This window comes from Tatumella sp. UCD-D_suzukii (assembly GCF_000611875.2).
Classification (GTDB): domain Bacteria; phylum Pseudomonadota; class Gammaproteobacteria; order Enterobacterales; family Enterobacteriaceae; genus Tatumella; species Tatumella ptyseos.
In genome coordinates, this window is the sequence record NZ_JFJX01000072.1 from 1 (window position 1) to 57,671 (window position 57,671).

Genomic DNA, 57,671 nt, shown 5'->3' on the forward strand with positions numbered 1-57,671 from the left:
GAAACTTGCCCCGAGATGAGTTCTCCCTGACTCCTTGAGAGTCCTGAAGGGACGTTGAAGACTACGACGTTGATAGGCCGGATGTGTAAGTGCAGCGATGCATTGAGCTAACCGGTACTAATGACCCGTGAGGCTTAACCTTACAACGCCAGAGGCGTTTTGCGAGAGACGCAAAAGAATTTTCAGCGAAGTTCCGGATTGTTGATATAAAAATGTAGTTGTGTTCTGCGGACATACGTCCGAAGGATTTTACGCTGAGACAAGGCGGCAACTGCGTGATGAGAGGGAGCATACATAAGTATGTGACTGAACAGCACAAAGGCAGCCAACGCAGTATCAGTGAAAAAGACACAGGACATAGCACCAAGATTTGCCTGGCGGCAAGAGCGCGGTGGTCCCACCTGACCCCATGCCGAACTCAGAAGTGAAACGCCGTAGCGCCGATGGTAGTGTGGGGTCTCCCCATGCGAGAGTAGGGAACTGCCAGGCATCCAATTAAGACTGTATTACAGTCGTGACTTTTACCGTGACGGGTAAAAGGTGAAATACCTGAGTTCAGAAACTCTGAATTCAGTACAGAATCGGTGGAGCGGTAGTTCAGTTGGTTAGAATACCTGCCTGTCACGCAGGGGGTCGCGGGTTCGAGTCCCGTCCGTTCCGCCACCCTATTTAGGGGCGTAGTTCAATTGGTAGAGCACCGGTCTCCAAAACCGGGTGTTGGGGGTTCGAGTCCCTCCGCCCCTGCCAGAAAAATCATCCTTTGCTTTGCAAAGGATTTTTTTTTGCCTGAAAAACACCCCTGTCAGTCCATTTCTGTCGAAATCTTCCCCGCCAGACCGGCAATTTTCCGGCCTGACCCTCAAATTTTTCCGTCAAACCCTGTATTCATGATCAATGTGAGCCGACCGGTACTTTCAGAAGCTGTTTTAGCGCGGCCTGTTGATCGCTGTTCTGTAGCCACACCGCATATAGCGGGCGAATTACCGTGGCAGTATCGGCGACCGGAACCAGATCTTTATATATTGTCTGCCAGTACTCCGGTAAAAATGCACAGGCTTCCGTGGTATGCAGCAGGTCACGTGCGATATGTGCCGAAGTTGTCGTCAGTATCGGTGAATCATCGCTGCCGGATAAGTAAAGTTCATGCTGATGGAAGTCCGCGCCCCATTCCAGTTTGATATACTGATATCGCTCTTTTTTGTCAGACTGGCGGGATCGAAACAGTGCCAGGGAGATATGACCGATCTGCTGACTTAACAGTTCATCCATCTTCGGCGCTTCTGTGGTGATCAGTACATCCAGCTGACGTTCATGGATCTGTTTCACCAGCAGATGTCGCTGGGCAACCCTGGCTTCAATATGAAGATTTTCACGCGTCTGATAGAGCGTTTTAAGCCAGGGCGTCAGGTAGGCCTCCCAGAGCGCTGTACTGGCCCCAATCGTCAGTTCATGCTGCTGCTGAGAGAGCGAAACCTCTTTCTTCGCGATAAGCCAGGTACTCATCAGCGTTTCGGCATAGGGTAATAATCGTTCACCTGCAGAAGTCAGCCGGATGTTATTTCGATGGCGGGTAAACAAACTGACACCCAGTTGATTTTCCAGCTGACGAATGCGAAAACTCACCGCAGACTGGGTCAGGTATAATGCTTCTGCAGCTCTCCCGAAATGGCGTGTTCTGCTGACTTCCAGGAAAGTTTTCAGCAATTCTGTATCCATAACATCATCTCCAAATATTTTAATCAATACGATTAAAATCTTTTGTTTTACACTTTGTCAAGCCTATCGAATACTCCGCGCCATAAATCACACGACCATTAAAGAGTTAGGAGCGTGTAAAATGTCGGATAGTTTTACCACCACAAATCGCTTTTTTGATAATAAGCACTACCCGCGAGGGTTTTCACGCCACGGTGATTTTACCATCAAGGAAGCTCAGTTACTTGAACGTCATGGTTCTGCTTTTAATGAACTGGATCTGGCGAAGCGTGAGCCTGTTACGGAAGAAGAGATTAAATTTGTTGAAGTCTGCCGCGGCCTGAAAGAGCCGGAAACGGAAGCAGAACGCGTCTGGTCAAAATATATGAGCAGAATTAAGCGTCCGAAACGTTTCCATACACTTTCCGGCGGTAAACCGCAGATGGATACGGTTGAAGATTTCAGCGATAGTGATGATTAATAAAAAAGGGCTTCGGCCCTTTTTTTGATCCTGACATGACTCCTTACTCCCTGCCATTAAGTGACACCAGTACCCCCCTGTCCCCTTTATTGCTGAAGATGACGCAACACGTTCTCCATCGCCCTGTAGCTGATGGCTTCCTGTAAATGTTCCCGCCCGATAGCTGTCGTCTCTGTCATATCAGCCAGCGTTCTGGCGACTTTTAATATCCGTTGCCATGCCCGTACAGAGAGCCCGAGTTTTTGTAATACCTGCTCCAGCCATCGTGCATCCTGTGGGCTTATCCGGCACCACTCGTTGATATCTTTGTGCGTCATCAGAGCATTGATTCTGCCTGATCGGTTGAGCTGATATTCCCGGGCTCTGATCACACGTTTTCTGACCTGTTCTGTTGTCTCCCCCGGAGAGGTGGGCTCACTTAACATGCCGGGAGGAAGTAAGGGGACTTCAACAGATAAATCAAAGCGGTCCAGAAAGGGCCCGGAGAGGCGATTGAGGTAATGCAGTACCTGGTTTGCGGACTGACGCATATGCATGCCCTGATAGTCCCCTGTGGGGCCAGGATTCATGGCTGCAATTAACTGAAAACGTGCAGGATAGGTAATTTTAGCCTGTGCTCTGGAGAGCGCAATTTTACCGGCTTCCAGCGGCTGCCGGAGCGCGTCCAGCGTTTTGCGCTCAAACTCAGGCAATTCATCCAGAAAGAGCACCCCGTTATGTGCCAGAGAGATTTCACCCGGCCGTGGCAGGGCACCCCCACCGACCAGAGCATACACGGATGCACTGTGGTGAGGTGCCCGGAAAGGACGCTCATAACACAAGGCAGTGGCCGGGATATCCTGGCAGAGGCTATTGAGTGCTGTACACTCCAGAGCCTCCTGCTCGGTCAGCGGGGGCAATATACCGGGTAGCCGGGCCGCGAGCATCGTTTTACCGGTACCTGGCGGGCCGATAAGGAGTAAATTATGGCCACCGGCAGCAGTGATCTCTAATGCGCGCCTGGCCTGCTGCTGGCCAATAATCTCCTGCAGATCCGGGTAGCTTCCTGCTTCGTAACTGCCTGTATAGGTGGCTTGCCGTAGCTGCGTTTTCCCGTGCAGAAAATGACAAACCTCCAGCAGGCTGTCTGCAACGAATGTGACCGCTTCTCTGACTAAACCGGCTTCTGTTTCGTTATCACCGGAAAGGATCAGGTTTCTCTTTGCATGACATGCAGCAACCACGGCCGGGATCGCGCCCCTGATTGCCCGTAGCCCGCCGGTTAAGGCCAGCTCCCCGGAAAACTCCGTGGTGGTCAGGGATTCCGGAGGAATTTGTCCGGAAGCGGCAAGGATAGCTATCGCAATCGGCAGATCGTAACGCCCCCCTTGTTTTGGCATATCTGCCGGGGCCAGGCTGACCGTGATCCGGCGGACAGGAAAACGAAAGCCGCTATTGATAATGGCACTGCGCACCCGTTCCCGCGATTCTTTAACGGTTGCTTCCGGTAGCCCGACCATGACCAGGGAGGGGAGTCCGTTACTCAGATGGACTTCTACAGTGACCAGCGGGGCATCCAGACCGATAATTGCACGGGTCATCACTCTGGCTAATGACATATTCTCTCCCTGAAATATCATCCAGTATAAAATATTGCGCCTGTCCTGCTCGCCGGCCGGAGGATGATTTTATGGGATCCCTCCTGTTCATAGTGATGGCAATGACATGAATTGCCCGAATTTTGTGATGAGTCTCTGCGGTGAAACCATTTTTCGGAGAAAAAATTAAAGCATTAGTGATTTTTATATAACTAATACTTATCAGTGATTTAGAAGGAAATGGCTCACAGTCCCGGGAAATTAATAAAAAAAGGGGTTGTCATCTTTCGTCATCCTATGGTAACTCTTTAAGCACTATATCGAATTAAGCGAATGTTGAACTGATTATGAAAGCCCTTCTCCGAGTGATTAGCCTGGTCGTGATTAGCGTGGTGGTGATTATTCTACCATCGTGCGGGGCTGCACTCGGAGAAAGAAAGGCTTAGAAATCAAGCCTTAATCGAAAGAGAACCCCCGCACCGACAGGTCCGGGGGTTTTTTTTTGGTGTTCAGGCCTTGTAGCATTTTAATGTGGAGTGGAACATGAATGGCAGCATAACGTTCTGTCTCTCCCGGCAAAAGACAGGTGAATAGCGATGACCGGAGCACAGTGGGTAGTTCAGGCTTTAAGGGCACAAGGGGTTCAGACCGTTTTTGGATATCCGGGCGGGGCGATTATGCCAGTCTACGATGCACTCTATGACGGCGGCGTAGAGCATTTGCTGTGCCGTCATGAACAAGGTGCCGTCATGGCCGCCATTGGCTATGCCCGTGCCACCAACAAAACCGGAGTGTGTATTGCAACCTCCGGTCCGGGAGCGACGAACCTGATCACCGGACTGGCTGATGCAATGATGGACTCGGTCCCGGTGGTCGCCATTACCGGACAAGTATCTACCGCTGTCATAGGTACCGATGCGTTTCAGGAAATTGATGTCCTCGGATTATCACTGGCCTGTACCAAGCATAGTTTTATGGTGCAGTCCGCAGAAGAGTTACCCGGCATTCTGGCGGAAGCCTTTGCTATCGCTCAGTCCGGCCGTCCCGGTCCGGTGCTGGTCGATATCCCTAAAGATATTCAGTTGGGCGCGGCAGATTTTACTGATGTCACTGCCAGTATGGATGACATTCCCGCGTTCGCCGAAAACGAGATGCAGGAAGCCCGCCGTTTACTGGCAGCCGCCCGTAAGCCAGTGGTTTATATCGGTGGCGGTGTCGGCATTGCCGGTGCCGTTCCGGCCCTGCGGGAATTTCTGTCTGCGACCGGTGCACCTTCGGTATGTACACTGAAGGGGCTGGGATGTGTTAATGCGGATAACGAAACCTACCTGGGCATGCTGGGCATGCACGGTAGCAAAATGGCCAACCTGGCGGTTCAGCAGTGTGATCTGCTGATAGCGGTCGGTGCCCGGTTTGATGATCGTGTTACCGGTAAGCTGGATACCTTTGCGCCGGAAGCCGCAGTGATCCATCTGGATATCGACCCGGCAGAACTGAACAAGTTGCGACGTGCCCATGTTTCTTTGCAGGGGGATTTGAACCAGCTGTTACCGGCCCTGAGTCAGCCACTGAATATCTCCGCCTGGTGCAGTTCGGTTACCGCAATGAAGCGGGATTATGCCAGCCGATATGACCATCCCGGTGACCCCATTTATGCCCCCGCACTCCTGAAAGCTCTGTCAGATAAAAAAACCGTACAAACGATTATTACGACTGACGTTGGCCAGCATCAGATGTGGACAGCACAGCATATGTCTTTTGATGCTCCGGATCGTTTTATTACCTCAAGTGGTCTCGGTACCATGGGGTTTGGCTTACCGGCCGCCATCGGGGCTCAGGTGGCCTGCCCGCAGGATACCGTTATCTGTGTCTCCGGTGATGGCTCTATCATGATGAATATTCAGGAGCTGGGAACCATTAAGCGCCGTCAGCTGCCGGTCAAAATCCTGCTGCTGGATAACCAGCGTCTGGGAATGGTTCGCCAGTGGCAGCAGCTTTTCTTTGAAGAGCGTTATAGCGAAACCTGTCTGACAGACAATCCGGATTTCCTGACGATCGCCAGTGCGTTTGATATTCCGGGGCAGAAAATCAGCCGGAAGGATCAGATAGATGCCGCACTGGATACCCTGCTGACCTCTGAAGGTTCTTACTTCCTGCATGTCGTTATCGATGAGGGTGAGAATGTCTGGCCACTGGTGCCACCGGGTGCCAGCAACACTCAGATGATGGAGGAAACGGCATGAATCAGTATCAGTTATCTGTAAACGCGCACTACCGGCCTGAAATTTTAGAGCGTATTCTGCGTGTTGTGCGTCATCGTGGTTTCCGGGTTAATGCGATGACGATGGGACAGCCGGCAGAGGCTGACGCTATCAGTATCGAAATGACAGTAAGCAGCCTGCGTTCAGTTGAGTTACTGTCAGTACAACTTACAAAACTTATGGACGTCACCAGCGTTCAGGTTAAATAACGAATAACACAACAAATCCACCCAAGGGTACAAAGGACATCAATATGAGCACGACAAAAGCAGAGTTTATCTGGTTCAACGGGAAAATGGTGAAATGGGAAGACGCGAAGGTCAGCGTGATGTCACATGCGTTGCACTATGGTACGTCTGTCTTTGAAGGTGTACGTTGCTATGATTCTCATAAAGGCCCTGTGGTCTTCCGTCATCGTGAGCATATGCAACGTCTGCGTGACTCTGCCAAAATCTATCGTTTCCCGGTCTCTCAGAGTGTTGATGAACTGATGGAAGCCTGCCGAGAAGTCTTACGGGTGAATAACCTGAAAAGTGCCTATATCCGTCCGCTGGTCTTTGTGGGTGATGTCGGGCTAGGGGTCAATCCTCCTGAAGGTTACAGTACCGATGTGATTATCGCCGCCTTCCCGTGGGGGGCTTATCTGGGTGCGGAAGCGCTTGAACAAGGTATCGACGCGATGGTCTCTTCCTGGAACCGTGTGGCGGCGAATACTATCCCGACCGGCGCGAAAGCCGGCGGAAACTACCTTTCATCTCTGTTAGTCGGCAGCGAAGCCCGCCGTCATGGTTATCAGGAAGGGATTGCGCTGGATGTGAATGGTTACCTGTCTGAAGGTGCCGGTGAAAACCTGTTTGAAGTCAAAGACGGTATTCTGTTCACTCCGCCATTCACTTCGTCAGCGTTGCCGGGGATCACCCGCGATGCCATTATTAAACTGGCAAAAGAGCTGGGTATTGAAGTCCGTGAGCAGGCACTGTCCCGTGAGTCACTGTATCTGGCGGATGAAGTCTTTATGTCAGGGACCGCCGCTGAGATTACCCCGGTACGTAGTGTTGATGGTATCCAGGTGGGTGAAGGCCGTTGTGGCCCGGTCACTAAGCGTATTCAACAGGCATTCTTTGGTCTGTTTACGGGTGAAACTGAAGATAAATGGGGCTGGCTGGATCCGGTTAACCCGCAATAACGATTGAATAACGCGGGCTTCAACAGGGTCCGCGATTTTTTTACAGACTGGAGTAAACAGAGCATGCCTAAGTATCGTTCCGCCACCACCACCCATGGCCGTAATATGGCGGGAGCCCGCGCGCTGTGGCGCGCAACCGGAATGACGGATGATGATTTCGGAAAACCCATCATTGCCGTCGTTAACTCCTTTACGCAGTTCGTGCCGGGTCATGTGCATTTACGTGATTTGGGAAAACTGGTTGCGGAGCAGATTGAAGCCTCCGGCGGCGTCGCGAAAGAATTTAATACCATTGCCGTGGATGACGGTATCGCGATGGGCCATGGCGGAATGTTGTATTCACTGCCGTCCCGTGAACTGATTGCAGATTCCGTGGAATATATGGTGAATGCACATTGTGCCGATGCCATGGTCTGCATCTCAAACTGCGATAAAATCACTCCGGGGATGTTAATGGCATCGTTGCGCCTGAATATCCCGGTCATTTTTGTCTCCGGTGGCCCGATGGAAGCCGGTAAAACCAAACTGTCCGATCAGCTGATTAAGCTGGATCTGGTTGATGCGATGATCCAGGGGGCGAACCCGAATGTCAGTGATGCCGACAGTGAGCAGATCGAGCGTTCAGCGTGTCCGACCTGTGGCTCCTGCTCCGGTATGTTTACCGCCAATTCTATGAACTGTCTCACCGAAGCATTAGGATTGTCCCAGCCGGGTAATGGCTCCCTGCTGGCAACACACGCCGATCGTGAGCAGTTATTTATTAATGCCGGTAAGCGTATCGTCGGGCTGACCAAGCGCTACTACGAGCAGGATGACGCTTCTGTACTGCCCCGTAATATCGCCAGCAAAGCCGCGTTTGAGAATGCGATGACGCTGGATATCGCCATGGGCGGTTCAACCAATACCGTCTTACACCTGCTGGCAGCCGCTCAGGAAGGCGAGATTGATTTTGATATTTCAGATATCGATCGCCTGTCACGTCAGGTGCCTCACCTGTGTAAAGTGGCCCCGAGCACCCAAAAATATCATATGGAAGACGTCCACCGTGCGGGCGGCGTGATAGGGATCCTGGGGGAACTGGCGCGTGCCGGTCTGCTGGATACCTCGGTGCCGAATATTCTGGGTACAACCCTCGGTGAGGCGCTTAAACAGTATGACATCATGCTGACCGGGGATGAGGCCGTTAAAGAGATGTACCGTGCAGGACCTGCCGGTATCCGTACCACCAAAGCCTTCTCTCAAAATTGTCGCTGGGATACGCTGGATAATGACCGTGAACACGGTTGTATCCGTGCCCGCGAACATGCGTATTCTCAGGACGGCGGTCTGGCGGTGCTTCACGGTAATATTGCCGTCGATGGCTGTATTGTAAAAACCGCCGGGGTTGATGAAGGCAGCCTGACCTTCCGCGGTCCGGCAAAAGTCTACGAAAGCCAGGATGCCGCGGTTGAGGCTATTCTCGGTGGGAAAGTCGTGGCCGGTGATGTGGTTGTGATCCGCTACGAGGGACCGAAAGGCGGACCAGGCATGCAGGAAATGCTGTATCCGACCACTTACCTGAAGTCAATGGGGCTGGGTAAAAGTTGCGCACTGATCACCGACGGGCGTTTCTCCGGCGGAACCTCCGGCCTGTCTATCGGTCATGCCTCCCCGGAAGCGGCTAACGGTGGCGTCATCGCCCTGGTCAACGATGGCGATATTATCGACATTGATATCCCGCGTCGTCATATCAGTCTGGAAATTGATGAAGCTGAACTGCAGGCGCGCCGGGAGGCTGAAGAAGCTCGCGGTACGGCAGCCTATACGCCGAAATCGCGTCAGCGTGAAGTCTCCTTTGCTCTGCGGGCTTATGCTTCACTGGCGACCAGTGCGGATAAAGGCGCGGTGCGTGATAAGAGTAAACTCGGGGGGTAACGGACATGGCTGTTTCCAAACCTCTTTCTTCCGCGCCTACGGGCGCGGAGTACCTTCATGCGGTACTGCGTTCACCGGTCTATGAAGTCACGCAGGTGACGCCATTGCAGAAGATGGAAAAACTCTCTGCGCGGCTGGGCAACACCATTGTCGTGAAGCGGGAAGACCGTCAGCCGGTACACAGCTTTAAGCTGCGCGGCGCTTACTCGATGATAGCCGGTCTGAATGAAGAACAACGCGCCCGGGGCGTGGTCACGGCATCGGCCGGAAACCATGCCCAGGGCGTCGCGCTTTCGGCGACCCGGCTCGGGATCCGCTCACTGATCGTCATGCCGGTGGCCACGGCGGATATTAAAGTAGAAGCGGTCCGTGCTTTTGGCGGCGAGGCTCTGCTCCACGGGGCAAACTTCGATGAGGCAAAAGCAAAAGCGATTGAGCTCTCCGAACAGCATGGTTATACCTTTGTGCCTCCTTTTGACCATCCGGCGGTGATTGCCGGGCAGGGTACGCTGGCGCTGGAATTATTACAGCAGGATGCCCATATCGACCGGATTTTTGTGCCGGTCGGGGGGGGCGGACTGGCGGCGGGCGTGGCTGTATTAATTAAACAGCTGATGCCGGAAATTAAGGTGATCGCGGTTGAAGCGGAAGATTCAGCCTGCCTGAAAGCTGCGCTGGATGCCGGTGAGCCGGTTGAACTTTCCCGCGTTGGTCTGTTTGCGGAAGGTGTTGCGGTCCGGCGCATTGGCGATGAAACGTTCCGTGTGTGTCGGGAATATCTGGACGATATTATCACCGTGGACAGTGATGCCATCTGTGCTGCAATGAAAGATATTTTCGAAGATGTGCGTGCGATTGCCGAGCCTTCCGGGGCACTGGCGCTGGCAGGCATGAAGAAATATATCCAACAGCATGAGATCCGTGATGAACGCCTGGCCCATGTTCTTTCCGGGGCCAACGTGAATTTCCACGGTCTTCGCTATGTTTCAGAACGGTGTGAGCTGGGTGAACAGCGCGAAGCCTTACTGGCAGTCACCATCCCGGAAGAGAAGGGCAGTTTCCTGAACTTTTGTCAGGTGCTGGGTGGCCGTGCCGTCACTGAGTTTAACTACCGGTATGCCGATGATCGGAATGCCTGTATTTTTGTCGGTGTTCGTCTGTCACGGGGCATTGCGGAGCGTACAGAGATTGTCAGGGAACTGACAGACAAGGGTTATCAGGTGGTCGATCTGTCTGATGACGAAATGGCAAAACTCCACCTTCGCTATATGGTCGGCGGCCGCCCGGGGAAACCGCTGAAAGAACGGTTGTTCAGCTTTGAGTTCCCTGAATCTCCCGGGGCACTGCTGAAATTCCTGCAGACACTGGGTACCCACTGGAATATCTCGCTATTCCACTACCGTAGTCACGGTACGGATTATGGCCGGGTACTGGCTGCCTTTGAACTCAGCGATAACGAACCCCGTTTCGCTGAGCATGTGCAGGCGCTCGGTTATGACTTTCATGATGAAAGTGATAATCCGGCATTCCGGTTTTTCCTGGCCGGACAAGCCCTATAACAGGCTCCAGAAAGCATTAATCAGCGGCTCGGCGAGCCGCTTTTTTTGCACGCAGACGCCCAGTTCCAGCGGCGCTCCCAGGTCTGTTCGGGCGATTTTCATCACCCTGTTTCTGACCGGTTCGGGACTGTTTTCCAGTACCACGTCCGGCAGCAGCGCAATTCCGCAGCCTAAAGCCACCATAGATACCATGGCTTCATGCCCTGAAACGGTCGCATAGATGACCGGGGCCGTGATTTTACGGCGTTTCAGCCACTGGTCGATACTGCGTCTGACCGGACCCTGCTCAGGAAAAATAAACGGAACCTGGCTCCAGTCCGGGTCTTCCTCGCTGATTTGCACTCTGACCGGACAAGGGAGTGCCGGTGCTATCAATGCCAGGGGCAGAAAGTCCACCGGCGTGAATGCCACGCCGGAAGGCAGCGACTCCGGCTTACCGGCAATAGAAATATCCGCCTCTCCTGAACTGACTTTCTGTACGGCATCCGACGGGTCTCCGGTCGAGAGCTTAATTTCCACCTGCGGGTGTTCGGCGCGAAACCGGTCCAGGACCGGAGGCAGGTGGCTATAGGCCGCCGTGACAGAGCAGAACAGATGCAGTTCTCCACTGAGTGACGGACTGTTCAGGTCCATCGTGTGTCGCAGTTGCTGGTAATGCAGCAGGGTTTGTCTGGCAAACAGGGTAAAGTTTTCCCCGGCAGCGGTCAGTGTGACGGAACGATTATCGCGGAAGAAAAGGGGATGTCCGGTCTCTTCTTCCAGTCGCTGGATCTGGCGTGATAGCGTCGACGGGCTGACATGCATCGCCCTCGCGGTCTGTCCGAAATGACAACTTTCAGCCAGATGAAGAAAGAGTTTCAGGTCACGTAAGTCCATAGCAGCCTCATCAGAAAGGTTGTTGCATATATTGCAACGTGGTGTTGTTAATATATCAATTTAAGCAATGGAATTCATGACATATGATGAAGTCATTCTCAGGACAGCAAAGACTGTGACTGAAAAACTGATAAATACAAACACAACGAATCAATGGAGCATCCATGGCTAACTATTTCAACACACTGAACCTGCGCAATCAGTTAGCGCAATTAGGTAAATGTCGTTTCATGTCGCGTGAAGAATTTACCGACGGGGCAAGCGTCCTGAAAGGCAAAAAAGTCGTGATTGTTGGTTGTGGTGCTCAGGGTCTTAACCAGGGCCTGAATATGCGTGATTCCGGTCTGGATGTTGCTTATGCACTGCGTGCAGAAGCGATTGCAGAGAAACGCGCTTCATGGCGTAAAGCGACCGACAACGGTTTTAAGGTCGGGACTTACGAAGAACTGATCCCTCAGGCCGATCTGGTGATCAACCTGACGCCGGACAAACAGCACTCTGCCGTCGTACAGGCGGTTCAGCCTCTGATGAAAGATGGCGCGACTCTGGGCTACTCCCATGGTTTCAATATCGTTGAAGTAGGTGAGACTATCCGTAAAGACATCACCGTTGTGATGGTCGCGCCGAAATGTCCGGGAACGGAAGTTCGTGAAGAATACAAACGTGGTTTCGGTGTACCGACGCTTATCGCGGTTCACCCGGAAAACGACCCGAAAGGTGAAGGTCTGGCTATCGCTAAAGCCTGGGCCGCTGCGACCGGGGGCCACCGTGCCGGTGTTCTGGAATCTTCTTTTGTTGCGGAAGTAAAATCAGACCTGATGGGTGAGCAGACTATTCTGTGCGGTATGTTACAGGCAGGTTCATTACTGTGCTTCGATAAGCTGGTGGCTGAAGGTACCGACCCTGCTTATGCAGAAAAACTGATCCAGTTCGGCTGGGAAACCATTACCGAATCGCTGAAGTTCGGCGGTATCACACTGATGATGGACCGTCTGTCCAACCCGGCGAAACTGCGAGCCTATGCCCTGTCTGAGCAACTGAAAGAGATCATGGCACCTCTGTTCTGCAAACATATGGATGACATTATCTCCGGGGATTTCTCTGCCGGTATGATGGCTGACTGGGCAAACGATGATAAAGATCTGCTGACCTGGCGTGAAGAGACCGGAAAAACGGCATTCGAAACCGCACCACAGTTTGAAGGTAAGATTGGCGAACAGGATTACTACGACCAGGGTGTTGTGATGATCGCCATGGTCAAAGCAGGTGTTGAACTGGCCTTCGAAACCATGGTGGCGGCCGGCATTATTGAAGAGTCTGCCTACTATGAGTCTCTGCATGAACTGCCACTGATTGCCAACACCATTGCCCGTAAGCGTCTGTACGAAATGAACGTCGTTATTTCAGATACGGCAGAATACGGTAACTATCTGTTCTCCTTCGCAGCCGTGCCGTTGCTGAAAGACTTTATGGCACAACTGCAGACCGGCGATTTAGGTCAGAAAACACTGAGCGGGAATACCGTAGATAATGCGCAACTGCGTGATGTGAATGAAGCGATCCGTCAGCATCCTATCGAGAAAGTCGGTAGTAAGTTACGTGGCTATATGACCGATATGAAACGTATCGCCGTTGCCGGTTAACCGGACACAGCTCGCGGTATAAAATACACCCCGGCACCGCCGGGGTTTTTTTATGGTGATTTCTTATGGCGTCCGGATTATCCGCTGGCGCAAAAAAACCGGCGATGCCGGTTTATTTTTTTGCGGATACTCAGCGTTTGCTGAAAGCCAGTCTGGCCGCAAAAGAGAGGAGTACGATGCCGGTGAGCCGATCCATGGTGGCAACCACCCGCGGACGATGGAAAAAACGACTCAGTGGACGGGTCGCCGCAATCAGAGTCATTAGCCAGGTGATCCCCAGTAGCATATGGATGCCGACCAGTCCCAATGTCCAGAAAAATAAGGAATGTCCCTGAGGGATAAACTGCGGCAAAAAGGAGACATAAAATATACCGACTTTCGGATTCAGCATATTCCCCGTCATACCTTTCAGCAGCCAGTTGGTCTGCCGGTTACCGGTACTCTCAGAGGTAGCCATTCCTTTGCGCGGGTGGAGTAACATGCCAATCCCCAGCCAGCAAAGATAAGCGGCTCCACAGTATTTCAGCAGATCGTAAGCCAGTTCAGAGACGGCAATTAATGCTCCCAGACCGCAGGCGACAGCGACCCCCCACAGAAGGCATCCGAGGTTGATTCCGGCAGCCGCCTGAAGGGCCTGTTTACGACCCTCCACCGTGGCCGTCCGCAGAACTAAAGCCGTATCCAGACCGGGTGTCAGGGTCAGCAGGCCGGCCGCCAGCGTATAAGCAATAAGACTTTCTGTTATCGACATCGTTACTCTCCCGCAGAATCGTTTTTATTAAACAGTGTTATAACAAATTGCCGGCACAGAAACAGCCTGATCCAGAGGAGCAAGTGACAGAGGGGGATGCGGATGAAGGTGACGCCCCCGATACTTCGGGGACGCCATAATGCCGATCAGGAGGCTTCGAACAGTGTCTGGTGACGGGTTTCTTTACTCAGCAATAATGCCAGTAACGTCAGAGTCGCCATGGCGGCCAGATAGAACCCGACGGCGGATAATCCGTAGTGAGTATTCAGCCAGGTCGCAATATAAGGTGCCACAGAAGCGCCAAGAATTGAGGACAGGTTATAGGAGAACGACGCTCCGGTGTACCGGACTTCTGTCGGGAAAAGCTCGGGTAATAATGCGCCCATAGGGCCGAATGTCAGCCCCATAATGCTTAACCCGGTCAGCAGGAAAAGCATGACCAGCCACGGTGAGCCTGAACCCAGCATGTGCGGGAAGATAAAGGCAAACGCGATAATCAGTAAGGTGATCACTATCATCGTACTGCGACGACCAAAGCGGTCAGCCAGCACACCTGCGATCGGGATCGTTATACCGAAACCAATTACCGCTACCATCAGCATCCAGAGGAAGCTGGAACGGGGGAATCCTAAGCCTGCCGGGGCCGGTGTCGTGCCGTAACTCATGGCATAGACCGTCATAATATAAAACAGGGTGTAGGTGGCGAGCATAATAAAGGTGCCGAGCAATGTCGCGCCGGGATACTGAGTTAGCAGCGTACCGATAGGGACTTTGACCTGTTTTTTCTCTTTTTTGACTTTGGCAAATACCGGGCTCTCATGTAATGAAACCCTGACGTACAGCCCGATAATCACGAGGATCGCCGACAGAATGAAAGGTACACGCCAGCCCCAGCTCATAAACTGCTGATCATCCAGCAGCCAGGAAAGGAGTAAGAAGGTACCGTTGGCAAAGAAAAAGCCAATAGGTGCGCCCAGTTGCGGGAATGAACCGTAGAGTGCACGTTTTTTCGCAGGGGCGTTTTCTGTCGCCAGTAATGCAGCACCGCCCCATTCACCGCCCAGTCCGAGCCCCTGACCGAAACGGGCCAGTGCCAGTAACAGCGGCGCCGCCACACCAATGGTGGCGTAGCCGGGTAATAAGCCAATCGCCACTGTCGAAATGCCCATGGTCAGCAAAGAGGCGACCAGAGTTGCTTTACGACCAATGCGGTCACCAAAATGGCCAAAAATAGCAGAGCCGATAGGACGTGCGACGAAGGCGATCGCAAAGGTAGCCAGTGACTGAAGTGTGGCAACGGTCGCATCTCCCTGCGGGAAGAAGATATGCGGAAAAACAATGACTGCGGCCGTGGCATAAATATAGAAATCGAAGAATTCAATGGCAGTTCCGACCAGGGAAGCAATAACCACTTTTCCCCTGGAGTTCATCGGGGGAGATTCTGCGGGTGAAGGACAGGGTGCTGTATTGCTGTTTTGCATAATAATAGTTTCTTATTTTTGTAACGATGGACGAACCATATTAGCAGCAGTTTTCAGGTCAGCAATGCTGAACATCCCAGTCACATCGCGGATTATAGGCATAAAAGTGGATAATATGTGTTGTGTTCCGGTTACCGGAACATGACCGCAGGGTGGGGTAAGTTTTTCAGAGGATATCACTGCAAATCAGCCTAAAAAAAGTCACCGGATGACTTTGTCTGGCTGATTTGCAGAAAAAATATTCACGATTCAATATTTTCAGCTGGATTCATTTTCGCTTACATTTTGTGATGATCCGGCAGCTGAAACGGTCTCTTCTGAGGATGTCTCATGATCTTCATATTGCGCAGTGGCTATCCATGCGGCACAAAATAGCGTCAGCCTGGCAAAGAAGTAGAAAAATGCCATCAGGCCCAGCACCGAACCGAATGCTGCGCCGGACGGAGATGAAGCGACTTTCGGCAGCATGATAGTCATAATAAATTTAATGACCTCAAACCCGATAGCCGCCAGCAGAGTGCCACGGAACAGGGCTTTTTTAGGCGGCTGATGGCGCGGCAGGATCCAAAATATCCACAGAAAAATCAGATAATTGGCAGATACCGAAATCAGCAATGCAATAATAGTCATCACCGGTCTCAGCCAGTCAATATGACCGAGCCCTAAGGCATTGACGATGGCGGTCTGTGCCGACCCGGCGATAGAGTTTAATGACAGGGAGACAATTAAGGCCAGCATCAGGCCGGAGAGCGAAATAAAATCACGCACGTATCTGAACCAGATCTTCTCCTGGTCATGAGATTTACGCTCCCAGACATCACGTGATTGTGCGCGGATGGCTTCACGCAAATTTCCTACCCAACTGATACCCGAATAAAGTGCCAGCAGTAATCCGGTGATCCCGACCGTAGTACGTTGCTGAATGGCAGTTTGTACCGTGTTTTTTAAGGTGCCCGCCAGGCCGGGATCGCTGATACTGCCCACAATTTTATCAATCAGGCTGGTAAGCAGGTTCTGGTTAGATGCCAGCACAAACCCGACGGCGGCGAAGGACACCATAAGAATCGGAATTAACGACAAAAAAGAGAAATAGGTAATGGCGGCACCGAACTGGCTTCCCAGGCGATCATTGAAGCGATCGATGGCCCGCAGAAAGTGTGCGACCGCCGGGATATTACTGAACCAGTTAATACTTTTGGAAGCCCGGTTAATTGAGCGATCGACGGCAGGATTACCGGTATTAATCATCGGTACCGGTTGCTGCTTTTTTTCGTTGCCGGAAGGCATTTTTTCCGTCATGAAAGTGACGCTCCTTTGCTAGCCAGTTGAGAAAACAGGTTAATTATAGCGGGCAATTGGCTCTCCGACGAACTGTACCGGCGACCATCCCCTGGAAACCCGGCTTACGGCAACGTGATTTTTCCGCGGATCCGCGTGGAAGAATGGCCGCCGACCCATATTCCGTCCGGTTCAAAACGAATATCCAGGCAGCCGTGACGGCCGATGGAAAGTCCCTGGCGGACGCGGTAATTTCGGGTCTGACCATAACCGGCAAAGTACCAGGCCAGGCAGGCATTAGCACTCCCCGTCACCGGGTCTTCGACCAGGGTATTGTTATGGGAAAATATCACCCTGACTTCATAATCATCACCGCTGCCGTCATTAACGGGCGCAAACAGAACGACACCTTTGACTCCAGCATCATGCTCCAGAGCTTCCAGAGCTTCCAGAGCTTCCAGAGCTTCCAGAGCTTCCAGAGTCGTAGTCGTCAGTGTCAGAGCGCGCAGTCTGGTGACATCGGGAACCGGGAGCAGTAACCAGCGGCTGCCGATGCCTCCGATGGCCGGCTGAAATTGCTTTCCGGTGAGCGGCCCGGTCAGGGCTTCAGTCAGCGGAGAAGTGAAGGGGGTGATCACCGTTTCCGGTGCAAGGAATGCCAGACTCTGGTCATTCTGACGGCGAACAGTGATTAACCCAGCGGCGCATTCCTGAATTACTTTCCCCTGCTTTTCCTCAATCAGCCCCTGCTCCAGCAGTGCATGTGCGGTACCCAATGTCGGATGGCCCGCGAAAGGGAGCTCTCCGTCGGGTGTAAAAATTCTGACATGATAATCCGCACCGGGCTGCTTCGCGGGGACGACAAAGGTGGTTTCGGACAGATTCATCCAGCGGGTGATGTCCAGCATCTGCCGATCGGTCAGTCCTCCGGCATCAAAAACAACCGCCAGCGGATTCCCCTGAAACGGAAGGGTGCTGAAAACATCGACCTGACTAAATACAACCTGGCGGCTCATGGCTATTTCCTTAATTAACAGACGGGAGAATAGTGTGCCAGCTCTTGTGCCGTGAAAGGTTCTGTTTTATCCGTCATCAGAGAAGGTTATCCGGATCACCGAAGCGAATGAAGCAGATGCCACAGATGGAGTTAACGGAACTGTCAGAAAAGAATGCAGCAGGTCGTCAGGCGGAGAACATTGATCCCGTGCTGCCGTGAGTCGTCACCCCGACGTCGAAGAAAGACCGGTATCGGTGCGTTACAGATGTGATAGCCAGAGGCCGTTAACCGTATTGAACCGGGTCAGGGAGCGAAAAGAAGAATGACAGGGTTACCTTTACCGCAGAACACTGCCAGGTGGTAACCCCGTGAATGAACGCTCAGAGAGGCAAGCGCTGACTGCCTCACTTCCGCTGACAGGTCGAAAGTGAGACAGCACTACTCAGTCACTTTCCCACGACATCTGCCGTGGTATGACCCTCATCGTTAGCCGCCGGAATGGCCGGAGCCTCTGCTTCTGCAGCAGAACCGGCAGGTGCGGAGTAATTGAGCCCCAGAATACGGCTGGTGGAGGAGAGTACGCGTTCAGTGGCTTCGATATCGCCTTCCAGAGAAGTACCGTACGATGGGATCATCTGGCGTATTTTCTGCTGCCATATCTCTGTTTCCATCTGTGCCGGGAACACTTTTTTCATCAGATCCAGCATGATTTTGGCAGCGGTGGATGCGCCAGGCGAAGCGCCCAGCAGGGCTGAAACCGTACCATCCTGTGACGTCACAATCTCTGTTCCCAGACGCAAAACACCGCCCTGTTTCGGATCATTTTCGATAATTTGTACCCGCTGACCGGCAACCACCAGGCGCCAGTCTTCAGCTTTTGCGTTGGGAACATATTCCCGCAATGCTTTCAGACGGTCATTATCATTCTGCAGCACCTGGCCAATCAGATACTTGATAAGGTTCAGGTTCTTACCGCCTACCTGCATCATTGGCAGGAGATTGGCAGGGGTCATGGAGCCAAACATATCCAGCAACGACCCTTGTTTGAGGAATTTGGTCGAGAACGTCGCGAACGGACCAAATAGCAGCACCTGTTTACCGTCCAGCATACGGGTATCAACGTGAGGCACCGACATCGGAGGCGCACCGACACTGGCTTTACCGTACACTTTTGCCAGATGCTGTCTGACCAGTTCCGGGTTCTCAGTCACGAGAAAAGAACCGCCTACCGGGAACCCTGCATAACGACGGGCTTCGGGGATCCCGCTTTTTTGCAGTAAAGGTAGCGCAGCACCGCCGGCACCGATAAAGACGTGGCCGGCAATCAGCTGTCTTGAGGTGTTGGTGGTCAGACAGTGCAGCGTCACCTGCCAGCGTCCGTCACTCCGTCGTTTGAGATCACGGACTTCCTGACGGGTTCTTAGCGTGAAATTATCATTCTGCTGCAGGGCGTGGATCAGCTGACGGGTAATTTCGCCGAAATTCACATCGGTACCGATTTCGGTACGGGTCGCGGCAATCGGTGTACCTGGCTGACGTCCTTCCATTAGCAGAGGAACCCAGCGGGCAATTTGTTGCGGGTCTTCAGAATATTCCATACCACGGAACAGGGAACTGTTCTTCAGCGCATCAATACGCTGGCGAAGAAAGCGGACATTCTGCTCGCCCCAGACAAAGCTCATGTGGGGAGTGGTATTAATAAAGGATGCCGGATTATTCAGTCGGCCGAGCTCAACCTGAGAAGCCCAGAACTGGCGTGAAATCTGGAAAGATTCATTGATGGCGACCGCTTTACTGATATCAACAGAGCCATCGGCTTTCTGCGGGGTATAATTCAGTTCTGCCAGTGCGGAATGACCGGTTCCGGCGTTATTCCAGCCGTTGGATGACTCTTCAGCCACGCCGGAAAGACGCTCCACCATTTCCAGCGTCCATTCGGGTTCCAGCTCCTGAAGGAAAGTTCCCAGTGTGGCACTCATCACACCAGCGCCGATCAAAAGTACATCGACGTCTTTTCCCTGCTGAACCTTTTGCTCTGTCGTTGCGATACTACTCATCGCAAGAGAAAGGTTCATTGTTGATCTACACATGAGGCCACATCTCCTCTTCTGTCCGGCATTGACCACTGACAGGCTTACGGGCAAATAATGGGTTTCAGGTCAGGTGATTATCACCTATCTGAAAGACCAAAAGTTATCCGGCAATCTCAAAACAGAAAAAAGTATGAGTTAATGCCGCGTTATATATTTTACCTTTGAATATAACATTTATTTCCCGGAATTAAACAGTTGTTTACCCCCGTCATTTTAGTAAAAAGTCCGGTGATGACAGCTAATTACAGAGATAAGCAGGCAGGTAGTGTGGTCATATTCCGGGGCATGTTTTCCTGCAATGACCTGGCTTGCGGAAAGGGGCTGCGGCAGGTGTTCTGAAATACATTACAGGTAACAGAGGTTGCCTTATCCGGCCCGTTTCTGCGGTTCCCCCCGGCCGACAGCCTTCGCCGGGCGCACGGGGCGACGCCGGGGGGCCGGTGAGCGGTTTACTGCGGATTAATGCGACGCCATAAAAAGCGCAGAATAAAATATTCAACGGCACCCAGAAAAAGAAACCACAGAAAAAATACGATGGTATACAGCTGATTTAAATCCATTATATGAAATAAGGACATCATTTTTCTGGCGAGATCAATTCCGAAGGCGGGTGCCGGCAATAACAGTGCAGACAGGAAACCGAGTAATAAGATCCCGCCCGGGATCAGTAATGTTTCAAGCGGATTTTTCATGATGCAGGTGATCCGGAAAAATGAAGTATTCACTATTCTCAGGGAATTCTCCCTGCCTTTCAATCTCCCGGTCAAAGCGGCCGGAAGCAGAACTGCTGAATCGGATGCGGGCGGTCTGTTCCTGTGACACTCGCTGTTTCCCGTGTCATGCACTGCCATACGGTACTGAGTTCCTTATTTTCCATTAGCTTAGCGCAAAGTTAGCCCGGGTTAAGAGATATAGCCTTGGCTATAACTAACGCCATGATTTTATTGTCTTTTTTAATTCATGGCTTCGTGGTAGACTGCGTCATATTCGGAATGGCAGCAGAAATAACGTGCCCCCCTTTATTGTCCTGAGAGACAAGTCTGAGCGATGAAACCTGATGGATGTCATAACAACAATTATTCTTGCCTTTGGCATGTCAATGGATGCTTTTGCAGCCGCCCTCGGGAAAGGTGCAACCTTAAAAAAACCAGGTATTAAAGAAGCCTTACGTACCGGAGTTATTTTTGGTGGCGTGGAAATGCTGACGCCATTGATTGGCTGGGGTATTGGTCTGGCAGCCAGTAAGTATGTCATGGCCTGGGATCACTGGGTGGCTTTTATTCTGCTGGCTATTCTTGGCGGCAGGATGATCATTGGCGGTTTACGTCATAGTCCGGCGGAAGAGTGTACTGCGCCGGAGCGGCATGGTTTTCTGGTCTTAGCGATGACGGCCGTCGCCACCAGCCTGGATGCGCTGGCGGTAGGCGTTGGTCTGGCTTTCTTACAGGTTAATATCCTGGTGACGGCGCTGGCTATCGGGGGAGCAACGACGATCATGGCAACGACGGGAGTGATGGTCGGTCGTTTTATTGGCCCGATACTGGGTAAATGGGCCGAAGTCCTCGGAGGCGTCGTGCTGGTAGGGATAGGATGCACGATCCTGATCGAACATTTAGGGTTACTGAACTGAAACATCGCGGGCGAGTGATCTTGCGGATCGTTCTCCCGTGTCTTGTCTGAGTATCCCTCCCGGGGTATTCTTGTTGATGTAACGACGGTCCGGGGGTTCTTCCCCGGGTGATCAGCAGTCTGTTGTTACGGGGTGATGGTGTTCCACCTCAACCAACCGCCAGTCCGTTTCATGGAATGGCTGATGACGCCTGACATAATACTTAACCCGCTTGCCGGGGTTTTGGTGTGTCAGGTATCTGCTTCCTGTCCCCTTTCTCTCCGGCGTGATGATATTCAGGAATCTGATATGTTGAAGTCTTTCATGGCTGTATTAATCGGTGGCGGCGCTGGCTGCTTATTACGCTGGTGGTGTTCACTCCGGTTTAATCCTTTATTTACCGGCTTGCCGCTCGGCACCCTGCTGGTCAATCTGGCGGGCGGATTGATTATCGGAGGAGCGCTGGCCTGGTTTGCCCGGCATCCGCAGCTTGACCCTGCCTGGAAACTCTTAATAACCACCGGGCTGTGCGGAGGGCTGACCACATTCTCGACTTTTTCGGCAGAATTAATGGTCATGCTGCAGTCCGGAAAATACCTTTGGGCAATGACCAGCGCTTGTCTGCATCTGTTCGGTACATTGCTGATGACCTTTGCCGGCTTTGCGCTGGTGACCGCCATCAGTTAATTTTTCCGGAACGGGGCACACCCCGTCGCTATCACCGGAGGCCGGCAGAAGCGTTATCCCTTGCCGGCATGTTTTTATTGCCGGCAGGCTTTCTGTGACCGGACGCCGTTCACGGTGCCCGCCGGCAAAACGCAGCAGGGTGAGGCGCTGCCTGAACAGGGATGACTGAAGAATGCTGAAGGATGGGAGGTTTTGCACTAAGCTATCGGTTCATTAACCAGCGTCGGGCACTATTGTTATGTTATCTGAACGTTTTGAGCGATTGATTGATATCTTCCGGGCCCCTCCTTCTGATGCCCCGCCGAAAACACCTGGCCGGTTTTATGCCTATTATCTTCGTCAGGTATGGCCCTGTTTTGCCGGATTACTGGTTGTTGGTCTGATCGGTGCGTTGATCGAGGTCGCTCTGTTCAGCTATCTGAGTAAGATCATCGACTTAGTCGACAGTGCGCATCCGGCATCGGTCTTCCGGGATCACTGGCTACTGCTGAGCTGGATGGGGGCGGTGGCGCTGATCATCCGTCCGGTGTTTATTGCACTGCATGATCTGCTGATCCATCAAACGATTAATCCCCGTCTGACCAGCCTGATACGCTGGCAACATCATAATTATGTGCTGAGACAAAGTCTGACGTTTTTCCAGAATGACTTTGCCGGACGCATTGCGCAGCGCATTATGCAAACCGGCAGTTCATTATGTGACTCTGCGGTTCAGCTGGTGGATGCTATCTGGCATGTGGCCATCTATGCGATTACCGCGCTGGTGCTGTTTGCCGAGGCCGACTGGAAGCTGATGATCCCCCTGATCCTCTGGCTGGTAGTGTATGTGGCCTGTCTGGTCTTTTTTGTCCCGCGGGTCAAGCAACGCTCCGTGGTGTCCTCGGAGGCCCGGTCGAAACTGATGGGCTTCATTGTTGACGGATATACCAATATCTCGACCCTGAAACTTTTTGCCCACAGTGACTTAGAACAGAAAAATGCCCGTGAGGCTATCCTCGAACAGACGGAAACCACGCAGTTGGCGGGACGGATGATCACCGCGATGGATGTGACCCTTTCGACCCTGAACGGCGCGTTAATCGTGAGCACGACCGGGCTGGCTCTCTGGTTATGGAGTCAGTCGCTGATTTCCGTCGGCGCCATTGCTCTGGCGACAGGGCTGGTGATCCGCCTGGTCAATATGTCCGGCTGGATCATGTGGGTGGTGAACGGTATTTTTGCCAACATTGGTATGGTGCAGGATGGGATGGCGACGATTTCTCAGCCGCTGAGTGTGCAGGACAAACCCGGCGCTCCGGCGCTGGCCGTCACCCGGGGAGAGATCCGTTTCGACCATGTTTCTTTTCGCTATGGGCATGGCCGGCCGATCCTCTCGGATATCGATCTGACGCTACGGCCCGGGGAGAAAATCGGTCTGATAGGGGCTTCAGGTGCCGGTAAGTCAACGCTGGTCAATTTGCTGCTAAGAATGTATGACCTGAATGACGGTGCGATATCTATCGACGGGCAAAATATTGCCGATGTCACTCAGGAAAGTCTGCGTAGCCAGATAGGGATGATCACCCAGGATACCTCGCTTCTGCACCGTTCGATACGGGATAATTTACGCTACGGACGCCCCGGGGCTACCGACGCAGAGATTGAGGCAGCGCTGCACGGAGCCCGTGCAGCAGAATTTATTCCGCAACTCTCGGATGCCCAGGGCCGTTATGGCCTGGATGCACACGTCGGTGAACGTGGCGTCAAACTCTCCGGCGGACAGCGTCAGCGTATTGCTATCGCGAGGGTTTTGCTGAAAAACGCCCCTATCCTGGTGATGGATGAGGCCACTTCCGCCCTCGATTCCGAGGTGGAAGCCGCTATCCAGGAAAGTCTGGAGTCTCTGATGGACGGGAAAACCGTGATTGCGATTGCACATCGTCTGTCGACCATTGCACGGATGGACCGTTTAATTGTGTTAGAGCATGGCAGGATTGTGGAAACAGGAAACCATCAGCAACTTCTGGCGGCAGGGGGAGTCTACGCCCGGCTCTGGCAGCGTCAGACCGGAGGATTTGTCGGCGCAGACTGACCCGTCCGGTGTTCTCCGGCCCCGTGACTGCAGATAAAGTGATAGCGGGGCTTCGGAGCAGAGATCCTGTCAGGTATACTGATTTTATTATTCATTATTTCCGGGTTGTTATGGAACGTTTTACTGAAAATCTGATGTATGCCACTCGCTGGCTACTGGCTCCGGTTTATTTTGGTCTCTCTCTGGGATTACTGGCACTGACCATTAAGTTCTTTCAGGAGATTTTTCATGTGCTGCCACACATTCTGTCTGTCAGCGAAAATGAGCTGATCCTGCTGCTGCTGTCGCTGGTGGATATGTCCCTGGTGGGCGGATTACTGATCATGGTCATGCTGTCCGGGTACGAAAATTTTATTTCGGCACTGGATATTGATGAGCATAAAGAAAAGCTGAACTGGCTGGGGAAAATGGATTCCGGCTCGCTGAAAAATAAAGTGGCCGCCTCCATTGTGGCGATCTCCTCGATACATCTGCTACGGGTTTTTATGGAAATGAGAACCATCGATAACAGCAAAGTGCTCTGGTACATCCTGCTGCATCTGACCTTCGTGTTGTCTGCCTTTGTTATGGGCTATCTGGATAAGATGTCACGGCAGGCGAAAGGGGGACATTGATCCTGACTCCCTGTCGGGTAAAAAACGGCCCCGTCAGCAATGGCGGGGCCGTTTTGTTTCAGGCGGTGATACGTGAGGTCATCAGTTCAGTGCGTAGGCAATCACATAATCACCCACATTGGTTCGCATAAAGTGATGCCCGCCCGCCATAATCACCAGATACTGTTTACCCCCCACAGAATAAGTCATCGGTGTGGCCTGGCCTCCGGCAGGTAACGTATCGCTCCAGACTTCTTTACCGGTGTTACTGTCGTAAGCCCGGATCTTGTTATCGGTGGTGGCCGCCACAAAGGTCAGTCCGCCTGCCGTAATGACAGGACCGCCATTATTCGGTGTACCGATGTTGATCGGTAATTCGGTAGGCAGACCAAACGGACCGTTCTTCTCAGCACTGCCCAGCGGGTGCTGCCAGAGCACCTTCTGTGTATGCATATTGATCGCGGTGATCATGCCATAAGGGGGTTCGTTGCACAGCATGCCGGTCAGCGGTGCGAAGAACGGGGAGACATTAATCCCGTAAGGTGTATCCGCCATCGCGCCGTTACCCTCCGCACCCCCGCCACCAGGCTTATAGGCCGGTGAATCGATAGAAATCAGTCCCTGTTTGTCGGCTTCTTTCCTGCTGACCAGCTGGTCATACATCGGGGTATTGTTCCAGTTTGCGATAAGTAAACCGGTCTGCGGATCATAGGCCACACTGCCCCAATCGCTGCCGCCGTTATAACCGGGATATTCAATCCAGGGTTTGGTGATCGACGGCGGGGTAAATTCACCGACATAATTGGCTTGTCTGAATTTAATCCGGCAGGCCAGCTGATCAAACAGCGATATCCCCCACATTTTGGCTTCGGTCAGCGGTTTCATCCCCAGGCGAGGCATATCCACAGACCAGGGTTGCGTCGGACTGCGCGGGTCGCCCGGGATCACTCCGGCAGGTGCCGGTTTTTCTTCCGTTTTACTTAACGGCTGACCGGTGGCCCGGTTGAGGATAAATGTCTGTCCCCGTTTGGTCGGCACGATCATGGCGGGAATGCTCTGACCCTTTGTGCCAGGGAAGTCAAACAGGGTGGGTTGTGAACCGATATCGTAGTCCCAGACATCTTTGTGTACGGTCTGGAATACCCATTTCTCAGCACCTGTTTTAACGTCCAGCGCCACGATAGCAGAAGACACACGGTTCTCGTTCGGTGAACGCAGCGCACTGTAGTAATCGGCGGCGGAGTTACCGGTAGGGACATAGACCAGACCCAGTTTATCGTCACCGGTCATGGCGGCCCAGGAGTTCGGGGTGCCGCGGCTGTAATAGTGATCACCTGTCGGTTCGCTGTGCACTCCCGGGTTATTGACATCCCATGCCCATTTGAACTTACCGGTTTCTGCATCATATCCCCGGATCACCCCGGAAGGGGCCCAGCGACGCTGCCCGTCCAGCACTTCGTGGTTCACAATAATCACACCATCGACGATGGGTACCGGTGCCGTAACGGCGACGAACCCGGGCACAGTATGCCCCAGGCCGGTTAACAGGTTAGTCTGGCCGTGATCACCAAACTGCTGACATGACTCGCCGGTCCGGGCATCCACTGCAATCAGACGTTCATCAAGGGTACCGACGATCAGGCGGTTATGGCATGCCTGGCCTTCCGGAACCACATGAGAGGTATACCAGGTCAGACTTTTGCAGGCCGCGGTATACGGAATACTTTCATATTTGACGCCACTGTCATGCTTCCAGATTTGTTTCCCGGTGGCGGCATCCAGCTTGATAATATTATTGCGCGCTGAACACACATAAACGGCATTGCCGACCTTGATCGGGGTATTTTCTGCGGCCCATTTGTTGACCTGACCGGGTTGTGGCAGGTCACCGGTGCGGTAAGTCCATACCCGTTTCAGTTGGCTGACATTACTGGTGTTGATCTGACTCAGCGGAGAAAAACGTGTGGCATGAGTATCCCGGCCGTAATAGGTCCAGTCGCTGTCAGGCTGAGTGACCGTCGGAGGATTATCCTGGCGGGCCAGAGGCGAATCCGGCGGGGGTGCCGAAGAACGATAGGTGTGAAACGGCACGAAAGCCATGCCAAAGGCCGCGATGAAAATAACCACGAACAGCCCCGTCAGACCACGGCTCAGGCCTTTTTTACGACCACCATTTAGCGACGGGAGGGCCAGAGACAATAAAAACCCGAGTACGGTCAGTAAAGACAGTCGCGGTACCCAGCCCCAGTAATCGCTGCCACTTTCGTACAGTGTCCATAACACTGAAGCCACATACAGCACAAAAAACAGCCCGATCCCTGAGCGCCTGCCTTTAAACAGCAGTACAGAGGATATCAGCAGCACAATCCCGGCGAGCAGATAGTACCAGGACCCGGACAGAGAGATTAAATAACCGCCGCCAAAAATGAGCGGAAGGGCACAGAGGAACAGGATAACCGCCATTATCCTGACAAATAATGGTACTTTTTTCATTAGTACATCCCCGATACGCAGAAGACTTTCTGCCTTTGGTAAAGAAATGTCTTTCAGGTTAATGTTATGTTAATTATTAGTTCATTTAATGTAACCTTTCAAATAATGATCTCACTTATTTTCATCAGGTAATCATGAAATGGCGGGGTACATCCGACAGAAGGGTTTGCATGGGAAGGGGTTATACACCGGCCACAGGTCCGGCGAGAGAATGAAATAAAAGAGATGGGATTTTAGAGGGTTACGAAGAAAAAATGTGGCTCCGGCGGGTTTTCCCGGGGGGATGCCGATGGCCCCATGTGACCTCACCATACGGACAAATATCCCGGGGAGGCCGGTGCCGGTGAACGAAGAGTGCTCTGTTAGTTTTTCCGGACAGACGAGTCAGTTGCCGCAGGACGGATACCGGTGAGGGTCGGCATCACCTGTTTGATCATGGCAAGAAAATGGCGCATCCTGGCCGGATAATAGCTGGCCCACGGATAGGTCAGCCAGACCGGTAACGCTGTGGCCTGCCATTCAGGCAGCGGTTCCTGCAGGCGGCCAGCGGCCAGATCATCTTCTGTCACCCAGGAGGAAATCAGCCCGACGCCCAACCCTGAAAGTGCCGCTTTATGTATGGCGTAGATACTGTCACTGCTCAGACGGGGATGAATAGTGATGGTCTGGCTGATACCGGTATGTACATTCTTCAGTGTGACCTCGGTGCGATAAAAGGTGCTGAGCGACAGCCAGGGAAGGGCTGCCAGTTCGGGGAGTGTCTTTAGTTCCGGAGCAAGGGCTAACAGGTCCGGAGTCGCAACGATACGTCGCGGAACTTCGGCAATCTGTATCGCCACCAGTCCCGGATCACTGGGCGCGCCTACCTGAATAGCACAATCGATGTTTTCGGCGACGAAATCCGGTGTCCGGTCATTCAGCATCCACTCGATATTCAGCTCCGGGGAGTGCTTCAGCCAGCGCACCAGTGGCCCGATCAGTTGATCCTGACCGAAAGCATGCGGAGCGCGTACCCGTAAGGTACCGACCGGTTCATCGCGGGTCTGGGTCAGATCATCTTCCAGGGCATGCCAGTTACCGACCAGTTGTCCGGCATGGCGATAGCAACGCTCCCCGTCATCCGTTAATTTCAGGGCATGAGTGGTTCGCAGGATCAGTTTCTGGCCAAGCATGTTTTCCAGGGCCTGAAGTCGCCGGCTGATGGTCGGCTGGCTGACACCTAGCTGCCGTGCCGTGGCCGACAGACTGCCACTTTCAACGATCCGGATAAAGGTTTGCATCAGTTCAATGCGGTCGATGCTTCCCGCGGGGATTATTTTCATACGCTACAGGTATAACAGTTCTTCTTTATTTACGTCTACCATGTATTACCTGTTTCAGGTCTACTGAGCGCAACTCAGAGACGGAGAAACTATCATGTCAGCAATTGAGCAGACCATGAACGAACAGAAATTATCAGCACCGCTGCTGTTTACCCTGGCCACCGGTGCAGGGTTGAGCGTTGCTGCCATTTATTACAGTCAGCCCCTGCTGGGGATTATGGGGAAGCAGTTTAACGCCACTACAGCTCAGTCAGGTCTGATCCCGATGCTGACCCAGATAGGATATGCCCTGGGGATCCTGTTACTGACACCGCTGGGCGATCGGTTTGATCGCCGCAAACTGATCGCCCTGAAAGGCCTGATGCTGGTACTGGCATTAGTGCTGTGCGGAATAGCCCCCGGGCTGAATTTATTGCTGGTTGCCAGTCTGCTGACCGGCCTGGCCGCCACGGTCGCACAGGATATTGTTCCGGCATCGGCGGCTCTGGCCCCGGAACAGAGTCGCGGAAAAACGGTGGGAACGGTAATGACCGGACTACTGACCGGCATATTATTGTCACGGGTGGTCAGCGGGGTGATTGGTGAGTACCTGGGCTGGCGCAGTCTGTATTTCCTGGCAGCGTTTTCGGTCTTACTGATCACCCTGGCATTGTGGCGGAGACTGCCGGCGTTCCGGCCGGCGGCGCCGGTGCCGTGGACAACACTGATGCGTTCGCTGTGGCACCTGTGGCATGAGCATACTACTTTGCGCCGGGCCGCCATTGCTCAGGGCCTGTTATCGGTGGCCTTCAGTGCCTTCTGGTCAACGCTGGCGCTGATGCTGTATCAGGATTTTCATCTGGACAGTGCGGTTGCCGGGGCATTCGGGCTGGCCGGTGCCGCCGGGGCTTTAGCTGCACCACTGGCAGGAGGGATGGCCGATAAAATGGGTCCGGCCCGGGTCACACAGTTGGGGGCAGGTCTGGTGATTGTGGCTTTCGCTATCATGCTACTGATGCCGTTTCTGCCGGCTCACGGACAACTGGGCCTGGTTATCCTGAGTGCGGTGATCTTTGACCTGGGGATCCAGGCCTCGCTGGTGGCTCACCAGACGCTGGTCTTCCGGCTGGTGCCTGAAGCCCGAAGCCGCCTGAATGCTCTGCTGTTTACTGTGGTGTTTATTGGTATGGCCGCAGGTTCTGCACTGGGAAGCCTGGCACTGACTCACGATGGCTGGAACGGCGTGGTCGTGGTGTCCATCGTGGCCGCGATAGCCGCGTTAATCGTACGCTTGTGCAGTCGTCATTTGCATAATTAAACCTGTCGCCGGGGCGGTTCAATACCGCCCCGGCCAGTCCTTTCCTGCGTCGACCTCGTCCTTATTTGCTATAAATGCAAATGCTTATCATTTGATTTACTGTTTGCCGGCCTCAGTGCTACTATGTTCCCTTGTCCCTAAATTGCAGAAACGTCCTGCCCTGGCCGACCCCTTAATACCTATGGATCACATACTTTCTGAACCCGGTGAACAGTCATTCTCTGTGGCGGATTTTCTCGAATTTGGTCACCGGTACGCGATTGATTACCGTTTTCCGGCAACGGATGAACAGACGGCTGTGGTGCGCGGAAAGGTAGAAGAGTGGCAACTGGCGTCCGGCCTGAACGTCACTCACTCTGACTTACACATTCTCCGGCCTTATGAGTCAACCTCCGCCGGGCATTCGCCACTGTTTTTGCTGGTGGTATTAGAAGGCTGTGTGGATTTACGCCTCAACGGCCGCCCCTTAAAGATTACGGCAGGAACAGTCTTAAGTACCAGGCTGGGGAAACAAGGCATTCTTCACGCCAGTCACCAGAAAGATCAGCGGCTGGTCACTGTCTCACTGGGCATTAATCCTTCTCAGTTTTCTGTGAACCCGTCGCGGGTCACACTGCCGGAAAGCTGGAGAAAGCATACCTCGCCCTGTGCCGTCTGGACGATGCCGGACCATATGATGATCAGCATGCGTTTTGCTATCAGCCGGCAGACACCGGCCATTGCCCGTGAACTGATGCTGGAGGGACTGATGCTTCAGCTACTGGGCCTTACGATGGATCAGCAGATCAGGAACGGCGTGCCGCGTATTCCGGCATTACCTGACGGCCATTACCGGCTGGAGGCTGTGCGTCAGTTACTGGAGTCCAGTCCGGAACAAAACCATACGCTGGATTCACTGGCAAAAACGGCGGCGATGAGCAGCAGTAGTCTGCGAACGAAGTTCCGTCAGGCTTATGGTGAGTCAGTGTTTAATTATCTGCGGGACTGCAGACTGGCGCTGGCCCGTCGTTATCTGTTGCAGGGATACAGTGTGCAGCAGGCGGCGTGGATGTCCGGTTATCAGCATGCCACCAACTTTGCGACCGCGTTCCGGCGTCGTTACGGGATTGCCCCCAGCGGCCTGAGCAGCGATCTCTCTTTCAGAGCCTGAAAAATGCCTTAAACCCGCCAGTTTTGTCGTTTGCCATACATAAACCGTCACCAGGCATAGCGGCTGACGTCATGAATACCGCAATAATAGCGCGCGAACAGTCAATAAAAAAAAGGTTGAGACGCTTTATGGCAAGGCAGATTACGGCAACACATTTCCGGTTACGTTTATGCGGGCTGGCAGTCAGCTCTGCATTAGCATTATCGCCCTCGTGGTGTGCGGCGGCGACAGACACTCTGGTGGTGACGGCCAGCGGAGGACAGGATCCACACAATGCTGTCGCACCTTATGTGAACAGTGCGACCAAATCGGCGGTTCCGGAGAGCCGTACGCCACAAACGATTGATTCGATCAGCCAGCAGGAAATTGCTCTGCGTCATGCGAATTCGCTGAACGAAATCCTGCGTTACGATGCCGGTGTTTCGACGGAGTTACGCGGGGCGACCACGTATATGAGCGAATATAAAATCCGTGGTTTTGATGCTGAGCATGAATATTATGACGGGCTGGAATTGCCCTATAACGTTTCCGGCAATACCAAAGCCTCCATTGACCCGATTCTGATTGATAAGGTCGATATCCTGAAAGGACCTTCATCGGTGCTGTATGGTAATGCCTCCCCCGGCGGGCTGGTGAATATCCAGGGTAAAAAGCCTCAGTCAGTACAAAGTACTGACGTTGGCTTCACCACCGGTAACCGCGGCCTGAAAGAAGGGTATATCGATTCTACCGGTCCGATTGCCGACAGTGACTGGGATTATCGCCTGATCGCCAAAGGCAGTGAAGGGAATGACCAGGCCGTGACCACGAAACATGAAAGCTATCTGATAGCGCCATCGGTCAGCTGGCAACCTGATGATCATACCCGCCTGACACTGGATGCCTTATATCAGGATCAGCCCAGTCTGACACCTTCCAACCCGCTGCCACTGGCCTATTTACGCAGTGGCTATGCCTCGCGCCGGGCTTATGCCGGTGACCGCTGGAATGGTTTCAGGCAGCGTGAAGGGATGCTGGGTTACAGTTTTGAACATCAGTTCGACAGTGGCTGGGGCGTGGTGCAGAAAGCCCGCTATTTCAGCGTGGACACCCATCAGCAAAGTATTTATGCCACCGGCACCGGCAGCAGTGATACTCAGCTTTCCCGCTTTGGTTATACGACTGACGAAGGGCTGAAAAGCATCAATATCGATAACCAGTTGACCCGGACCGTCCGTCTGGGGGAGTGGCAGCACCATCTTCTGGCAGGGTTTGACTACCAGCACCTTAGCTCGCATATGACCTACCGGTATGGGACCGCCTACCCGGGCATCGATATGCTCAGCCCCGACTACAGCCAGGTGACCAGCGATAACCTGGGGCTGTATACTGCCACTAATGACCGGCTGAGTTTCAACCAGCGCGGCTATTATCTGCAGGACCAGGTGGAATATGGTGCGCTGAATCTGATGGCGAGTCTGCGCTATGACGATTACCAGTCCGCCACCACGGACTATCTGAACGCCGGCAGTCAGCAGGCTATCGATCAGCATAAAGTGAGCAAACGCCTGGGCGCGTTGTATCAGTTCCGCAACGGTATCGCGCCTTACCTCAGTTATTCTGAAGGCTTCCTGCCGGTATCTCCGCAGGGAACGCTGACCGCCAGCCAGGCGAAAGCGACGACCAGTAAACAACTGGAAGGCGGGGTAAAATATTTATTACCTGACTACGCCACCACCGTCACGGCGTCCGTTTTCTCTATCAGAGAGAAAAATGTTCTGACCACGGACTATACCTACACTGCCGCCGGATTACTGAACTACCGCCAGACCGGTGAAGTGCAGTCGAAGGGGGCTGAGGTGAGCCTGGTCAGCCGTCCGCTGGATAATGTGAATATCATTGCGAATTATGCCTATACCCATGCCGTGAATACGAAAGACGCGCTTTATCAGGGGAAACGGGTGACTCAGGTGCCGGAAAACAGCGTTAACCTGTGGGGAGATTACACTTTCACCCATGGAACACTGAACGGCTTAATGCTGGGGGCCGGAGCGCGTTACTTCGGTAAGAGCGAGATAACCGCAGACAATTCCCTGCCCGCCCTGGGAGGAAATACGCAGTATGATGTGGCTGTCAGTTATGACATGGGCGTGCTGAGCTCATCGCTGAAAGGTCTGACCGTGAAAGCCGGTGCGCAGAACCTGACCAATAAGATGACCTATACCTGTTACAGCAGCAGCTATTGTTGGATAGGCCGTGATCGTACCTGGCAGGTCGGTGTTAACTATCATTTCTGATCCCGGCAGGCCCCCGGCGGAGTGAGGGTCGCGGGCCCCGCGAGACAGATGGCGGGGCCCGCCCGGCTTATTGCAGGGCGTACTTTTTCACTTTATCAAACAGTGTACTTTTGGCGATGCCCAGCGCCTCGGCAGCCTGCGAGATATTACCGTGATGCTTACTGAGCTCGGAGATGATCAAATCCTTTTCAAAGTGTTCAACCATCTGTGGCAGGCTCAGTACATGGTCAGAACCATGACGCCCGGCTTCCCCGGTCATCCCCAGCACGCAGCGTTCCGCTTCGTTACGCAGTTCACGTACATTACCGGGCCATGGCCAGGTCAGGTAATTCTGCATTTTGACGGTATCAATTTCCGGGATCTCCCGTCCGAAGGTGGTGGCCGCGACCCCGGAAAAATACTTAAATAACAGCGGAATATCTTCCCGACGCTCACGTAATGGCGGGATGGGCAGCTCAATGACATTCAGGCGGAAATTCAGGTCAGCACGGAATTCCCCCTGCTCAGCCAGTACGCCGAGGTCGGCTTTTGTCGCGCTGATCACCCGGATATCCACGGGAATGGACTGATTGGCACCCAGCCGCTCAATCTGCCGCTCCTGCAGGACACGCAGCAGTTTGATCTGCATCGCCATCGGCATACTTTCGATTTCATCGAGGAACAGCGTTCCCCCCTGGGCATATTCAATTTTACCGATACGCTTCTGGGTGGCTCCGGAAAAGGCCCCGCGCTCGTGACCAAAAATCTCGCTGTCAAACAGGGTCTCCGGCAGGCCACCACAGTTGAGGGCCACGAAATTACCCGGCCTGCCGCTCAGGTCATGAATACAGCGGGCGAGTAATTCTTTTCCTGTGCCGGTTTCACCATGGATCATGACATTGGCCGGGGTGGAAGCGATGTTTCTGACCATTTCCCGCAGTTCACACATGGGCTGGGCATGGCCGATAAAGCGGCTGTCCAGGTCACTGACATGCGCCAGTTGCTGACGTAATTGAGCCACTTCCAGCGTCAGCTTACGCTTCTCCAGCGCACGTCTGACCTGCTGGATCAGCACCTGGGGAGAAAAGGGTTTCGGTAAGAAGTCATAAGCGCCACTGCGCATGGCCTCTACCGCGGTCAGAATATCGCCATGCCCGGTGATCATGATAATCGGGATGGCAGGGTCGCTGGCCTGCATCTGTTGCAGGAAATCCATGCCGCTCAGTCCGGGCAGGCGCAGGTCGGTGATGATGACGCCGGTAAACGCGGGCGGAAGCATCTTTTTGGCTTCTTCTACCGAGCCGGCACCACTGGCAGTGATGCCTTCAATCTCCAGAGACTGAATACAACTGGTACGGACAGACTCATCATCTTCAATAATTAATACGTCATAGTCAGCCAATGAGATCCTCCTGCTGTTCAGGACTTAATTGTAGTCTGATAGTGAAACGTGCTCCGCCCTGACTCAGGTTGTCAGCACTCAGACTACCGTTGAAACCTTTGATAATATCTGCCGAAATGGCTAATCCCAGCCCGAGCCCGGTGGTTGTTTTGGTGGTAAAGAAGGGCTCGAAGATATGATCGATAATGTCATCAGAAAGGCCCGGGCCGTTATCGGTCACTTCAATAATGGCTTCGGAAAAGAAACGAAACAGACGAACACTGATGACCGGAGATTCGCGATTATCCAGCACATCAATGGCATTCGCCAGCAGGTTAATCAATACCTGTTCCAGCCGCAGCCCGTTACATTCCGCGTAAATCCCGGTCGACTGAACATCCTTATGGATGACGATATGTTTTTTCTCCAGCCGGTGCTTCAGCAGCATCAGGACATTGTCGATACACCGGCTCAGCCGGACCTGGCTGACACTCTCATCTGAAGGGCGGGCGAAGGAGCGTAACTGGCCGGTCAGCGAGCCGATGCGCTCTACCAGAGCAGTAATCCGCAGCAGGTTATCCTGTGTTGCTTGCAAATTTCCGCGTTGCAGGAAAATGATCGTATTCTCTGAATAGGCCCGGATAGCGGCCAGAGGCTGATTAATCTCATGGGCCAGGCCTGCAGATAACTGGCCAATGACCGCCAGTTTCTCGGTACGGATCAGCTCTTTCTGCAGGTTTCGTTCCCGTTCTTCAAACCCGAGCCGCTCGCTGATTTCTTTCTCCAGCTCAATATTTTTATTCTGCAGTTCGCGGCTTCTTTCGGCGACCAGGACTTCTAACTGACCGTAGGCATTGCGGATAGCGTCATTATTCTCGGCAATTTTCCTCACCAATTTCATCCGTTGACTGACCAGATACCCAAAGAAAATAATTGAGGTCAGAATACTGTCCAGTAACGCAATACGCAGCCAGACATTGCGGAAGACCGGCGAGGCTGAAGCCATTCCGGTTAAGTACATGGACGTTCCGGGAATATCAGCACGGGCGGTGATAAAGGTCTCACCGCGGACAGACATTAACCGGAGATCGTCTCCGCAGATGCTCACGCGGATATCCGGCAAAGGCGTGATTTTATATCCCCCGAACTGGCGGGTATTTTCCACGGCCCGCAGAGAGTCGGCACCGGTTTCGGAAAAGGTGTGATATTTCCAGCCCGGAATATTGGAGGAGATAATAATTCCTGCGGCATCAGAAAGCGCAAGTGGCTCGCTGAGAGGAGCATCCGGAATAAACAGATGATCCATATTAATTTTTAATGCCAGTAGTCCGATATTTTTCCCCGCGACTGACATGCGGGTAGAAAGATAATATCCCGGCATATTTTGTGTAGTCCCGACGGCATAAAAGGCCATCACCTGCCCGGTAACCGCCTGGCTGAAGTAGGGACGGAAAGTAATATCATGACCCCGCAACGCATTCGGGCCGGACGTCTGTTCCGACGCGACGATGATCCCTGACTGAGAGGCAAGAAAAACCTGGTCAGCACCAATCGCATGACTGATATTTTTGAGTTTCTGGCTGATATTTTCATAGGGGTAATTCTGCGGAGACAGCAGATAATTTTGCAGGTCACTGTCCATGGCCAGTGTCAGTGGCAAATAACGGTATTTATCGAGATTACGTTCAAAGGTATTAATTTTCCGCTGAAGACTGCGGTGAATATCGGATTGAGCCTGACCCAGTAACCGGGGAACGAGGTAATGATAGCTGAGCAGATTGGCGGCTAAAACAAAGAAGATAAGACAAACTGCCAGTAGCAGACTTTTACGAGAGAAATTAAAAAAACTATTACCTTGCGATGTGTTGTTTTCTTCCTGAACCATAACCTCTTGTCCTGCATCTTTTATTTTTTTGCCGGATCCGACCGCCGGGCAGAGACCGGCGGTCGGGAACTGAGGAGTGTTTCAGACGTCCCGGATAGCTGTCAGTAAATATTGATCAATACAATAGTCAGTACCGCCATCACCAGACGCGATACGGCGTATCCGACGGTATATCCGATAGCGGGTACGGAGCTTTTCGCTGCATCCTGAATTGCCCCTAATGCCGCTGTGGTTGAACGTGCACCGGCACAGACACCGAACAGGATCCCCGGATGGAAACGGAACACGTAGCGTCCTAATAACAGCCCTACAATCAGTGGAACCATTGTAACAATAATCCCACAGATAAATAAGGGGAGCCCGTAATGTTTCAGTCCGCCGATAAAGCCGGAAGCGGCATTAATACCGACAATGGCAATAAATCCGTTCAGGCCCAGATTGTTTAATAACCAGATAGCCGGGTTCGCGATTTTACCGAAGGTCCGTTTGACTGAACGGATATAACCACAAATCACCCCGGCAACAATGGCACCGACATTGGTTCCCAGGCTCAGAGGAATACCACCGACATGAATGGTGATAGCCCCTACCAGGCAACCAATGGCAATCCCGGCACACATAAACATTAAATCTGAACTGTTGCTGTTACGGTCAGCATAGCCGGTTTTCACCGCCAGAGCTGCCACATCTTTACCTTCACCTTTGACGGTCAGGACATCACCTGTTTTCAACGGTCTGTCCATATCCAGCGGCAGCGTTTCATCCGCACGGCTCATGGATAACAGGAAGATACCGTGGCCCGGGCGATTAAATTCGCTGTAGACCAGGTCGCCCAGCGTTCTGCCTCGGGTGGCGGCTTTACTCAGGACGATATCCACTTTTTCGGTGGCAAAGTTCAGTAAGTTAACGTCGGCACTTTCCGGTCCGATTAATGACTGGCTGGCAACGATATCTTCCAGACGACCGGAGGCAATAATCTCCGCACCTTCAGTCAGGAGGGTATCGGCTTCACACTGAGTGACCGCGCCTTCCGGTTGCATACGGATACGACGGATAAAGACTTTGTGACCCAGCATGTCTTCGGCTTCTGCGACAGTTTTTCCTACGAAATCAGGGTTTCTGACATTCAGTGCGCGGGCAACATGGCTGATGTAGGCCGAATCTTTAACTTCCTGCGAACCGCCGTGGGTTTTTTCATAGTCGCGGCAGGCCTGAGGCAGATCGATTTTCATCAGTTTCGGACCAAGAGTGGCCAGGAACCAGGCTGAACCTGCGGTACCGAACGGATAGGTCACGGCGTAGGCGACAGGGAGTAATGCGGCAGCCGCGGCAGCATTCTGAGACATCACGCTGGAGGCGACGCCCAGCACGGTGGAGTTAGTATATCCCCCGGATAACAGCCCGGCGGTCAATGCAGTGTCGTAATGGAAGATTTTACCCAGGGCGAAAGCGGTTCCCAGGCCGGTTAAGCAAATAATAACGGTGAAAATAACCTGAGGTAATCCGTCGCTTTTTAATGCACGGATAAATTCAGGGCCTACGGCATAACCGACGGCGAATAAAAACATATCAAAGAACGTGGATTGCATGACCGGAGAAATATGCAGGCCCAGCTGACCAATCAGCAGGCCGGCAATTAATGTACTGGTGACCACGCCGAGACTAAATTTTTTAATTGTAAATGTGCCGAACCATGCCCCTAATGCCAGAGTCAGATATATCGCAATATCCGGATTCTCACGCAGAGTGGAAATTAAGAAGTTCATGATTTTCTCCTGAAGGAAAAAAGCGGGGCGGCTCGCGCCCCGAAAAGACAATCCCTGAAATAAATCTGAATGAGTAATTAGTACTGCGGGTTATAAAGTTTTTCTTCGATCCAGCTACGGATATTTTCCGGACGTTCAGCCTGCGCCAGGCCATTGTCGAACATATATTCGGCAATTTTCACTGCGGTAGTAATTTCTGTTTCCAGAATGTTGTGCTGGCTTGGGTAGAGCATGCCTTTTTTCTGCATGTCAGCAGTGACCTGATTTGCGGTGGCATGGGCTGCAACAATAAAGCACTCATCGTCTAACAGCAGTGGTCGGGCAGCGTAAGTTGCCAGGCCAATCGCAGGATAGATGTAGAAGTTGTTGGCCTGACCTGGCAGGAAGGTTTTACCGTTCATTTCAAATTCAGGGAACTGAACACCGGCAGCAAACAGAGCTTTACCTTTTGACCAGGTGTAGGCTTGTTCTGCAGTACATTCGACTTTACTGGTTGGGTTGGACAGGGCAAAAATAATCGGACGTTCATTAATTTCACTCATTTTTTCAACCACCGCCTGAGTAAAGGCACCGGCACTGGTACTGACACCAAACAGAATTGTCGGTTTAAAATCATTGATGACTTTAACCAAATCCCGGGTAGGTTCGGCATTCAGTGCGAATTTCTGTTGTTCAGGGCTCAGATCGTCACGGGAAGTTTCAATCAGACCATTGATGTCCATATAGGCCACACGGGAGCGGGCTTCTTCCTCTGACAGACCCAGGTCGCGCAGTTCTGAACAAATCAGTTTACCGATACCGATACCGGCTGAACCTGCTCCGTAGAAAAGAATGCGTTGTTCTTTCAGGTCTCCGCCTGTGATATTCATGGCACTGAAAACACCGGCTAATGCGACGCTGGCAGTTCCCTGAATATCATCGTTGTAGCACAGGACTTTATCTTTGTAGCGATCCAGATAGCGGATAGCATCGGTGCCTTTCCAGTCTTCGAAATGGATGCAGCAGCCAGGGAATACAGTCTGTACAGCCTGAACAAACTCTTCGGTCAATTCATTCAGTTCTTCTTCACTTACCGGCGCTTCACGGGTACCCAGATACAGCGGATCGTTACGCAGTTTTTCGTTAGTGGTACCGATGTCGAATAATACCGGCAGCAGGCAGTCTGGTGGTACCGCAGCACAGGCAGTGTACAGCTGCAGTTTACCGATAGGGATGCCCATACCGTTCGCACCGATATCACCCAGGCCCAGAATACGACCACCGGTAGACACACAGATAAAGCGGACGTCTTTGACTGGCCAGTTTTTCAGGACTTCCGCCATACGGCCTTTCATGTGGCGGGTGATATACATACCGCGAGGACGGCGGTAAATATGACCGAATTCCAGGCAGGCATCAGCAACGATTGGATCGTACAGGATAGGGATGAAGCGCATAGGATCTGACATGACGGTTTTATAGAAAACCACTTCATTACGTTCTTCCAGGCCGATCAGATAGATGTAGCGTTCCAGATCATCCTTTTTGCTGTCCAGGTGATTGAGTACACGTTGTACCTGCAAATCCAGCGACTCAACAGAAGGAGGTAACAGACCTTCCAGTTTTTTGTTTTTACGTTCCTGGTCGTTAAAGGCAGTACCTTTGTTGTGTGCTGCATTATGCAGTAATTCGAGACCTGAAAGGGTAGTGGTTTCCATTGTCATGATATAGCTCCTGTAGATAAGGAATAAATCAATTAAGTAACTTGCTCGCTAATACTTATTGCAAGGGGTGTGCCAGTTTTTATTTAAAATTATCCCCATGAAAACAAAGGTTTTTTTATTTTTGGGCTTTTTTGCGGCGTGCGGAATTCCGGAAATAGGCAAGTAAATCCGGCTGGTTTCCCGACCGGGAGTTATTTTTGTACAGACCGAGGGGTTAAATTAATGTAGCCGGAAGACCCTATAGGTTAAATCAGGGGAGGCGTTTTTTAGCATTTTTTTAAGGTTACGTCCTGTCCGGAAAAATAGCATGACTTTGAGTTTCATCCGGACGACAGCTTTTATTCCGGCGGCTAAGTCACGTAATAAACAATTATTGCGTAATGGCGATTTTGTGAACGTCAGCCGGCGATCAACGCGCTTTCAGCAGTCCGTCGGCGTCGGTTTTGTCCGGTTTTCCGTCCCGTATCTGTTGCCGGCCAGGGAAACCTGGCGTGTCACCGGATTTCCGGTTTGCCGGAAGGTATCCGGAGTCCTGAGACCCGGTACTTATAAAGAAGAAGGGAAGCCGGATGGATAACACAGGATTGCGGAGCCGTAACGCAGGGCCGGCAGGCGGGGAACATGTAATGGCACAAAAATTCATGACCCGTAATATTCATCTCTGTTGTAATTATTTCCTGTTGAGCCCTCCGGCTTTCGGTCTTTTTTATACCGGCCCTATGGGTCAGACAGAGGGGTATTTCACCGGGCGATCATCTTTCTGCAGTGAGTAAAGCATTAAAGGAGTCAGAAGTAATGAAAATGAGCACGTCAAAGACACGGGCTAAACATATTCGTTTTCCGCATCAGATGCTCAGTGATATTCAGGAGTCTCTGAAACAAGAGAGCAGTGAAAATTTCTCCGCCTGGGTGATTGAAGCCTGTCGCATCAGACTCAGAAAACGTAACTGACAGACGTTCCGGTGATCCGGACAACGTCTGTTGCTGGCCCTGACGGGCCTTTTTTGTCTCTGTGATTTACCGCCCGGCACAGCGAATGGGCTCAGCGGAGTTCCCTGCCGGTATCCGTCTTTCCTGATATACCTTTAGTCTCTTTCACCGTCTCCCGGCTGCTGTGAGCCGGTCATACCGGTTACTCCGGGACCGGCCGGTCGGACGGTGTTCTGATGTGGCTCACAAAATACCCTCTGCAGATCCCGAAAACATGATGCACCTCGCTTTTCAGTATTAAAGTTGCATGAATGTTAAATTCTATTGCTACTTTATTTCTATTGCCTCTGTGTGAGGCAAAATATTTCTGAATGCCGGGCGCGGAGTCTCTGACGAAAAACGGGGCCTGCATGCAGGTAGTCAGGGGCCGAAATGCGGATGAGTCAGTGAGCAATGACGGGGGTAGCACTGTGTTAACCATACTGGGCTTTGCGATGGTTGTCTGCTTTATGTATCTGATCATGACCAAACGGATGTCGGCGCTGATTGCCCTGATCATTGTACCGACAGTGTTTGCCCTGGCGGGCGGCTTTTATCACGGCCTGGGAGAGATGATGCTCAGTGGTGTGAAGGCGCTGGCACCGACCGGGGTGATGCTGACTTTTTCGATCCTTTATTTCGGCCTGATGATCGATGCCGGGCTGTTTGATCCGCTGGTGCGTTTTATCCTGAAGATCGTTCGCGGGGATCCTCTCAAAGTTCTGATGGGGACTGCCATCCTGACGTTGCTGGTTTCGCTGGACGGTGACAGTTCTACTACCTATATGATAGCGATTGCCGCGTTTCTTCCGCTGTACCGCAAGCTCGGTATCAATATTCTGGCGATGACCTGCCTGGTCAACCTGGCCAGCGGAATTATGAACCTTTCTCCCTGGGGCGGACCGACGGCCCGTGCCGCCGCCGCGTTACGGATTGATGCACTGGATATTTTCATTCCGATGATCCCGGCGATGTTACTGGCTTGTGTGACTCTGGTGGGTGTGGCCATCGGGTTCGGTCTTCGTGAACGGCGGAGAACGGGCGTACTTCAGGCCGAAGCCCATGACTATGACGTGATCAGCCTGGGGGCCGGCGATGAGAAAGAGTGCGAGGCCAACCGTCGTCCGAAAATGTTCTGGCCAAACTTTATCCTGACCACCGTATTGCTTGTGCTGCTGGTGATGGGGGCATTACCGATCCAGATCCTGTTTATGCTGGCGTTTGCTGTGGCCGCGATGCTGAATTACCCGTCCCTGAGCCAGCAGAAAGAACGGATTGGTGCATATGCCGGGAACGTGCTGGCGGTCACCTCATTAATCTTTGCTGCCGGCATTTTTACCGGCATCCTGTCCGGTACCGGAATGGTGGATGCGATGGCGAAAAGTCTGCTGGCCGTCATCCCTCATAGTTTTGGTCCTTATCTGGCGGTATTCACGGCTATCGTCAGCCTGCCTTTTACCTTTTTTATGTCTAATGATGCGTTCTATTTCGGGATCTTACCGGTCATCGCGCAGACGGCCGCAGGCTATGGTATTTCTCCGGCGGAGATAGCCCGGGCTTCCATTGTTGGTCAGCCGTTCCATCTGCTGAGCCCGCTGGTTCCCTCGCTTTATCTGCTGGTGGGGCTGGCGAAAGTGGATATCGGTGATCACCAACGGTTTTCGATCAAGTGGGGGATCCTTATCAGCCTCTCGTTGTTGATCGGCGGGATCCTGTTCGGGGCGATCCCGGTCTACCGCTGACCGATCCGGCGATCGTTAACCGAAGAGGGGTCAGACGGTTACCTTATATTTATGGACATATCAGGCTGGCACCTTCTGCACAGGGCCAGCCTTCTGCAACCTACCTGCCTGACCGGGCGTCAGCGCAGAACTGGCCTGCACCCTGCCATTACCGATGCCGGGCCCCGGAAAACCAGCCTGACAAGTCCGGGGCGGGCAGGTGATGGAGATCGAGGGTCGCGTTATCACGGCAGGGCCGGTCATCTGTTTTTCCTATAGGTTAGTTTTTCGATAACCAAAGGTTCAGTAATCGGGATTTAACTTACCTGACCGCTGATTGCACACTGTTCCTTATCACTGTTATGGGGAATGACTATGTCTGAATCTATCGATACTTCCGGCCTTAATTTGCAGTCGCACTGGATGCCGTTCAGTGCTAACCGTAACTTCCGGCGAGACCCTCGTTTTATTGTTTCCGCAAAAGACCGCTGGCTGACGGATGATAAAGGTCGTCAGTTATTCGATAGTCTGTCAGGGCTGTGGACCTGCGGCGCAGGCCATTGCCGGAGTGAAATCCAGGCTGCGGTCGCTAAGCAGCTGGGCTCTCTGGATTATGCACCGGCCTTTCAGTATGCCCATCCGTTTTCATTCCAATTGGCAGAAAAGATAGCGCAACGTATGCCGGGCGATCTCAACCATGTCTTTTTTACCGGTTCGGGGTCGGAGTCCGCCGATACGGCGGTCAAAATGGCCCGCGGCTACTGGCGTGCGAAGGGGTTACCGGCAAAAACCAAATTTATCGGCCGTGCCCGCGGGTACCACGGGGTCAATATTGCCGGGACCAGCCTGGGGGGCATTGGCGGTAACCGTAAAATGTTCGGACAGTTTATGGATGTGGATCATTTACCCCACACCTTGCAGACAGATCTGGCCTTTACTCCGGGACAAGCCACCACCGGCGGGGTGGAACTGGCCAATGAGATGCTGAAACTGATTGAGCTACACGATGCGTCTAACATTGCCGCGGTCATTGTCGAACCGCTTTCCGGCTCTGCGGGGGCGATTATCCCGCCACAGGGCTATCTGCAGCGGCTGAGAGAGATTTGTGACCAGCATAATATTCTGCTGATATTTGATGAGGTGATCACCGGTTTCGGGCGTATGGGGCGCTGGACAGGGGCTGAGTATTTTGGTGTGACGCCGGATATCCTGAACTTCGCAAAACAGATCACTAACGGTGCGATCCCGATGGGCGGTGTGGTTGCCCGTAGCGAAATCTATCAGACCTATATGTCCCAGCCCTTGCCGGAACATGCGGTTGAATTCGGCCACGGTTATACCTATTCAGGGCATCCTGTCGCCTGTGCTGCGGGGCTGGCCACCCTGGATCTGCTGGAAAAAGACGACCTGATCAGCCGCTCAGCAGAACTGGCACCGGTATTTGAGAAAACACTGCACAGCCTGCATGATTGCCCGAATGTCGTGGATATCCGTAACTGCGGGCTGGTGGGTGCCATTCAGCTGGCTCCCCGCGACGGCGATGCCGCCATCCGGCCTTTTGATGCCGGTATGGCACTCTGGAAAGCCGGTTTCTATGTGCGTTTCGGCGGAGACACGCTGCAATTCGGACCGATGTTTACCACGCAGCCTGAGGAGCTGGATCGGCTGTTTGATGCGGTGGGTGAATCCTTACACGGAATTGACTAAGTCCCGTCGGACACCACAAAAATTGTATCGGCCGGGCTTATGCCCGGCTTTTTTGATCTCGCTGGCCGGGCAAAAAGGAACGGGCGTTCAGAGGTATCCGGCAACTGTGCGGCCTGCGGGTATGAGAAGTGTTGGCAGTTTCTGACGGATATCAATGCCTGCAGATCCTTCTTCCGGGATCCGGATAGGGTACCCTGACTGGCGGATAGCTCAGTAAAAACCCACTTTTCAGTATACCGTTTAAACTCTGCGCTGAAATTCCTTTTGATTTAAACATCTGTAATGTTCTGAGATGAGCATATGACCTTTCAGGTGGCTAAATTCAGTGTGCCGCTACAGCTGAGTTTTAGCCATTGTCTGGCAGAGATCCTCCGGCTTGCCATGGCCCACGTCGGGGCCGTCCCGGGTATCTGAAACACTTCTGCAGGCTTAAGCCCCCTCCGGGACGCAAGTTGTAATATAAAAGAAAAAGCAGGCCAAAGACGTTAAAATATCCGCAAAAAATACCGCTCACCTTGAGCCTTTCGTGTTTACCGGGAGGGGGGTTTTTTCTTTATTTGCAGACTGAAAAAAATAGCTCTATGACACAGATATGGCCGGCAAAAAAACGGCCACTCCCTTATTTTTTCCTGATTATGGTGTCATATATGACACTTTGATATATATATGACAATGATAATGTCAAATTCGACAAGGTAAGGTTCATATATGACACTTTTTTCTGAGCGTATTTTTTCCACTCTGAATGAGGAGGAGCTAAGTATTGAACTGAAAAAGCGCATGAAAGAGCTTCAGATCAATTATGAGGATATGTCGTTACAGATTGGCGTATCACTCTCTACCTTTAAGCGAATGATTAACCGGCCATACCAGGCAAAGTATAGCCAGGTGGTCGATCTTGTTCGTGAGCTTGGGGGGGCAATTTGCATAGAAATGTAATGGTTTATCTGCACAGCACTCTGGCCGGCATGCTGACTCAGTCGGATAAAGGGTATACATTCAGCTATCAGCCTGATTATCAGGGCCGTGCAATATCGCTCAGTCTACCCCTGAATGGCGGGCCTTTTTTTTCTGAAGTCCTGCATCCCTTTTTTCAGGGACTCGCGCCCGAAGGATGGCTTAGAAAACGGTATTCGGAGATTCAACACCTTGATGAAAAAGACCTGCTCGGAATGCTGATTGCGAACAATCAGGACTTGCTCGGAGCGATTACCCTGGAGCTAAATAATGACGTATGAAAGGTGTCTGATAGGGCTTCATCCGTTGAAACAGAAAGAAAAAGCCGCAGGGCGATGTGTGAAAGAATCACAAGCCTTATTCGGTAAAGACAGTGATATATATCAGCTGCCATTTACCCGCAGTGATTTTGTCAGGACACAGCCCGCTAAGCAGAAGGGGATGAGTATCTCCGGCGTGCAGCCAAAACTATCTTTACGGATGAGTGATCAGGGCCAGCTTGAGGTTACACCCACCAGCGGGGAATATATTCTTAAGCCCTCCCCTGAGCAATTCCCGGGGCTGGCAGAAAATGAACATGCCATTATGTGCTGTATGAAGGAACTGGACTTTGATATTCCTGGTTTCGGGCTGATCCCATTCGCTGGAGAGGACGGGCAGGAGCGGGCTGAGCTGGCTTTTATTATCGAACGTTATGATCGCCATGGCAGCGTTAAAGTTCACCAGGAACAATTAGACGGTGCGATGTCCGTGAATGATAAATATGGCCTGAATGCCGTGGGGCAGCCAGCGATCAGCTATGAGCAGGCAGCACGCTTTCTGGTAACGAACGTGGATGGCTCACTGCAGTCGAAACGAGAAATTTTCAAACGGGTTGTTTGTGCTTATATGCTCGGAAATAACGACTTTCATCTGCGAAATATTGGTATTATTCACCCGGAAAATGGGCCTCTGTTACTTGCGCCGGTTTATGATTTTGTGAGTGTTGTGCCCTACCCGGAATCGTTCGGTTCGACTCTGGCCCTCCCGCTACTGGCGCGTGAAGAATGCGACCAGTCATTAGCTGACGGCCTGGACTCGGGTATTGGTGAATATATCGGGTATGACTTCCTGGAGTTTGCCCGTGGCATAGGACTGAATGAAAATCTTGCTAAGAAAGAGCTCGATAAGCTTCTGCTTGCACAAGAAAAAATCTTCGGGATCATCAACGACAGTTATATGTCAGATGAACATAAAGAAAAGGTCACTCAATATATTAACAGGCGGATGATGCTGCTTGATATGACAGATAAACCCTGATAATCCATCCTGTTGTAAATATGACCCAGGCTTCTTATCTCCGGACTGTCGGACGACCAGTCAAAACCGTATTTTCAGGGAGTTGATAACCGATTAAAAGTCCGGCTTCTGATTTTCCTGCTGAAGCCGCTCTTCAGGCTATATTCGGAGGCAGTCCGGCGGCGATTTTACAGGAGAAAAGATAATCTCGTTGGGTACGTTTGAACTCAGTCATTATCACGTTTTCCGTAATAGGGTCAGAAAGTGTTAACGCTATTCAGGGCGGGTCAATATCAATAAAAAAGCCCGTCGGTGACGGGCTTAATGCAGACATTAGCACCCGGGTGACCCGGATGCGGGCTGTGATCAGCGCATTGTCACAAATTCTTCTGCCCCGGTCGGGTGAATAGCGACGGTGTTATCAAAGTCTTTCTTGGTCGCGCCCATTTTCAGTGCGACCGCAAAGCCCTGCAACATTTCGTCCATACCAAAACCGATGCCATGAATACCGACGATTTTTTCTTCCGGACCGGCACACACCAGCTTCATACGGCAGGGCTGACGATGCTGTGTTACCGCGGTATACATGGCGGTGAAGGAGGAGGTATATACCTTCACGGCGTCGTCACCATACTGTTCACGGGCCTGAGGTTCGGATAAACCTACGGTGCCGATAGGCGGGTGACTGAAGACCACCGTCGGAATATTGCTGTAGTCCAGATGCTCGTCCGGTTTGTTGTTAAACAGACGTTCGGACAGACGACGACCCGCAGCGACTGCGACCGGTGTGAGTTCAACCGCTCCGGTATTATCGCCGACGGCATAGATGCCAGGCACGGAGGTGTTCTGGAATTTATCCACCACAATGTGCCCTTTATCGTTCAGTTCGACGCCGGTGACCGCCAGGTTCAGGTTATCCGTCGCCGGTTGACGGCCGATGGCCCAGACCAGGCAATCGACGGTGTAGCTGTCGCCGTTTTCCAGTGTCAGTGTCAGGCTGCCATCTGCATTTTTATCGACTTTCTGCGGCGTCGCATGGGTATGCAGGAGTGGCCCTTCGGCATTCATCACTTCGACCAGGGTTTCCGATAATAACGGATCAAACTGACGTAACGGTGACTGCTTACGAACAAACAGATGGGTCTCTGCCCCCAGGCCGTTGACCACGCCGGCAATCTCGACGGCAATATATCCGGCCCCGACCACGGCGACACGTTTTGGCAGTTCCTGCAGGTCAAAGAACCCGTCAGAATCAATACCATACTCAGCCCCCGGGATGTCCGGGTGGCTCGGACGTCCGCCGGTCGCAATCAGAATATGATCAGCGGTGATTTGCTCACCGTTAACTTCAACGGTATGGGCATCAATAAAGCGTGCAAACCCTTTGATAACGTCGACTTTATTTTTACCCAGAACATTGTCATAGGAATTGTGGATACGATCGATATAGGCCGTACGGCTTTTCACCAGCGTTGCCCAGTCGAAATGGTTTACGGTGGTATCGAAACCATAATCCGGACCATACAGCTTTATGGCTTCGGCGATCTGTGCAGCGTGCCACATGACCTTCTTAGGTACACAGCCGACGTTCACACAGGTGCCACCCAGCTCTTTTGCTTCAATCAGGGCACATTTCCTGCCATACATCGCTGCACGGTTAATGGATGCAATACCGCCACTGCCGCCGCCAATAGCAAGATAGTCATAATGTTTAGTCATTGAAAATGTCCGTCCGTTTCGGGTTGAGCAGAATGTTGTGCCTGGCTCAGGCCATCACCGGATAGCCGCAGGCAGTGTCTGCTGTACTGTATTTCATGCCGACCAGTGTAACGCGACTCCGGCAAATGCCGCAAAGTTTGCACCTATGGTTGTGATAGGATGCCCACTGGTCTGACTCAACTACCGGAAGCATAGCATGTACCTGACTTTTCTGGGCACCTGCGCAGGGGTTCCCAGCCTGCAACGTAATGTCACCGCCATCGCGCTGTCGCTGCCGCCGGGAGGTGACTGGCTGTTTGACTGCGGTGAAGCGACCCAGCACCAGTATATGCGCAGTGCGTTAAAGCCCGGCAAACTGGAAAAAATCTTTATCACGCATCTGCATGGGGATCATATCTTCGGATTGCCGGGCCTGCTGACCAGCCGGTCGATGGCCAGTATCAGCCAGCCGCTGACGATTTACGGCCCGCCGGGGATCAAAGCCTTCGTGGACAATGCACTGTCACTCAGCAGTTCCTGGGTGAGTTTCCCGATGGAAATCATAGAGATTGAAGCCGGCGTGGTGCTGGATGACGGTGAATATCGCGTCACTGCGTACCCGATGAACCATGTCGTACCCTGTCTGGGTTACCGTATTGAACAACACGATAAACCCGGCACACTGGATGCAGCCCGGCTGAAGGCCGACGGGATCCCTTCCGGTCCGTGGTTTCAGTTACTGAAACAGGGAAAAACCGTGACACTGGACGACGGACGTCAGATTGACGGCACCGCGTATCTGGGCCCTGCCGTGAAAGGCAAATCGGTCGCTATTTTCGGGGATACGGCACCGGCAGAAGCCAGTCTGAGCCTGGCGCGAGGGGTGGATGTGATGGTGCATGAAACCACGCTGGAAGCGGCTATGGCAGAGAAAGCCAACAGTCGGGGCCATTCAACCACGATACAGGCCGCACAGATAGCCCGCGATGCCGGGGCCGGTCGGCTGATTGCGACACACTTCAGCTCACGGTACGGGGCACAGGATATGCCCCGGTTACTGGCAGAGTGCCAGTCAGTGTTTACAGCCACCGGACTGGCACAGGATTTTGCCGTGGTCGAAATCTGAGAAATTACTCCGGGACCACCCAGTTCACCAGGGTGTGTCCGGTGCCGGCAGGCGAAAGTTGTTTGTGCAGCCACGGCAGCACCGCTTCCATTTCTGCCGCCAGCTTCCACGGGGGATTAATAACAATCATACCGGAGGCAGTCATACCGCGCTGGTCGCTGTCCGGACGTACCGCCAGTTCAATCTGCAGGATGCGCTTAATCCCGGTCGCCTGTAATTCGCTCAGCATACGTTTAATCTGCTGACGCAGAACGACCGGATACCAGAGAGCAAATACCCCGGTGGCAAAACGTTTGTAGCCTTCACGGATCCCGTCAACTACGGCCTGGTAATCGCTCTTCATCTCGTAGGGAGGGTCAATCAGGATCAGGCCCCGGCGCGCCGCCGGCGGCAGTTTTGCTTTCAGTTGCTGGTAACCATCGCCACGGGCAACGCGTGCGCGGTCATCTTTCAGAAATTCATTACGTAATAACGGATAATCTGTCGGATGCAGTTCGGTCAGTTCGATAGTGTCCTGCGCTCGTAACAGATGACGGGCAATCAGCGGGGAGCCAGGGTAATACTTCAGACGACCGGATGGATTCAGTGCACTGACCGCAGAAAGATACGGTTGCAGTTGCTCCGGGGCTTCCGGGTTTTGCCAGAGACGACCAATGCCTTCCATATACTCCCCGGTACGCTCCGCATGCTCACTGTTCAGTAAGTAGCGCCCGGCACCGGCGTGAGTATCCAGATAGAGAAACGGTTTCTCTTTTTCACTGAGTGACTGGATGATCAGGCTCTGAACGGTATGTTTTAACACATCCGCATGATTACCTGCGTGGAAACTATGACGATAGCTCAGCATGTCGTTAACCTTCTGATAAAAACTGTATTCTGTGAGGTGTAAACCCGGCTATCGTCACACCCTCACGGCAAAGACAAAGCAGGGTCTGCCAGGCAGTGCTCCTCTGTCGCGGGCGCAGAGTATAGCAGTATTGCCGGTAGCGCAGTAGCAACGCTCATGATTTATCCGTCCGGTTCAGCGAACCCGCGGGGAAGACGGGGATGTTTTACAAGGCGCTGAGAAGCGTTGCCTTTCGCATCCCCGTGGCCTGCTGATGGCGGATCATTGATTTTCTGTGTGCCAGCCCCCATGCTTCTTTTATTGCGCAAGCAAAGCGCCCTCTAACACCAACAGGATTGTGCTATGACTAACCCATTACTGACACCGTTCATATTGCCGCCGTTTTCGTTGATTAAACCGGAACATGTGGTTCCTGCCGTCACCGAAGCGCTAAAAGACTGCCGGAGTGCGGTTGAAAAAGTCGTTGCTCAGGAAGGCCCTTATACCTGGGAAACATTGTGTGAACCGCTGGCAGAGAGTGATGACCGTCTGGGGCGTCTGTTTTCTCCGGTCAGCCATCTGAATTCGGTGCAGAACAGTCCTGAGTTACGTGAAGCTTACGAGCAGGTATTACCTCTGCTCTCTGAATACGGTACCTGGCTTGGACAGCATGAAGGGTTATATCAGGCCTATGTCAGCCTGAAAGAGAGTGAGAACTACGCGACCCTGACCCTGGAACAGAAAAAAGTAGTCGATAACGCCCTGCGTGAATTTGAGTTATCCGGCATCGGTCTGCCGAAGGATAAACAGCAACGTTACGGTGAAATCGCTGCCCGTTTATCTGAAATCGGCGCGGCTTACAGTAACAATGTGCTGGATGCCACCATGGGGTGGAGCAAGCTTATCACCGACGAAGCCGAGCTGGCCGGGATGCCGGAGAGTGCGCTGGCCGCAGCGAAAGCCCGTGCGGAAGCGAAAGAGCAGCAGGGCTGGTTACTGACGCTGGATATCCCGAGCTACCTGCCGGTGATGACCTACTGCGAGAACCAGGCGCTGCGTGAAGAGATGTATCGCGCTTACGGCACCCGGGCCTCCGACCAGGGGCCGAATGCCGGTAAATGGGATAATGGCCCGCTGATTGAAGAAGAGCTGGCATTACGTCATGAATTTGCACAACTATTAGGTTTCGGGTCATTTGCGGAAAAATCGCTGGCGACCAAAATGGCGCAGTCCCCGCAACAGGTGCTGGATTTCCTGAGTGATCTGGCGAAGCGCGCCCGGCCACAGGGTGAGAAAGAGCTGGCACAGTTGCGTGAGTTTGCCAAAACCCATTACGGTGTCGATACCCTGGAACCGTGGGATATCACCTGGTATGCAGAGAAACAGAAACAGCATCTCTACACCATCAGTGATGAGCAACTGCGCCCTTACTTCCCTGAAGACAAAGCCGTCAGTGGTCTTTTTGAAGTCGTAAAACGTATTTACGGCATTACGGCGAAAGAGCGTACGGATGTGGATGTCTGGCATCCGGATGTCCGTTTCTTTGAACTGTATGATGAGAGCGGTGAGCTGCGTGGCAGTTTTTACCTCGACCTGTATGCCCGGGAAAATAAACGTGGCGGCGCCTGGATGGATGATTGCGCAGGGCGCCGTCGCCGTGCCGCCGATGGTTCAGTGCAAAAACCGGTCGCGTACCTGACCTGCAACTTTAACCGTCCTCTGAAAGGTCAGCCGGCGCTGTTCACCCATGATGAGGTGATCACTTTATTCCATGAATTCGGTCATGGTCTGCACCACATGCTGACAGAAGTGGATACCGCAGGCGTTTCCGGCATCAGTGGCGTACCGTGGGATGCCGTCGAGCTGCCAAGCCAGTTTATGGAAAACTGGTGCTGGGAGCCGGATGCACTGGCCTTTATCTCCGGCCATTATGAAACCGGTGAGCCATTACCTCAGGATCTGCTGGAAAAAATGCTGGCAGCGAAAAACTACAATGCGGCCATGTTTATTCTGCGTCAGCTGGAATTCGGACTGTTTGACTTCCGTCTGCACGCCGGTTATGACCCGGCGAAAGGCGCCCGGGTACTGGAAACCCTGCAGGAAGTGAAGAAAGAGGTCGCGGTCGTACCTTCCCCGTCCTGGGGACGTTTCCCGCATGCTTTCAGCCATATCTTTGCCGGCGGATATGCTGCAGGCTATTACAGCTATCTGTGGGCAGATGTGCTGGCTGCCGATGCTTACTCGCGCTTTGAGGAAGAGGGGATTTTCAACCGGGAAACCGGGCAGTCATTCCTCGATAACATCCTCAGTCGCGGAGGATCTGAAGAGCCGATGGTGTTATTCACCCGTTTCCGCGGACGTGAGCCGGAGCTGGATGCGATGCTTGAGCATTACGGGATCCGGGGATAACTCCGGGTGAACATTTGTCTGATTGACGAAACAGGCACCGGAGACGGCGCCTTATCTGTTCTGGCACAACGCTGGCAGTTAACCCACGACGAAACCGCCCCGATGGCGCTGGTGATGACGCCGGAGCGGCTGGAGTTACGAAAGCGTGATGAACCCAAACTCGGCGGTATTTATGTCGACTTTGTGTCCGGCGCGATGGCGCACCGCCGTAAATTCGGTGGCGGGCGTGGAGAAGCGGTGGCGAAAGCCGTCGGCATTAAAGGCAACTACCTGCCTGATGTGGTGGATGCCACGGCGGGATTGGGCCGGGATGCTTTCGTACTGGCGGCGACCGGTTGCCGGGTCAGGATGCTGGAACGTCATCCTGTCGTGGCTGCGTTACTCGACGATGGTCTGCAGCGTGGTTATCGTGATGCAGAAATTGGTCACTGGTTACAGCAACGTCTGACGCTTATCCATGCCACCAGTCAGCAGGCACTGACAGAAATCAGCCCGCGCCCGGATGTGGTCTATCTGGACCCGATGTATCCCCATCGGCAGAAAAGCGCCATGGTGAAAAAAGAAATGCGGGTCTTTCAGTCACTGGTGGGAGCCGATGAGGATGCCGATTCTTTGCTGACACCGGCCCGGTGGCTGGCAAAAAAACGGATAGTGGTTAAACGTCCGGACTACGCCGAACCGCTGGATGGTGTGGCGACCAGTTCTGCAGTCGTCACCAAAAGTCACCGGTTCGATATCTACCCGCCACTGGACCCGGTGACAGAGAGCGCAGACTGACGGAAACCGGCCCTGTCCCGGGGGACAGGGCCGGGGCCGGTTCAGTGACGATTATTCGTCATCCTTCATAGGAACAATCAGCATATCGATATGCACGGTGTTGATGAGCTGGCGTGCGGAAGACATCAGTTTGCTCCAGAAATCCTGGTGGTGACCACAAATGACCAGGTCAACCTGATAACGATTAATCGCGTCCAGTAAGACCTGTGCCAGGTCGCCGCTGCCGCTCAGTGTCTGGCTGATCTGATAGCCGGCATTGGTCGACAGTTCGGTCAGCGCCGTTTGCGTTTCCTGGGAGATGCGTTTTTGCATGTCACCGAGATTCACGTCAATCAGTCCGGTGTAGAGATCTGAATAGTTCACGTCTACATGAATTAAAGAGACTTTAGCTTCATAGGGGCTGGCGAGAGAGACCGCTTTCTCAACCAGCAGCTGACTTTCCGGTGAAAGGTCAACTGCGACCAGAATATGTTTATAAGACATGACAGACTCCTTAAAGCGGAAAAGTAAGGGTCAGCAGCATAGACAATGTGACACGCCTGAGCGGGTAAGCCGCCGACCACGATGACGATTTTCTGTTGTGTTCTGTGGATTTATCCTACCATACGGCTCTTCAACTGAGTATAGAAGTATTGTCTGCCGGCCGGTAAGCGGGAAGTGTGAAGCAGGTCAAAAGGACGTGATATAACCCGTTAACCCGGCCTTCAAACATATGACAACCGATCGCGGGGCGCCAGAGGCTTTGGCAGGCCGCGTGATACCAGTTTCAGGGGGAACATAGACGATATGATGACTATCACTGCACTTTTTACCGCCACCGTTATTGTCTGTGCGATAAATATAGTGCGGTACTTTTCGGCGTTACGGACCTTACTGGCTGTCATGCGTACCTGTGACCCTCATCTGTACCAACAGGTGGACGGAGCAGGTTTCTTTACTCCGCGGGGACGTCCGGCTATGCAACTGCAACTGGCCCGTTACCTTTATGAACGACGTTACCGCGGTCATCACGAATATGAATTTATCTTTCATTGCGAACGGGTGCGCCGCCAGTTCATTCTTACCAGTGCCCTGTGTGCTGCCGTGATCATCGCTCTGGCGGGGCTGCTGATACTGCATTGATGACAGCACGGGCCGGGATTAGCATGATGTTCTGAAAGCCGGTAAAACCTGGCTAACAGGCAGGATGGCATATCATCACCGGGAGATCCGGCTCCGGAGGGGGCGCGGCATTGTCCCCGGTCAGGCGCATAGGCCAGAGGGCCCCTCATAGCCTGATGGCTACGCAAAACGCATAAAAAAGGCTGCCCGTGGGCAGCCTTTTCTTTCAGGACAAGGGCATCAGATAATCTGCAAGGCAATCCAGTATAACGATGCGGATAACAGAACAGAGACCGGCAGGGTTAAAATCCAGGCCATCGCAATGTTCTTGATCGTTTTACTTTGCAGACCACCGCCATCAACCAGCATGGTTCCGGCCACCGAAGATGACAGGATATGCGTGGTGGAGACCGGCATTCCGGTATAACTGGCAATCCCGATGGAGGCTGCGGCAGTCACCTGAGCAGACATCCCCTGAGCATAAGTCATGCCTTTCTTACCGATTTTTTCACCGATAGTTGTGGCCACGCGACGCCAGCCCACCATGGTTCCGGCAGAGAGCGCCAGAGCAACGGCAACAATGATCCAGACCGGGGCATATTCGATAGTGCCCAGCAGGTCATGACGCAGGTCACCCAGGTAACGCTGATTTTGCGCGCTGGTCTGTGGTAGTTTTGCCACTTTATCTGCCGTATCAGAGATACACAGCAGTAAGCGACGCAACTGCGCACGGTTGTCCGGGGTGAGCTGATCATAGCTGGTCAGGTTAGTCAGCATACCGCGGGCATGAGCGACCGCTTCCAGCGCACGTTCGTTGCTGCAGTGGAATTCTTCAACCGGTGTACTCATCGCGGCAGGCGTCAGCGCCGGTGCAATAATGGTTTGCAACGACTGGCTGTTCTGCTGGTAGTATTGCTCCAGATGGTCAACGGCATCCCGGGTACGGGTAATATCGTAGCCTGAGGCACCCATATTCACCACAAATCCGGCCGGGGCAACCCCGATAAGCACCAGCATAATCAGGCCGATACCCTTCTGACCATCGTTAGCGCCATGGGAGTAACTGACTCCGATCGCCGAGACGATCAGCGCAATCCGGGTCCAGAAAGGAGGCTTTTTCTTACCGTCAATCTTCTCACGTTCTGCCGGTGTCATGTGGATGCGGGAGCGCTTACGCGTACCGCTCCAGTACTTACGCAGCAGGAAGATCAATAAACCCGCTAATACCATACCGACAATCGGTGACAGGATCAGTGACATAAAGATGTTGATCACTTTCGGGATATTGAGTGCTTCAACCAGCGATGTACCGGTGGTTAACGCATTCGTCAGTGCTATACCGATAATAGCCCCGATAAGTGTATGCGAACTGGATGCGGGTAAACCGAAATACCAGGTACCGAGGTTCCAGATGATTGCTGCCAGCAACATGGAAAAGACCATGGCCAGCCCGTGAGCAGAACCCACGTTAAGCAACAGGTCGGTCGGCAGCATATGGACGATAGCATAAGCTACGCTGAGTCCGCCTAACAGAACCCCTAAGAAGTTAAAGATCCCCGCCATTGCGACAGCAAGCTGCGCACGCATTGCGCGGGTATAAATTACCGTTGCAACTGCATTAGCGGTATCATGAAACCCGTTGATTGCTTCGTAGAACAAAACAAACAACAGGGCCACTACCAGTAGCAGGCCAGTACTTAAATCGATACCAGCAAAAAGATGTAGCATAACGTTACGCCATTTTTTGAGGACATGAACCTGGCGCATTATCAGCGAGAGAGGTGCGTTCAGGGAAGGAAAATATCGCTTTTTTTCCGCCAGTGGCCAGATTAAGGGAAAATTAATTTATAAAAAATCTTTTAAATTAGTCAGTTATGTTAAAGCCTGCCATATAAGAAATTTTCATTCTGGAGTCCGTAACACCATCTCTTTACAATCAGCCGTTTTTAGCCGGGGGAAGCATGGAAAAGTTTGACGTCATCATCGTCGGAGCGGGGGCCGCAGGCCTGTTTTGTGCCGCTCAGGCCGGACAGCGTGGCCTTAATGTTCTGGTGCTTGATAATGGTAAGAAAGCGGGACGCAAAATCCTTATGTCCGGGGGCGGCCGTTGTAATTTTACCAATCTGTATACCGAACCCGGTGCGTACCTTTCACAAAACCCTCACTTTTGTAAGTCAGCACTTGCTCGCTATACACAGTGGGATTTTATTGAGCTGGTGGATCGGTATGGTATCGCGTGGCATGAAAAAACACTCGGCCAGTTATTTTGTGATGACTCGGCACAACAGATAGTCGATATGCTGCTGGCGGAATGTGAGGCGGGTAATGTTACCCTGCGCCTGCGGACAGAGATCCTGCAGACCGAACGGACGTCCGACGGGGAGTACCGGTTACAGCTTAACGGAATGGATGTAAGTACCCGCAAACTTGTTATCGCTTCCGGAGGGCTATCCATGCCGGGTCTGGGGGCCACTCCTTTCGGTTACAAACTTGCCGCACAGTTCGGGTTACGGGTACTACCGACACGGGCAGCACTGGTCCCCTTTACCTTGCATAAGCCATTGCTGGAACAGCTCCAGCCCCTGTCCGGGGTGGCCGTGCCGGTGACGGTGACGGCGAGTGGTGGAAAGCAGTTTAAAGAAGCGATGCTGTTTACCCACCGTGGCCTTTCAGGCCCGTCCATGCTGCAGATTTCCAGTTACTGGCAGCCGGGAGAAGCCTTAGAGATTGATCTGGTGCCAGAAACGCCGCTGGATGACTTCCTGAACCGGCAACGTGAAACGCACCCGAACCTGAGCCTGAAGAATTGTCTGGCAAAACTGCTGCCGAAACGGCTGACCGAGGTACTGCAGCAACAGGAGGTGGTGCCTGACCTGACACTCAAACAGCTGAATAGCAAACAACAACAACAGCTGGTCGGGCAACTGAACCGCTGGACGGTGCAGCCGAACGGTACCGAAGGTTATCGCACCGCGGAAGTCACCCTGGGAGGTGTCGATACCGACCAGCTTTCCTCGCGAACCATGGAAGCCCGTGATGTGCCGGGGCTCTTTTTTATCGGGGAAGTTGTGGATGTGACCGGCTGGCTGGGCGGATAT

At 52.8% G+C, this 57,671-nt stretch carries 46 protein-coding genes, 2 tRNA genes, 2 rRNA genes and 1 riboswitch (1 of these 51 running past the window's edge); of the genes, 31 read left to right on the plus strand and 19 right to left on the minus strand.

All coding sequences use genetic code 11. From position 1 onward, the window contains the following. From CG67_RS16595 to CG67_RS16610, 4 genes are all read left to right on the plus strand, one after another. Positions 1-142: ribosomal RNA gene (locus tag CG67_RS16595) — 23S ribosomal RNA — on the plus strand; the annotation flags it as partial. A 231-nt stretch (positions 143-373) separates the two neighbouring features. Then, positions 374-489, plus strand: a 5S ribosomal RNA gene (rrf, locus tag CG67_RS16600). A gap of 97 nt (positions 490-586) precedes the next feature. After that, a tRNA-Asp gene (locus CG67_RS16605) sits at positions 587-663 on the plus strand. Between the two features lie 8 nt (positions 664-671). Continuing rightward, a tRNA-Trp gene (locus CG67_RS16610) sits at positions 672-747 on the plus strand. Positions 748-891: 144 nt separating this feature from the next. Here the strand turns inward: CG67_RS16610 and hdfR are convergent. After that, positions 892-1,716 (minus strand): HTH-type transcriptional regulator HdfR, encoded by an 825-nt coding sequence (gene hdfR, locus CG67_RS16615; protein ID WP_025904052.1) that lies wholly within the window; start codon positions 1,714-1,716, stop codon positions 892-894. Positions 1,717-1,837: 121 nt separating this feature from the next. On the opposite strand from hdfR, the gene CG67_RS16620 reads away from it, so the two are divergent. Then, complete coding sequence (locus tag CG67_RS16620; protein ID WP_025904053.1) at positions 1,838-2,176, plus strand: DUF413 domain-containing protein; 339 nt, start codon at positions 1,838-1,840, stop codon at positions 2,174-2,176. A gap of 86 nt (positions 2,177-2,262) precedes the next feature. Here CG67_RS16620 and CG67_RS16625 read toward each other — a convergent pair whose 3' ends face one another. After that, positions 2,263-3,774, minus strand: a complete 1,512-nt coding sequence (locus CG67_RS16625; protein ID WP_025904054.1) for a YifB family Mg chelatase-like AAA ATPase — start codon at positions 3,772-3,774, stop codon at positions 2,263-2,265. A gap of 326 nt (positions 3,775-4,100) precedes the next feature. Between CG67_RS16625 and ilvL the strand changes: the two genes are divergently transcribed. The 6 genes from ilvL (at position 4,101) to ilvA (ending at position 10,673) form a co-directional block, all read left to right on the plus strand. Further along, positions 4,101-4,199, plus strand: coding sequence for an ilv operon leader peptide (gene ilvL / locus CG67_RS17760; RefSeq protein ID WP_071780145.1), 99 nt, complete (start codon positions 4,101-4,103; stop codon positions 4,197-4,199). A gap of 150 nt (positions 4,200-4,349) precedes the next feature. Beyond that, complete coding sequence (gene ilvG, locus CG67_RS16630) at positions 4,350-5,996, plus strand: acetolactate synthase 2 catalytic subunit (protein WP_025904055.1); 1,647 nt, start codon at positions 4,350-4,352, stop codon at positions 5,994-5,996. Then, positions 5,993-6,223: an acetolactate synthase 2 small subunit gene (gene ilvM / locus CG67_RS16635; protein WP_029991294.1), complete on the plus strand. Its 231-nt coding sequence runs from the start codon at positions 5,993-5,995 to the stop codon at positions 6,221-6,223. The genes ilvG and ilvM overlap by 4 nt, the downstream gene beginning before the upstream one ends. A gap of 44 nt (positions 6,224-6,267) precedes the next feature. Further along, complete coding sequence (ilvE, locus tag CG67_RS16640; protein WP_025904056.1) at positions 6,268-7,200, plus strand: branched-chain-amino-acid transaminase; 933 nt, start codon at positions 6,268-6,270, stop codon at positions 7,198-7,200. A gap of 63 nt (positions 7,201-7,263) precedes the next feature. Further along, positions 7,264-9,114: a dihydroxy-acid dehydratase gene (ilvD, locus tag CG67_RS16645; RefSeq protein ID WP_025904057.1), complete on the plus strand. Its 1,851-nt coding sequence runs from the start codon at positions 7,264-7,266 to the stop codon at positions 9,112-9,114. 5 nt (positions 9,115-9,119) lie between these two features. Continuing rightward, on the plus strand, positions 9,120-10,673 hold the full coding sequence (gene ilvA / locus CG67_RS16650; RefSeq protein WP_025904058.1) for a threonine ammonia-lyase, biosynthetic: 1,554 nt from the start codon (positions 9,120-9,122) through the stop codon (positions 10,671-10,673). On the opposite strand, the gene ilvY is transcribed toward ilvA, so the two are convergent. Next, positions 10,668-11,549, minus strand: a complete 882-nt coding sequence (gene ilvY, locus CG67_RS16655; protein ID WP_025904059.1) for an HTH-type transcriptional activator IlvY — start codon at positions 11,547-11,549, stop codon at positions 10,668-10,670. The genes ilvA and ilvY overlap by 6 nt on opposite strands. 164 nt (positions 11,550-11,713) lie before the next feature. On the opposite strand from ilvY, the gene ilvC reads away from it, so the two are divergent. Then, a complete protein-coding gene (gene ilvC / locus CG67_RS16660; RefSeq protein WP_025904060.1) occupies positions 11,714-13,192 on the plus strand; it encodes a ketol-acid reductoisomerase in 1,479 nt (492 codons plus the stop codon). A 130-nt stretch (positions 13,193-13,322) separates the two neighbouring features. On the opposite strand, the gene CG67_RS16665 is transcribed toward ilvC, so the two are convergent. The 6 genes from CG67_RS16665 to CG67_RS16690 form a co-directional block, all read right to left on the minus strand. Continuing rightward, positions 13,323-13,943, minus strand: coding sequence for a LysE family translocator (locus CG67_RS16665; protein ID WP_025904061.1), 621 nt, complete (start codon positions 13,941-13,943; stop codon positions 13,323-13,325). Between the two features lie 146 nt (positions 13,944-14,089). Beyond that, positions 14,090-15,424 carry an MFS transporter gene (locus CG67_RS16670; RefSeq protein WP_025904062.1) on the minus strand — a complete coding sequence of 445 codons (1,335 nt, stop codon included), beginning with the start codon at positions 15,422-15,424 and terminating at the stop codon, positions 14,090-14,092. Between the two features lie 258 nt (positions 15,425-15,682). Beyond that, complete coding sequence (gene yhjD / locus CG67_RS16675) at positions 15,683-16,723, minus strand: inner membrane protein YhjD (RefSeq protein ID WP_025904063.1); 1,041 nt, start codon at positions 16,721-16,723, stop codon at positions 15,683-15,685. Between the two features lie 104 nt (positions 16,724-16,827). Then, positions 16,828-17,718 (minus strand): PhzF family phenazine biosynthesis protein, encoded by an 891-nt coding sequence (locus tag CG67_RS16680; protein ID WP_025904064.1) that lies wholly within the window; start codon positions 17,716-17,718, stop codon positions 16,828-16,830. A 427-nt stretch (positions 17,719-18,145) separates the two neighbouring features. Beyond that, entirely contained in the window at positions 18,146-19,789 is a 1,644-nt protein-coding gene (gene mqo / locus CG67_RS16685) for a malate dehydrogenase (quinone) (protein WP_025904065.1), read from the minus strand. A gap of 452 nt (positions 19,790-20,241) precedes the next feature. Continuing rightward, a complete protein-coding gene (locus CG67_RS16690; protein ID WP_025904066.1) occupies positions 20,242-20,484 on the minus strand; it encodes a DUF1158 family protein in 243 nt (80 codons plus the stop codon). Between the two features lie 365 nt (positions 20,485-20,849). Between CG67_RS16690 and mntP the strand changes: the two genes are divergently transcribed. From mntP to CG67_RS16710, 4 genes are all read left to right on the plus strand, one after another. Continuing rightward, positions 20,850-21,422 (plus strand): manganese efflux pump MntP, encoded by a 573-nt coding sequence (gene mntP, locus CG67_RS16695; RefSeq protein WP_025904067.1) that lies wholly within the window; start codon positions 20,850-20,852, stop codon positions 21,420-21,422. Between the two features lie 122 nt (positions 21,423-21,544). Next, a riboswitch (Fluoride riboswitch) is annotated at positions 21,545-21,622 on the plus strand. 88 nt (positions 21,623-21,710) lie between these two features. Further along, positions 21,711-22,088, plus strand: coding sequence for a fluoride efflux transporter CrcB (gene crcB / locus CG67_RS16700; RefSeq protein ID WP_025904068.1), 378 nt, complete (start codon positions 21,711-21,713; stop codon positions 22,086-22,088). Positions 22,089-22,326: 238 nt separating this feature from the next. Beyond that, positions 22,327-24,159: an ABC transporter ATP-binding protein gene (locus tag CG67_RS16705; RefSeq protein WP_025904069.1), complete on the plus strand. Its 1,833-nt coding sequence runs from the start codon at positions 22,327-22,329 to the stop codon at positions 24,157-24,159. A gap of 110 nt (positions 24,160-24,269) precedes the next feature. Then, positions 24,270-24,773 (plus strand): TIGR00645 family protein, encoded by a 504-nt coding sequence (locus CG67_RS16710; protein ID WP_025904070.1) that lies wholly within the window; start codon positions 24,270-24,272, stop codon positions 24,771-24,773. An 81-nt stretch (positions 24,774-24,854) separates the two neighbouring features. On the opposite strand, the gene CG67_RS16715 is transcribed toward CG67_RS16710, so the two are convergent. Continuing rightward, positions 24,855-27,245, minus strand: coding sequence for a membrane-bound PQQ-dependent dehydrogenase, glucose/quinate/shikimate family (locus tag CG67_RS16715; RefSeq protein WP_025904071.1), 2,391 nt, complete (start codon positions 27,243-27,245; stop codon positions 24,855-24,857). 362 nt (positions 27,246-27,607) lie between these two features. Beyond that, the gene (locus CG67_RS16720) at positions 27,608-28,567 is read right to left on the minus strand and encodes a LysR family transcriptional regulator (RefSeq protein ID WP_025904072.1); all 960 of its coding nucleotides are present in this window, start codon (positions 28,565-28,567) and stop codon (positions 27,608-27,610) included. 94 nt (positions 28,568-28,661) lie between these two features. Between CG67_RS16720 and CG67_RS16725 the strand changes: the two genes are divergently transcribed. The 3 genes from CG67_RS16725 (at position 28,662) to CG67_RS16735 (ending at position 33,290) form a co-directional block, all read left to right on the plus strand. Beyond that, entirely contained in the window at positions 28,662-29,864 is a 1,203-nt protein-coding gene (locus CG67_RS16725; RefSeq protein WP_025904073.1) for an MFS transporter, read from the plus strand. 181 nt (positions 29,865-30,045) lie between these two features. Next, complete coding sequence (locus CG67_RS16730; protein ID WP_025904074.1) at positions 30,046-31,014, plus strand: AraC family transcriptional regulator; 969 nt, start codon at positions 30,046-30,048, stop codon at positions 31,012-31,014. Positions 31,015-31,142: 128 nt separating this feature from the next. Further along, positions 31,143-33,290, plus strand: coding sequence for a TonB-dependent siderophore receptor (locus CG67_RS16735; protein WP_025904075.1), 2,148 nt, complete (start codon positions 31,143-31,145; stop codon positions 33,288-33,290). Positions 33,291-33,357: 67 nt separating this feature from the next. Here the strand turns inward: CG67_RS16735 and CG67_RS16740 are convergent, their stop codons facing one another. The 4 genes from CG67_RS16740 to CG67_RS16755 all read right to left on the minus strand — a co-directional run bounded on the left by CG67_RS16740 (position 33,358) and on the right by CG67_RS16755 (position 40,004). Further along, positions 33,358-34,671, minus strand: coding sequence for a sigma-54 dependent transcriptional regulator (locus CG67_RS16740; RefSeq protein WP_152975081.1), 1,314 nt, complete (start codon positions 34,669-34,671; stop codon positions 33,358-33,360). Then, positions 34,664-36,535, minus strand: a complete 1,872-nt coding sequence (locus CG67_RS16745) for an ATP-binding protein (protein WP_025904077.1) — start codon at positions 36,533-36,535, stop codon at positions 34,664-34,666. The genes CG67_RS16740 and CG67_RS16745 overlap by 8 nt, the downstream gene beginning before the upstream one ends. A gap of 101 nt (positions 36,536-36,636) precedes the next feature. Beyond that, the gene (locus tag CG67_RS16750; protein ID WP_025904078.1) at positions 36,637-38,301 is read right to left on the minus strand and encodes an aspartate:alanine exchanger family transporter; all 1,665 of its coding nucleotides are present in this window, start codon (positions 38,299-38,301) and stop codon (positions 36,637-36,639) included. Between the two features lie 77 nt (positions 38,302-38,378). Next, on the minus strand, positions 38,379-40,004 hold the full coding sequence (locus CG67_RS16755) for an NAD-dependent malic enzyme (protein WP_025904079.1): 1,626 nt from the start codon (positions 40,002-40,004) through the stop codon (positions 38,379-38,381). Between the two features lie 307 nt (positions 40,005-40,311). On the opposite strand from CG67_RS16755, the gene CG67_RS16760 reads away from it, so the two are divergent. The 7 genes from CG67_RS16760 to CG67_RS16795 all read left to right on the plus strand — a co-directional run bounded on the left by CG67_RS16760 (position 40,312) and on the right by CG67_RS16795 (position 46,657). Beyond that, positions 40,312-40,581, plus strand: a complete 270-nt coding sequence (locus CG67_RS16760; protein WP_025904080.1) for a hypothetical protein — start codon at positions 40,312-40,314, stop codon at positions 40,579-40,581. 218 nt (positions 40,582-40,799) lie between these two features. Next, positions 40,800-40,955 carry a YlcI/YnfO family protein gene (locus tag CG67_RS17765; protein WP_071780125.1) on the plus strand — a complete coding sequence of 52 codons (156 nt, stop codon included), beginning with the start codon at positions 40,800-40,802 and terminating at the stop codon, positions 40,953-40,955. Positions 40,956-41,404: 449 nt separating this feature from the next. Continuing rightward, a complete protein-coding gene (locus tag CG67_RS16770; protein ID WP_025904082.1) occupies positions 41,405-42,715 on the plus strand; it encodes a CitMHS family transporter in 1,311 nt (436 codons plus the stop codon). A 354-nt stretch (positions 42,716-43,069) separates the two neighbouring features. Then, positions 43,070-44,401 (plus strand): aspartate aminotransferase family protein, encoded by a 1,332-nt coding sequence (locus CG67_RS16780; RefSeq protein ID WP_025904084.1) that lies wholly within the window; start codon positions 43,070-43,072, stop codon positions 44,399-44,401. 708 nt (positions 44,402-45,109) lie between these two features. After that, on the plus strand, positions 45,110-45,340 hold the full coding sequence (locus tag CG67_RS16785) for a transcriptional regulator (protein ID WP_025904085.1): 231 nt from the start codon (positions 45,110-45,112) through the stop codon (positions 45,338-45,340). Beyond that, positions 45,325-45,639, plus strand: coding sequence for a HipA N-terminal domain-containing protein (locus CG67_RS16790; RefSeq protein WP_025904086.1), 315 nt, complete (start codon positions 45,325-45,327; stop codon positions 45,637-45,639). The genes CG67_RS16785 and CG67_RS16790 overlap by 16 nt, the downstream gene beginning before the upstream one ends. After that, positions 45,629-46,657, plus strand: a complete 1,029-nt coding sequence (locus CG67_RS16795; RefSeq protein WP_025904087.1) for a type II toxin-antitoxin system HipA family toxin — start codon at positions 45,629-45,631, stop codon at positions 46,655-46,657. Before CG67_RS16790 ends, CG67_RS16795 begins: the two co-directional genes overlap by 11 nt. A 345-nt stretch (positions 46,658-47,002) precedes the next feature. On the opposite strand, the gene gorA is transcribed toward CG67_RS16795, so the two are convergent. Next, the gene (gene gorA, locus CG67_RS16800) at positions 47,003-48,355 is read right to left on the minus strand and encodes a glutathione-disulfide reductase (RefSeq protein ID WP_025904088.1); all 1,353 of its coding nucleotides are present in this window, start codon (positions 48,353-48,355) and stop codon (positions 47,003-47,005) included. A gap of 196 nt (positions 48,356-48,551) precedes the next feature. Here gorA and rnz point away from each other — a divergent pair, with 196 nt between their 5' ends. Beyond that, positions 48,552-49,460: a ribonuclease Z gene (gene rnz, locus CG67_RS16805; protein WP_025904089.1), complete on the plus strand. Its 909-nt coding sequence runs from the start codon at positions 48,552-48,554 to the stop codon at positions 49,458-49,460. Between the two features lie 4 nt (positions 49,461-49,464). On the opposite strand, the gene CG67_RS16810 is transcribed toward rnz, so the two are convergent. Beyond that, positions 49,465-50,307: a 23S rRNA (adenine(2030)-N(6))-methyltransferase RlmJ gene (locus tag CG67_RS16810; protein ID WP_025904090.1), complete on the minus strand. Its 843-nt coding sequence runs from the start codon at positions 50,305-50,307 to the stop codon at positions 49,465-49,467. A 342-nt stretch (positions 50,308-50,649) separates the two neighbouring features. Here CG67_RS16810 and prlC point away from each other — a divergent pair, with 342 nt between their 5' ends. Both prlC and rsmJ read left to right on the plus strand, forming a co-directional pair. Further along, positions 50,650-52,695, plus strand: a complete 2,046-nt coding sequence (gene prlC / locus CG67_RS16815; protein ID WP_025904091.1) for an oligopeptidase A — start codon at positions 50,650-50,652, stop codon at positions 52,693-52,695. A 6-nt stretch (positions 52,696-52,701) separates the two neighbouring features. Beyond that, a complete protein-coding gene (gene rsmJ, locus CG67_RS16820) occupies positions 52,702-53,472 on the plus strand; it encodes a 16S rRNA (guanine(1516)-N(2))-methyltransferase RsmJ (protein ID WP_025904092.1) in 771 nt (256 codons plus the stop codon). 51 nt (positions 53,473-53,523) lie between these two features. On the opposite strand, the gene uspA is transcribed toward rsmJ, so the two are convergent. Further along, positions 53,524-53,955, minus strand: a complete 432-nt coding sequence (gene uspA / locus CG67_RS16825) for a universal stress protein UspA (RefSeq protein ID WP_025904093.1) — start codon at positions 53,953-53,955, stop codon at positions 53,524-53,526. Positions 53,956-54,258: 303 nt separating this feature from the next. Here uspA and uspB point away from each other — a divergent pair, with 303 nt between their 5' ends. Beyond that, positions 54,259-54,594, plus strand: coding sequence for a universal stress protein UspB (gene uspB, locus CG67_RS16830; RefSeq protein WP_025904094.1), 336 nt, complete (start codon positions 54,259-54,261; stop codon positions 54,592-54,594). A gap of 219 nt (positions 54,595-54,813) precedes the next feature. On the opposite strand, the gene pitA is transcribed toward uspB, so the two are convergent. Beyond that, entirely contained in the window at positions 54,814-56,301 is a 1,488-nt protein-coding gene (pitA, locus tag CG67_RS16835; protein ID WP_038024948.1) for an inorganic phosphate transporter PitA, read from the minus strand. Positions 56,302-56,534: 233 nt separating this feature from the next. Here pitA and CG67_RS16840 point away from each other — a divergent pair, with 233 nt between their 5' ends. Then, positions 56,535-57,671 carry the 5' portion of an NAD(P)/FAD-dependent oxidoreductase gene (locus CG67_RS16840; protein ID WP_025904095.1) on the plus strand. The gene runs 51 nt beyond the window's last position, so the window shows 1,137 of its 1,188 coding nt (coding positions 1-1,137); the start codon lies at positions 56,535-56,537; its stop codon lies off the right edge, out of view.

Coding starts and splice junctions, on each gene's coding strand:
- hdfR (WP_025904052.1), bottom strand. CDS start 1,716: ATGGATACAGAATTGCTGAAAACTTTCCTGGAAGTCAGCAGAACACGC.
- CG67_RS16620 (WP_025904053.1), top strand. CDS start 1,838: ATGTCGGATAGTTTTACCACCACAAATCGCTTTTTTGATAATAAGCAC.
- CG67_RS16625 (WP_025904054.1), bottom strand. CDS start 3,774: ATGTCATTAGCCAGAGTGATGACCCGTGCAATTATCGGTCTGGATGCC.
- ilvL (WP_071780145.1), top strand. CDS start 4,101: ATGAAAGCCCTTCTCCGAGTGATTAGCCTGGTCGTGATTAGCGTGGTG.
- ilvG (WP_025904055.1), top strand. CDS start 4,350: ATGACCGGAGCACAGTGGGTAGTTCAGGCTTTAAGGGCACAAGGGGTT.
- ilvM (WP_029991294.1), top strand. CDS start 5,993: ATGAATCAGTATCAGTTATCTGTAAACGCGCACTACCGGCCTGAAATT.
- ilvE (WP_025904056.1), top strand. CDS start 6,268: ATGAGCACGACAAAAGCAGAGTTTATCTGGTTCAACGGGAAAATGGTG.
- ilvD (WP_025904057.1), top strand. CDS start 7,264: ATGCCTAAGTATCGTTCCGCCACCACCACCCATGGCCGTAATATGGCG.
- ilvA (WP_025904058.1), top strand. CDS start 9,120: ATGGCTGTTTCCAAACCTCTTTCTTCCGCGCCTACGGGCGCGGAGTAC.
- ilvY (WP_025904059.1), bottom strand. CDS start 11,549: ATGGACTTACGTGACCTGAAACTCTTTCTTCATCTGGCTGAAAGTTGT.
- ilvC (WP_025904060.1), top strand. CDS start 11,714: ATGGCTAACTATTTCAACACACTGAACCTGCGCAATCAGTTAGCGCAA.
- CG67_RS16665 (WP_025904061.1), bottom strand. CDS start 13,943: ATGTCGATAACAGAAAGTCTTATTGCTTATACGCTGGCGGCCGGCCTG.
- CG67_RS16670 (WP_025904062.1), bottom strand. CDS start 15,424: ATGCAAAACAGCAATACAGCACCCTGTCCTTCACCCGCAGAATCTCCC.
- yhjD (WP_025904063.1), bottom strand. CDS start 16,723: ATGACGGAAAAAATGCCTTCCGGCAACGAAAAAAAGCAGCAACCGGTA.
- CG67_RS16680 (WP_025904064.1), bottom strand. CDS start 17,718: ATGAGCCGCCAGGTTGTATTTAGTCAGGTCGATGTTTTCAGCACCCTT.
- mqo (WP_025904065.1), bottom strand. CDS start 19,789: ATGTGTAGATCAACAATGAACCTTTCTCTTGCGATGAGTAGTATCGCA.
- CG67_RS16690 (WP_025904066.1), bottom strand. CDS start 20,484: ATGAAAAATCCGCTTGAAACATTACTGATCCCGGGCGGGATCTTATTA.
- mntP (WP_025904067.1), top strand. CDS start 20,850: ATGGATGTCATAACAACAATTATTCTTGCCTTTGGCATGTCAATGGAT.
- crcB (WP_025904068.1), top strand. CDS start 21,711: ATGTTGAAGTCTTTCATGGCTGTATTAATCGGTGGCGGCGCTGGCTGC.
- CG67_RS16705 (WP_025904069.1), top strand. CDS start 22,327: ATGTTATCTGAACGTTTTGAGCGATTGATTGATATCTTCCGGGCCCCT.
- CG67_RS16710 (WP_025904070.1), top strand. CDS start 24,270: ATGGAACGTTTTACTGAAAATCTGATGTATGCCACTCGCTGGCTACTG.
- CG67_RS16715 (WP_025904071.1), bottom strand. CDS start 27,245: ATGAAAAAAGTACCATTATTTGTCAGGATAATGGCGGTTATCCTGTTC.
- CG67_RS16720 (WP_025904072.1), bottom strand. CDS start 28,567: ATGAAAATAATCCCCGCGGGAAGCATCGACCGCATTGAACTGATGCAA.
- CG67_RS16725 (WP_025904073.1), top strand. CDS start 28,662: ATGTCAGCAATTGAGCAGACCATGAACGAACAGAAATTATCAGCACCG.
- CG67_RS16730 (WP_025904074.1), top strand. CDS start 30,046: ATGGATCACATACTTTCTGAACCCGGTGAACAGTCATTCTCTGTGGCG.
- CG67_RS16735 (WP_025904075.1), top strand. CDS start 31,143: ATGGCAAGGCAGATTACGGCAACACATTTCCGGTTACGTTTATGCGGG.
- CG67_RS16745 (WP_025904077.1), bottom strand. CDS start 36,535: ATGGTTCAGGAAGAAAACAACACATCGCAAGGTAATAGTTTTTTTAAT.
- CG67_RS16750 (WP_025904078.1), bottom strand. CDS start 38,301: ATGAACTTCTTAATTTCCACTCTGCGTGAGAATCCGGATATTGCGATA.
- CG67_RS16755 (WP_025904079.1), bottom strand. CDS start 40,004: ATGACAATGGAAACCACTACCCTTTCAGGTCTCGAATTACTGCATAAT.
- CG67_RS16760 (WP_025904080.1), top strand. CDS start 40,312: ATGACTTTGAGTTTCATCCGGACGACAGCTTTTATTCCGGCGGCTAAG.
- CG67_RS17765 (WP_071780125.1), top strand. CDS start 40,800: ATGAAAATGAGCACGTCAAAGACACGGGCTAAACATATTCGTTTTCCG.
- CG67_RS16780 (WP_025904084.1), top strand. CDS start 43,070: ATGTCTGAATCTATCGATACTTCCGGCCTTAATTTGCAGTCGCACTGG.
- CG67_RS16785 (WP_025904085.1), top strand. CDS start 45,110: ATGACACTTTTTTCTGAGCGTATTTTTTCCACTCTGAATGAGGAGGAG.
- CG67_RS16795 (WP_025904087.1), top strand. CDS start 45,629: ATGACGTATGAAAGGTGTCTGATAGGGCTTCATCCGTTGAAACAGAAA.
- gorA (WP_025904088.1), bottom strand. CDS start 48,355: ATGACTAAACATTATGACTATCTTGCTATTGGCGGCGGCAGTGGCGGT.
- rnz (WP_025904089.1), top strand. CDS start 48,552: ATGTACCTGACTTTTCTGGGCACCTGCGCAGGGGTTCCCAGCCTGCAA.
- CG67_RS16810 (WP_025904090.1), bottom strand. CDS start 50,307: ATGCTGAGCTATCGTCATAGTTTCCACGCAGGTAATCATGCGGATGTG.
- prlC (WP_025904091.1), top strand. CDS start 50,650: ATGACTAACCCATTACTGACACCGTTCATATTGCCGCCGTTTTCGTTG.
- uspA (WP_025904093.1), bottom strand. CDS start 53,955: ATGTCTTATAAACATATTCTGGTCGCAGTTGACCTTTCACCGGAAAGT.
- uspB (WP_025904094.1), top strand. CDS start 54,259: ATGATGACTATCACTGCACTTTTTACCGCCACCGTTATTGTCTGTGCG.
- pitA (WP_038024948.1), bottom strand. CDS start 56,301: ATGCTACATCTTTTTGCTGGTATCGATTTAAGTACTGGCCTGCTACTG.